The sequence below is a fragment of the uncultured Zhongshania sp. genome (genome assembly GCF_963975605.1).
GTDB classification, from domain to species: domain Bacteria; phylum Pseudomonadota; class Gammaproteobacteria; order Pseudomonadales; family Spongiibacteraceae; genus Spongiibacter; species Spongiibacter aquimaris.
This window is the reverse complement of sequence record NZ_CAXBHN010000012.1, coordinates 1-56960: the sequence shown is the minus strand read 5'-3', so window position 1 is coordinate 56960 and position 56960 is coordinate 1. Positions and strand designations below refer to the sequence as shown.

At 51.8% G+C, this 56960-nt stretch carries 53 protein-coding genes (1 of these 53 running past the window's edge); 25 read left to right on the top strand and 28 right to left on the bottom strand.

All coding sequences use genetic code 11. From position 1 onward, the window contains the following. The 4 genes from AAC007_RS11495 to AAC007_RS11480 all read right to left on the bottom strand — a co-directional run. On the bottom strand, positions 1-393 hold the 5' portion of the coding sequence (locus AAC007_RS11495) for a hypothetical protein (protein ID WP_339676918.1). The gene continues 24 nt to the left of window position 1, outside the view; 393 of the gene's 417 nt are visible here — the first part of the coding sequence; the start codon lies at positions 391-393; the stop codon falls past the left edge of the window. A gap of 105 nt (positions 394-498) precedes the next feature. Further along, entirely contained in the window at positions 499-2589 is a 2091-nt protein-coding gene (recG, locus tag AAC007_RS11490) for an ATP-dependent DNA helicase RecG (protein ID WP_339676916.1), read from the bottom strand. Then, the gene (locus AAC007_RS11485) at positions 2589-3515 is read right to left on the bottom strand and encodes a LysR substrate-binding domain-containing protein (protein WP_339676913.1); all 927 of its coding nucleotides are present in this window, start codon (positions 3513-3515) and stop codon (positions 2589-2591) included. The genes recG and AAC007_RS11485 overlap by 1 nt, the downstream gene beginning before the upstream one ends. A 261-nt stretch (positions 3516-3776) precedes the next feature. Continuing rightward, the gene (locus AAC007_RS11480) at positions 3777-4766 is read right to left on the bottom strand and encodes an NAD(P)H-quinone oxidoreductase (RefSeq protein WP_339676910.1); all 990 of its coding nucleotides are present in this window, start codon (positions 4764-4766) and stop codon (positions 3777-3779) included. 121 nt (positions 4767-4887) lie between these two features. Between AAC007_RS11480 and AAC007_RS11475 the strand changes: the two genes are divergently transcribed. Continuing rightward, the gene (locus AAC007_RS11475) at positions 4888-5754 is read left to right on the top strand and encodes an NAD(P)H-binding protein (protein WP_339676907.1); all 867 of its coding nucleotides are present in this window, start codon (positions 4888-4890) and stop codon (positions 5752-5754) included. A 38-nt stretch (positions 5755-5792) separates the two neighbouring features. Here the strand turns inward: AAC007_RS11475 and AAC007_RS11470 are convergent, their stop codons facing one another. From AAC007_RS11470 to AAC007_RS11450, 5 genes are all read right to left on the bottom strand, one after another. Then, positions 5793-6176 (bottom strand): RidA family protein, encoded by a 384-nt coding sequence (locus AAC007_RS11470; protein WP_339676904.1) that lies wholly within the window; start codon positions 6174-6176, stop codon positions 5793-5795. 90 nt (positions 6177-6266) lie between these two features. Continuing rightward, the gene (locus tag AAC007_RS11465) at positions 6267-8450 is read right to left on the bottom strand and encodes a RelA/SpoT family protein (RefSeq protein ID WP_339676901.1); all 2184 of its coding nucleotides are present in this window, start codon (positions 8448-8450) and stop codon (positions 6267-6269) included. A gap of 24 nt (positions 8451-8474) precedes the next feature. After that, entirely contained in the window at positions 8475-8738 is a 264-nt protein-coding gene (rpoZ, locus tag AAC007_RS11460) for a DNA-directed RNA polymerase subunit omega (RefSeq protein WP_219043455.1), read from the bottom strand. A gap of 83 nt (positions 8739-8821) precedes the next feature. Next, a complete protein-coding gene (gmk, locus tag AAC007_RS11455; RefSeq protein WP_339676897.1) occupies positions 8822-9439 on the bottom strand; it encodes a guanylate kinase in 618 nt (205 codons plus the stop codon). 816 nt (positions 9440-10255) lie between these two features. Then, positions 10256-11107, bottom strand: coding sequence for a YicC/YloC family endoribonuclease (locus AAC007_RS11450; RefSeq protein WP_339677007.1), 852 nt, complete (start codon positions 11105-11107; stop codon positions 10256-10258). A gap of 242 nt (positions 11108-11349) precedes the next feature. On the opposite strand from AAC007_RS11450, the gene rph reads away from it, so the two are divergent. Next, the gene (gene rph, locus AAC007_RS11445; protein ID WP_339676895.1) at positions 11350-12075 is read left to right on the top strand and encodes a ribonuclease PH; all 726 of its coding nucleotides are present in this window, start codon (positions 11350-11352) and stop codon (positions 12073-12075) included. Positions 12076-12184: 109 nt separating this feature from the next. Here rph and AAC007_RS11440 read toward each other — a convergent pair whose 3' ends face one another. Next, positions 12185-12967 (bottom strand): exodeoxyribonuclease III, encoded by a 783-nt coding sequence (locus tag AAC007_RS11440; protein ID WP_219043459.1) that lies wholly within the window; start codon positions 12965-12967, stop codon positions 12185-12187. A 335-nt stretch (positions 12968-13302) separates the two neighbouring features. Between AAC007_RS11440 and pyrE the strand changes: the two genes are divergently transcribed. Then, positions 13303-13956 carry an orotate phosphoribosyltransferase gene (pyrE, locus tag AAC007_RS11435; protein ID WP_295873624.1) on the top strand — a complete coding sequence of 218 codons (654 nt, stop codon included), beginning with the start codon at positions 13303-13305 and terminating at the stop codon, positions 13954-13956. A gap of 53 nt (positions 13957-14009) precedes the next feature. Then, positions 14010-14657: a hypothetical protein gene (locus tag AAC007_RS11430; protein ID WP_295873626.1), complete on the top strand. Its 648-nt coding sequence runs from the start codon at positions 14010-14012 to the stop codon at positions 14655-14657. A gap of 14 nt (positions 14658-14671) precedes the next feature. Here the strand turns inward: AAC007_RS11430 and slmA are convergent, their stop codons facing one another. From slmA to coaBC, 4 genes are all read right to left on the bottom strand, one after another. After that, on the bottom strand, positions 14672-15256 hold the full coding sequence (gene slmA, locus AAC007_RS11425; RefSeq protein WP_295873628.1) for a nucleoid occlusion factor SlmA: 585 nt from the start codon (positions 15254-15256) through the stop codon (positions 14672-14674). Positions 15257-15305: 49 nt separating this feature from the next. Continuing rightward, positions 15306-16217, bottom strand: coding sequence for an acetylglutamate kinase (gene argB / locus AAC007_RS11420; protein WP_295873630.1), 912 nt, complete (start codon positions 16215-16217; stop codon positions 15306-15308). A gap of 41 nt (positions 16218-16258) precedes the next feature. After that, entirely contained in the window at positions 16259-18709 is a 2451-nt protein-coding gene (locus AAC007_RS11415; protein ID WP_339676889.1) for a phosphomannomutase/phosphoglucomutase, read from the bottom strand. A gap of 91 nt (positions 18710-18800) precedes the next feature. Next, positions 18801-20006, bottom strand: coding sequence for a bifunctional phosphopantothenoylcysteine decarboxylase/phosphopantothenate--cysteine ligase CoaBC (gene coaBC / locus AAC007_RS11410; protein ID WP_339676887.1), 1206 nt, complete (start codon positions 20004-20006; stop codon positions 18801-18803). A gap of 110 nt (positions 20007-20116) precedes the next feature. Here coaBC and radC point away from each other — a divergent pair, with 110 nt between their 5' ends. From radC to rpmG, 3 genes are all read left to right on the top strand, one after another. After that, a complete protein-coding gene (gene radC / locus AAC007_RS11405; RefSeq protein WP_339676884.1) occupies positions 20117-20791 on the top strand; it encodes a DNA repair protein RadC in 675 nt (224 codons plus the stop codon). Positions 20792-21127: 336 nt separating this feature from the next. Continuing rightward, on the top strand, positions 21128-21364 hold the full coding sequence (gene rpmB, locus AAC007_RS11400) for a 50S ribosomal protein L28 (protein WP_219043467.1): 237 nt from the start codon (positions 21128-21130) through the stop codon (positions 21362-21364). Positions 21365-21375: 11 nt separating this feature from the next. Continuing rightward, positions 21376-21546 (top strand): 50S ribosomal protein L33, encoded by a 171-nt coding sequence (rpmG, locus tag AAC007_RS11395; RefSeq protein WP_008252729.1) that lies wholly within the window; start codon positions 21376-21378, stop codon positions 21544-21546. Between the two features lie 102 nt (positions 21547-21648). Here the strand turns inward: rpmG and AAC007_RS11390 are convergent, their stop codons facing one another. The 3 genes from AAC007_RS11390 to AAC007_RS11380 are packed head-to-tail and all read right to left on the bottom strand — an operon-like array spanning position 21649 to position 22687. Next, entirely contained in the window at positions 21649-22206 is a 558-nt protein-coding gene (locus tag AAC007_RS11390; RefSeq protein WP_339676872.1) for a BON domain-containing protein, read from the bottom strand. Positions 22207-22254: 48 nt separating this feature from the next. Then, complete coding sequence (locus AAC007_RS11385) at positions 22255-22455, bottom strand: CsbD family protein (RefSeq protein ID WP_219043469.1); 201 nt, start codon at positions 22453-22455, stop codon at positions 22255-22257. A gap of 55 nt (positions 22456-22510) precedes the next feature. Then, positions 22511-22687 (bottom strand): DUF1328 domain-containing protein, encoded by a 177-nt coding sequence (locus AAC007_RS11380; protein WP_339676869.1) that lies wholly within the window; start codon positions 22685-22687, stop codon positions 22511-22513. A 156-nt stretch (positions 22688-22843) separates the two neighbouring features. Between AAC007_RS11380 and AAC007_RS11375 the strand changes: the two genes are divergently transcribed. The 3 genes from AAC007_RS11375 to AAC007_RS11365 are packed head-to-tail and all read left to right on the top strand — an operon-like array spanning position 22844 to position 23906. Beyond that, the gene (locus AAC007_RS11375) at positions 22844-23137 is read left to right on the top strand and encodes a hypothetical protein (protein ID WP_295873643.1); all 294 of its coding nucleotides are present in this window, start codon (positions 22844-22846) and stop codon (positions 23135-23137) included. Between the two features lie 5 nt (positions 23138-23142). Then, on the top strand, positions 23143-23586 hold the full coding sequence (locus AAC007_RS11370; RefSeq protein ID WP_295873645.1) for a hypothetical protein: 444 nt from the start codon (positions 23143-23145) through the stop codon (positions 23584-23586). Positions 23587-23588: 2 nt separating this feature from the next. Then, positions 23589-23906: a hypothetical protein gene (locus AAC007_RS11365; RefSeq protein WP_295873647.1), complete on the top strand. Its 318-nt coding sequence runs from the start codon at positions 23589-23591 to the stop codon at positions 23904-23906. A 23-nt stretch (positions 23907-23929) separates the two neighbouring features. Here AAC007_RS11365 and AAC007_RS11360 read toward each other — a convergent pair whose 3' ends face one another. From AAC007_RS11360 to AAC007_RS11345, 4 genes are all read right to left on the bottom strand, one after another. Further along, positions 23930-24541, bottom strand: coding sequence for a histidine phosphatase family protein (locus tag AAC007_RS11360; RefSeq protein ID WP_295873649.1), 612 nt, complete (start codon positions 24539-24541; stop codon positions 23930-23932). Positions 24542-24616: 75 nt separating this feature from the next. Next, positions 24617-25693 (bottom strand): hypothetical protein, encoded by a 1077-nt coding sequence (locus AAC007_RS11355; protein WP_295873651.1) that lies wholly within the window; start codon positions 25691-25693, stop codon positions 24617-24619. 88 nt (positions 25694-25781) lie between these two features. Then, the gene (locus AAC007_RS11350; RefSeq protein ID WP_295873653.1) at positions 25782-28073 is read right to left on the bottom strand and encodes a hypothetical protein; all 2292 of its coding nucleotides are present in this window, start codon (positions 28071-28073) and stop codon (positions 25782-25784) included. A 299-nt stretch (positions 28074-28372) separates the two neighbouring features. Further along, a complete protein-coding gene (locus AAC007_RS11345) occupies positions 28373-28504 on the bottom strand; it encodes a hypothetical protein (RefSeq protein ID WP_295873654.1) in 132 nt (43 codons plus the stop codon). A gap of 137 nt (positions 28505-28641) precedes the next feature. Between AAC007_RS11345 and AAC007_RS11340 the strand changes: the two genes are divergently transcribed. Beyond that, positions 28642-29625 (top strand): MDR family oxidoreductase, encoded by a 984-nt coding sequence (locus tag AAC007_RS11340; RefSeq protein WP_295873655.1) that lies wholly within the window; start codon positions 28642-28644, stop codon positions 29623-29625. Between the two features lie 30 nt (positions 29626-29655). On the opposite strand, the gene argE is transcribed toward AAC007_RS11340, so the two are convergent. From argE to AAC007_RS11325, 3 genes are all read right to left on the bottom strand, one after another. Next, entirely contained in the window at positions 29656-30813 is a 1158-nt protein-coding gene (argE, locus tag AAC007_RS11335) for an acetylornithine deacetylase (RefSeq protein WP_339676862.1), read from the bottom strand. Positions 30814-30915: 102 nt separating this feature from the next. Beyond that, entirely contained in the window at positions 30916-32178 is a 1263-nt protein-coding gene (locus AAC007_RS11330) for an inorganic phosphate transporter (protein WP_219043479.1), read from the bottom strand. Positions 32179-32210: 32 nt separating this feature from the next. Next, entirely contained in the window at positions 32211-32888 is a 678-nt protein-coding gene (locus tag AAC007_RS11325; RefSeq protein ID WP_296435709.1) for a TIGR00153 family protein, read from the bottom strand. Positions 32889-33051: 163 nt separating this feature from the next. On the opposite strand from AAC007_RS11325, the gene AAC007_RS11320 reads away from it, so the two are divergent. Genes AAC007_RS11320 through AAC007_RS11310 form a run of 3 tightly spaced genes read left to right on the top strand, consistent with a single transcriptional unit; the run spans position 33052 to position 38770 of the window. Continuing rightward, positions 33052-34830 carry a GspE/PulE family protein gene (locus AAC007_RS11320; protein ID WP_339676853.1) on the top strand — a complete coding sequence of 593 codons (1779 nt, stop codon included), beginning with the start codon at positions 33052-33054 and terminating at the stop codon, positions 34828-34830. Positions 34831-34885: 55 nt separating this feature from the next. Further along, positions 34886-37807 (top strand): bifunctional [glutamate--ammonia ligase]-adenylyl-L-tyrosine phosphorylase/[glutamate--ammonia-ligase] adenylyltransferase, encoded by a 2922-nt coding sequence (glnE, locus tag AAC007_RS11315; RefSeq protein WP_339676850.1) that lies wholly within the window; start codon positions 34886-34888, stop codon positions 37805-37807. A 36-nt stretch (positions 37808-37843) separates the two neighbouring features. Next, positions 37844-38770, top strand: a complete 927-nt coding sequence (locus tag AAC007_RS11310; protein ID WP_295873665.1) for a branched-chain amino acid transaminase — start codon at positions 37844-37846, stop codon at positions 38768-38770. Positions 38771-38811: 41 nt separating this feature from the next. On the opposite strand, the gene AAC007_RS11305 is transcribed toward AAC007_RS11310, so the two are convergent. Further along, positions 38812-39207: a hypothetical protein gene (locus AAC007_RS11305; protein WP_339676847.1), complete on the bottom strand. Its 396-nt coding sequence runs from the start codon at positions 39205-39207 to the stop codon at positions 38812-38814. Positions 39208-39514: 307 nt separating this feature from the next. On the opposite strand from AAC007_RS11305, the gene AAC007_RS11300 reads away from it, so the two are divergent. From AAC007_RS11300 to AAC007_RS11290, 3 genes are read left to right on the top strand one after another with little or no spacing between them, the layout of a single operon-like run. Beyond that, positions 39515-40834, top strand: coding sequence for a glycosyltransferase family 4 protein (locus AAC007_RS11300; protein ID WP_295873668.1), 1320 nt, complete (start codon positions 39515-39517; stop codon positions 40832-40834). After that, positions 40821-41537 carry a class I SAM-dependent methyltransferase gene (locus AAC007_RS11295; protein ID WP_295873670.1) on the top strand — a complete coding sequence of 239 codons (717 nt, stop codon included), beginning with the start codon at positions 40821-40823 and terminating at the stop codon, positions 41535-41537. The genes AAC007_RS11300 and AAC007_RS11295 overlap by 14 nt, the downstream gene beginning before the upstream one ends. Beyond that, positions 41534-42619 carry a prenyltransferase gene (locus tag AAC007_RS11290; protein ID WP_339676842.1) on the top strand — a complete coding sequence of 362 codons (1086 nt, stop codon included), beginning with the start codon at positions 41534-41536 and terminating at the stop codon, positions 42617-42619. Before AAC007_RS11295 ends, AAC007_RS11290 begins: the two co-directional genes overlap by 4 nt. 269 nt (positions 42620-42888) lie before the next feature. Here AAC007_RS11290 and AAC007_RS11285 read toward each other — a convergent pair whose 3' ends face one another. From AAC007_RS11285 to argH, 3 genes are all read right to left on the bottom strand, one after another. Further along, positions 42889-46002 carry an efflux RND transporter permease subunit gene (locus AAC007_RS11285; protein WP_339676839.1) on the bottom strand — a complete coding sequence of 1038 codons (3114 nt, stop codon included), beginning with the start codon at positions 46000-46002 and terminating at the stop codon, positions 42889-42891. Positions 46003-46005: 3 nt separating this feature from the next. Beyond that, on the bottom strand, positions 46006-47040 hold the full coding sequence (locus AAC007_RS11280) for an efflux RND transporter periplasmic adaptor subunit (RefSeq protein ID WP_339676836.1): 1035 nt from the start codon (positions 47038-47040) through the stop codon (positions 46006-46008). A 176-nt stretch (positions 47041-47216) separates the two neighbouring features. Further along, positions 47217-48617 carry an argininosuccinate lyase gene (argH, locus tag AAC007_RS11275; RefSeq protein WP_295873679.1) on the bottom strand — a complete coding sequence of 467 codons (1401 nt, stop codon included), beginning with the start codon at positions 48615-48617 and terminating at the stop codon, positions 47217-47219. A gap of 206 nt (positions 48618-48823) precedes the next feature. On the opposite strand from argH, the gene AAC007_RS11270 reads away from it, so the two are divergent. The 8 genes from AAC007_RS11270 to AAC007_RS11235 all read left to right on the top strand — a co-directional run bounded on the left by AAC007_RS11270 (position 48824) and on the right by AAC007_RS11235 (position 56870). Continuing rightward, entirely contained in the window at positions 48824-50464 is a 1641-nt protein-coding gene (locus AAC007_RS11270) for a hypothetical protein (protein WP_339676834.1), read from the top strand. A gap of 104 nt (positions 50465-50568) precedes the next feature. After that, positions 50569-51645 (top strand): histidine kinase, encoded by a 1077-nt coding sequence (locus AAC007_RS11265; protein WP_339676832.1) that lies wholly within the window; start codon positions 50569-50571, stop codon positions 51643-51645. After that, entirely contained in the window at positions 51642-52376 is a 735-nt protein-coding gene (locus AAC007_RS11260) for a LytTR family DNA-binding domain-containing protein (RefSeq protein ID WP_339676830.1), read from the top strand. The genes AAC007_RS11265 and AAC007_RS11260 overlap by 4 nt, the downstream gene beginning before the upstream one ends. Before the next feature lie 84 nt (positions 52377-52460). Continuing rightward, on the top strand, positions 52461-53411 hold the full coding sequence (gene hemC, locus AAC007_RS11255) for a hydroxymethylbilane synthase (protein WP_295873686.1): 951 nt from the start codon (positions 52461-52463) through the stop codon (positions 53409-53411). After that, entirely contained in the window at positions 53389-54186 is a 798-nt protein-coding gene (locus AAC007_RS11250) for a uroporphyrinogen-III synthase (RefSeq protein WP_339676827.1), read from the top strand. The genes hemC and AAC007_RS11250 overlap by 23 nt, the downstream gene beginning before the upstream one ends. 20 nt (positions 54187-54206) lie before the next feature. Further along, entirely contained in the window at positions 54207-55343 is a 1137-nt protein-coding gene (locus AAC007_RS11245) for a uroporphyrinogen-III C-methyltransferase (RefSeq protein WP_339676824.1), read from the top strand. Next, entirely contained in the window at positions 55340-56560 is a 1221-nt protein-coding gene (locus tag AAC007_RS11240; RefSeq protein WP_339676823.1) for a heme biosynthesis HemY N-terminal domain-containing protein, read from the top strand. The genes AAC007_RS11245 and AAC007_RS11240 overlap by 4 nt, the downstream gene beginning before the upstream one ends. A 1-nt stretch (position 56561) precedes the next feature. After that, positions 56562-56870, top strand: a complete 309-nt coding sequence (locus tag AAC007_RS11235) for a tetratricopeptide repeat protein (protein WP_339676821.1) — start codon at positions 56562-56564, stop codon at positions 56868-56870. Positions 56871-56960 lie beyond the last annotated feature (90 nt).

The window sequence follows — 56960 nt, the reverse complement described above, 5'->3', positions numbered from 1 at the left end:
TGGATTGCGTCTACCCGCCATTTTCTGCCTAAAAAACAGCGGGAAGCGAGTGTTGATATACGATTGTTCGCGCATCACATGGTGAAAGCTGATGCTATTGTTCAAGGTCACCACGGCACCGCGTTCGTCTAGGCGATAAACAGTGCCTTCAATAAATTCAGATTCCTGATCGTGAAAAAGTATCTTGCCGCAAATGGTCTCGCCGACTTGAAGCCGCTTGCTAGGCTGTAACTCAATCACCACACTCTTTTCTGCGATTTCCAATACCTTGTACGAGTCGCCGGTATGGGTGTTCAACGGCGGCTGTGCGGTTCTCGGGTAGGGGAGACGAAAAAATCTCCGCCGCTGACTGTCTTTATTATCACTCATAACTAATTCACGATTACCCAACATTTTTGTCTCGTCTTCTTTGTAGAGCAAAGTGACCCGCTTGTCGAATTTTTGCCATGTCGGCTTTAATGCCTGTCTTATCGTATTATCGGCAAGTTAGTCGATTTCTTAAACCGAGGCGTAGACCGTGCGATTTGACAGCCAGCGCTGTATCAGGGGCTTAACGTGACTGGGGTGGGCTTGCATGATGTGTTGGGCCTGCTCTCGCACGTCATCGAGTAAGTCGGTATCGCGCTGTAAGTCGGCAATTTTAAAGCTCATTAAACCTGTTTGCCGTGTGCCTAAAACTTCACCTGGCCCGCGTAGCTGTAAATCTTGCTCGGCGATCACAAAGCCGTCAGTGCTGTCGCGCAGCGCGGTCAGTCGCTGTTTGCCGTTGCGGGAAAGCGGCGATTGATACAGCAATACGCAAAAGCTTTGCCGACTACCGCGGCCAACGCGACCGCGTAATTGATGCAGTTGAGCGAGGCCTAGGCGCTCCGCGTTTTCAATAATCATCAAGGACGCATTGGGTACATCGACCCCCACTTCGATGACGGTGGTTGCCACTAGTAAATTCAGTTTAGCCGCCTTGAATTCGGCCATGACCTCGGCCTTCTCTTTTGGCTTCATGCGGCCGTGTACCAAACCGACGCGGAGTTCGGGCAGGGTTTCTTTTAGTAATTCCCAGCTTGCCTCGGCCGCTTGAGCCTGCAATTTGTCTGACTCTTCGATCAGCGTGCACACCCAGTAAGCTTGCTGGCCGCTGGCGCAAACCGCGCGCAGGCGCTCCATCACATCGTCGCGGCGATCATTGGCTAGCACCACGGTATTCACAGGACTGCGGCCGGGCGGTAATTCGTCAATGATCGAGGTATCTAAATCGGCATACGCCGTCATCGCTAGGGTGCGAGGAATTGGGGTGGCGGTCATGATTAATTGATGGGGCTGTCCCACATTGGCGGCGGCTTTTTGTTTTAGGGCGAGGCGTTGATGAACACCGAAGCGGTGTTGCTCATCGATAATGACCAAGCCCAGCTTGGCAAACTCCACATCATTCTGAAACAGGGCGTGGGTACCCACTGCGACATGGGCGCCGTGGTTGGCTATCGCCTCGCTTTGCACCTGCCGCGCCTTGCCTTTGAGTTTGCCGGTCAGCCATGCCACGTTCAGGCCCAGCGGCTCCAACCACTGACTAAAGTTTTGGTAGTGCTGTTCGGCGAGAATTTCAGTAGGTGCCATTATCGCGACTTGATAGCCGCTGCTGACCGCCCGCAGTGCTGCTAGGGCCGCCACTGCGGTTTTACCGCTGCCGACGTCGCCCTGTACTAGGCGCAGCATCGGAATGTGGCCGTGCAAGTCTTTGGCAATTTCTGCGGCGACTCGCTTTTGCGCACCGGTGAGGGTAAAGCCGAGCTGGTCTAAAAAGGCCTTTTGTAGTTTCTTAGGTCCGTCGAGCGCTGGTGCACCGGAGCGCTGGGTTTCGCGCCGCAATTCCTGCAATGCCAGATTGTGGGCAAGCAATTCTTCAAATGCGAGGCGTCGCTGGCTGGGGTGGCGGCCGTCTTGTAATTGGCTGATAGACGCGTCTGTTGGTGGGTGGTGCAAATAGCGCAGTGCGTCTGCTAGCGTCCAATGGTCGCGGCTGAGTTGCGCTGGTAGTGTGCCGCTGGGCAGCCATTCGTTAATGGGGTGACTATCTAAATAGTGCAGCGCCTGATCACTTAATTTACGCCAGCTGGTTTGCGCAAAGCCTTCCGTGCTTGGGTAGATCGGCGTGAGTCGCTCCTCTACTGCAACAGGGGCGTCGTCGCTAATAACGCTGTATTCGGGATGATAAAATTCTAAACCGCCACTGCCGCGGCGCGCTTCACCATAGCAGCGCAACTTGGTGCCCGGAGTGAGTTGCGCTTTCTGGGCGGCATTAAAATGGAAAAAGCGCAGCGTGGTGGTGCCGGTATTATCTTGCAGTCGGCAGACAAGACTGCGCCGTCGGCCAAATACAATATCTGCGAGCAACACGGTGCCTTCAAAAACCACGTCGGTATTTAATTGCAGCGCCCCTAGCGGCGTAATGCGAGTGCGGTCTTGATAGCGCAGCGGTAAATGAAAGAGTAAATCTTGAATCGAGTTGATGCCGAGCGCCGCTAGCTTTTCCTGTAGGCGTGGTCCAACACCTTTTAAGGTGTTTACACTAACTTGATGGAGAGCTTGGGTCATTAAGCGGTGCTGGCCGTCAATTCGGGCGCGGCGGCTTTAATCGCTTTGCTAATCACATCGATGGCTTGGTGGCGTGGAAAACTCGTTCGCCAGGCTAAGGCGACGGTGCGGGTGGGCGGAATAGCGAACGGTCGAATACACAACACACCGTCACCGTAAGGGGCGACCTGAGCCGCCGACAGCGGCAATATGGTAATGCCTAGTTTAGATACCACCATGTGCTTTAGCGTCTCTAAGGAACTGCCTTCGACAACCGATTGTAATAGGCGGTCGCCATTGGCAAAGGTTTGACGCAGGCCGGGGCAGGCGGCCATGACTTGATCGCGGAAGCAGTGACCTTCTCCTAGCAGGAGCACGTTCTCATCTAGGAGATCGTCGTGATGTAGTTTTGCCTTTTTCGTTAAGGGGTGATCATTGGGCAGCAGTACCACAAAGGGCTCTTCGTAAAGGGCTTGGGTAACCACATCGCTTTCATTAAAGGGCAGCGCGACGATGATGGCGTCTAGTTTAGATGCGCGTAGTCTCTCCCTCAGTGTGCCGGTGAGATTCTCTTCTATATAAAGAGGCATCTCTGGTGCGAGTTCGCGGATGACCGGAATGCAACGCGGGTATAAATACGGCCCCACGGTGTGAATGGCGCCAATCGCCAGCGGTGTGCCCAGCGGGTCGCGACCTTGGTTGGCAAGTTCGCGGATATGGTCGGCTTGCTCCAAGACAATTTTGGCCTGTTGAATAACTTGCTCGCCGACTGGGGTGGTTTGTATTTGGCTGCGGCTGCGTTCAAACAGTGAAATGCCTAATTCGTCTTCCAGTTTTTTAATCGCGACACTTAGCGTGGGCTGGCTGACATGGCATTTCTCTGCGGCTTTGCCGAAATGGCCGGTCTCTTTTAAGGCGAGAATGTAGCGCAATTCTGTAAGCGTCATAAAAAACCTAAGTTGATAGTTAATAGCTATGGCGCTAAATAGTACATGTTGGCTCTAAAAACACAATTCAAACTGCTCAAATAGTGGCTAGCGGCATCGTCTTAAGTTTATAGCGTAAGTTCGATCAGCGCAAAATTTACTGTATATAAATACAGTAAATTTTGCGAGGGTCAAGAGCGGTGATGACTATTAGTATCAGTTTGGCTCAGTTGCCCCTCGATAGCTGACGGCAATGAAGTTTCTGCCAGCGCAAGGGGGTGATTAAAAGGTGAGTAGAATTTTGCCTATATGATCGCCACCTTCCATACGGGTGTGGGCGGCACCCACTTCCTCAAAGCTAAATACCTTATCGATGAGGGGGGCAAACTTACCCGCAGCAATGAGCGGATACACCCGCTCTTCAATATCTGCGGCGATTAACGCTTTTTGTTCGCCACTTTGGGCGCGCAGTGTAGATGCGGTGATGGTGAGGCGCTTCATTAACACCGGTACAAAATTCACCTCAGTGTTAAAGCCTGCTTGAAAAGCGATAAATACAATGCGGCCGTCGTTGGCGGCAAGCTTCAGATCTTTCTGTACATAATCACCGCCGACCATATCGAGAATGACATCCATGCCTTTGCCTGTTGGGGTGTCTGCCAGTTCGCTGACAAAATCGTCGGTTTTATAATTAACGGCTTTTATCGCCCCCAGCTTTTCACAGGCGGCGCATTTTTCTGCGCTGCCGGCAGTGGTGTAAACATGGGCGCCGATGGCTTTTGCAAGTTGGATCGCGGTGGTGCCGATGCCACTGCTGCCACCGTGCACTAAAAAGTTTTCCCCGGCTTTTAAATGGCAGCGCTGAAACACGTTGTGCCAAACCGTGAAAAAAGCCTCGGGTAAGGCGGCAGCGTCGCGAATACTAACGCCCTTTGGGATAGGCAGGCACTGGCTGGCGGGCGCCACCGTATAGTCGGCATAGCCGCCGCCATTGCACAGTGCGCAAATCATATCGCCCACTTGCCAGCGGCTAACCTCGCTGCCGACGGCGACAACTTTGCCAGAGACTTCTAAACCCAATACGGGGCTAGCGCCCGCTGGTGGCGGGTACAAGCCGTAGCGCTGCATTAGATCGGGGCGGTTTATGCCGGCAGCCGCAACTTTTATCAGTACTTCGTTGGCGGCGGGGCTGGGCATTGCTTCGGTGTTAATGCTTAGGCTGTGGTCATCTTTATTTACACTAACAATACGGCGGGTGGTGGGGATGCTCATAGTCGTCCTCCTGATTGTTAAGGTGGTAAGATCAGCGCGGAATTTTAGCTGCGATCTGGTACTGGATTTACGGCGATTATGACGGACTACAGCAGGCATTCACAGCGGGGAGTATTTTGGTATGGCTGAGCAAAAATCACTTTTAATTGTCGGCTGCGGTGATATCGGCAACGGCTTGGCAGACATTTATCTGGCCAGAGATTGGCGGGTAGACGGGCTGCGCCGCAACATTGATAAACTTGCAATGGGGGTGACAGCGCTAGCCGCAGACGTTTGTGACCCGCAAAGTGTGGCGCAGTTGGGGCCATTGCGTGCCGATTATGTGGTGATTACGCTGACGCCTGGCGGTTACGGCCCAGAGGGCTATCGCAAGATATTTGAGGACGGGCTGAATAATGTATTGGCGGCGATAGCAGTGCCACCGAAGTTGCTGTTGTTTGTGTCGAGCACCGGGGTGTACGCTCAAGCGAGCCACGAGTGGATCGATGAGCAAAGTGCAACTGATCCAGATCGTTTTTCAGGTCAGAATTTATTGAAGGCCGAGCAAATTGTCGCCGCGACACAGTGGCCTTACACGAATATTCGTTTTGGTGGCATATACGGCAGCGGGCGCTTGCAAATGCTAAGTAAGGTGCTGGAGGGTGATTGCGCGCCGGCTGAGCCCCTACATTACACCAATAGAATTCACCGCGATGATTGTGTTGGGTTTTTAAGTCATTTAATCGACAAAGCCGAGGCAGCGCAGGCAATACAGCCTTGTTATCTGGGTGTTGATGATGAGCCAGCGAGTATTCAAGACGTACAGTCGTGGTTGGCTGACGAGCTGAATGTGGTCTATGCAAGCAAAGGTCAGCCGGTTGCAAGGACGGGTAGTAAGCGCTGTTCAAATGCGTTGTTAAGAGAAAGTGGCTACCAACTAAAATTCCCAACGTTTAGACAGGGGTTTGTAACCGTGTTAGAAGAGTGGCGTAAATCTGAGGAAAAATAGCAGGGCGTTGGGCCGATTATCTCGGCCCGATATGCATTTTACAGTGCCAAAATGACTTCAACTTCAATCATAGCGCCACGGGGTAGTGCCGCGACTTGAACGCAGGCGCGAGCCGGATAAGGCTGGGCAAAGAACTGCGCCATGACCTCGTTAACCTGTGCGAATACGCTGAGATCGGTCAGCGAAATATTGACCTTGGCGGCGTCGTTTAACGTGCCGCCAGCCGCTTCGGCTACCGCAGACAAATTCTTAAATACCTGGGTCGCCTGCTCTTTAATACCGCCCTCAATCATTTCCATTGTTTCTGGAATCAAGGGAATTTGGCCTGACATATATACCGTGTCACCGGCTTTAACGGCTTGGGAGTAAGTGCCGATAGCTTGTGGGGCATTGGCGGTACTGATGATTTCTTTTTTGCTCATTGTGGCTCCTGATAGATAAGTCAGACGTCGGGCGAAAAAGCGGGTTTGCGGGCGGCGTCCGACTGCCGACACCAGGCGCCCGACTTTCCCCTAATGTCTTTCCCTTGTTACTTTGATCACCGCTGGAATATTGCGAATTCTGCGCATTACATTGGCCAAGTGTACCCGCGAGCGCACACCAACCACGAGGTGAATGGTACTGATTTTGGGGTTTTCTTCTTCTACGCTGATTTTCTCGATGCTGCCGTCGGCGCCGTTTACACGCGTTGCCAACACGGCAATTATGCCGCGCTGTTTGCTGATTTCAATTTTCATTTCTACCGAGAAATCGCGGTCGATATTGTCGGCCCAACTCAGTGGTACGACGCGCTCAGGCTGACTGCTAAGCTCGATGCTGTTGTGGCAGTTTTCACAGTGCACCACCACGCCCTTTTCTGAGCTGACGATGCCGACGATATGGTCGCCGGGAATGGGATAGCAGCAGCGCGCAAAGTTGACCAAAAACCCTTCAGTGCCGTGAATGACCATTGACTGTCTGGTGAGCGGCGCGCGGAGTTTGTCGTCACCGTCGCGGATCTCATCGCGCAGATTGACTAGTTGGCGCGCGGTTAAATACGCGACGCGGTTGCCCATGCCGATCTGTTCGTAAATATTGTCGGTGGACTTGGCGTGGGTGGAGTCGACCAGCTGCAGCAAATGCTTGTCTTCAATGTCGCTCAGATTTTCGTCCATGCTGGCGAGGGCGCGCTCCAGCATGCGACGGCCGAGGGTAACCGCTTCGGTTTTGCGCTGATACTTCAGGTAGTGACGAATACCGGTGCGCGCTTTGGCGGTAACCACAAAGTGCAGCCAAGCGGGGTTGGGTTGCGCACCTGGCGTAGTAATTACTTCGACGGTCTGCCCGCTTTGCAAGGTTTCTGACAAGGGCGCCAGGCGGCGATTAATTCGGCATGCCACACAGCTATTGCCGATATCGCTGTGTACTGAATAGGCAAAATCGACGGCGGTGGCACCGGCGGGTAATTCCATAATGTCGCCGCGCGGCGTGAAGACGTAGACCTCGTCGGGGAATAAATCGATTTTAACGCTTTCGATAAACTCCAGGGAGTCGCCGGCGCGCTCCTGCATTTCTAATAAGCCCTGCACCCACTGGCGAGCGCGAGCGTGGCTGGAGTTGCGCTTGGGTTCTTGCTCGTTGGATTTGTAACGCCAGTGCGCGGCAATGCCGTTATTTGCCATCTCTTCCATTTCGTGGGTGCGGATTTGGATTTCAATCGGCACCCCTTCCAAGCCAAACAACACGGTGTGCAGTGATTGGTAGCCGTTCGCTTTGGGAATGGCGATATAGTCTTTAAATTGCCCTGGCACCGGCTTGTACAAGCCGTGTACGCAGCCGAGTACGCGGTAACAGCTGTCGACTGAGTCGACCACAATGCGAAATGCATAGAGATCCATAATCTCTTTCAGCGACTTTCGTTTGTTGCGCATTTTGCTGTAAACGCTGAAGAGATGTTTCTCGCGGCCGATGACGTTGGCGGAGTGTCCCTCTTCGGTGAGGCAGTTTTCGATATTTTCGCGAATGCTGGTGATAGTCTTTTTGCGGTCGCCAAAGCGGGTGGTAATCGATTTGCGAATGCGTCGAGCACGCATGGGGTGCATCGACATAAACCCCAAGTCCTCAAACTCCACGCGAATATTGTGCATACCCAGTCGCTGGGCAATGGGTGCGTAAATTTCGAGTGTCTCGCGGGCGATGCGGCGACGTTTTTCCGGGGGCATCGCGCCGAGCGTGCGCATATTGTGAAGCCGGTCGGCAAGCTTCACTAAAATGACGCGAATGTCCTTGGCCATTGCCAGGGCCATTTTTTGAAAGTTCTCTGCTTGCTGCTCTGCTTTGGATTGAAACTCAATCCGCGTCAGCTTAGAAACGCCATCAACTAACTCGGCGACCACATCACCGAATTGATCGCTTAAGCCTTGTTTGGTGACATTGGTGTCTTCAATCACGTCATGGAGCATTGCCGCCATTAGGCTTTGAGCGTCCATGTGCATTTCAGAAAGAATGGTTGCCACGGCCAATGGGTGAGTAACGTAGGGTTCACCGCTGCGGCGGTTCTGACCTTCGTGGGCTTGTTCGGCGTAATAGTAAGCGCGCCGAACTTGATTGACTTGCTCGGCGGAAAGGTAGTCGGAGAGAGATTTTGCTAGGGCGTCAATCGATCCCGCCGGCTCTTTTTTGCCGGGATTGGGATTGAAAAAGCTGTATTGATGCATTGGCGCCCCTAATAAGACGCAGAATTACAGTGCCGAAGCGCCTAACTCAGCGCTAAGATCCATTTCTGGCTCTTCTACAGCGGTGTTTGCTGCCATCACTTCTTCACGGGTAATTTTGCCTTCAGCGAGTTCGCGCAAGGCAATAACTGTTGGTTTGTCACCCTCTTCAGGGACCAGCGCGTCTTTGCCACCAGTGGCAAGCGCGCGGGCGCGCTTGCTTGCAACCATAACTAATTCAAAGCGGTTATCGACGGCTTGCAAGCAGTCTTCAACAGTAATTCGGGCCATGATGTATATCCTGCGTACTAAATAAAATCAGCGCACAAATTGCGCGCTGTTAATTAGACAATAGTTTAACAAATAGCCAGCGCTTATGACAGTAGTGCAGAGAGTAATGCAGCGTGGCGTTGCTGTTGGCTTGCCAGTGTGAGGCGATGGCTGCGAACAATGGCCTCTAAATCGGCTAGGGCGGTATCGAAATCATCGTTGATCACCACGTAATCGCCTTCAACAAAGTGGGACATTTCCGCGACCGCGGCATCCATACGGCGTTGAATCACCGCCTCGTCATCTTGGCCGCGACCCGTTAGGCGCTGATTCAAGGCTTCTTTCGATGGCGGCATAATAAAAATGGCCACGGTGTCGGGCATTAAATGCCGAACCTGCTGGGCGCCCTGCCAATCAATTTCCAGAATGACATCCTCGCCCGCGGCAAGCTGTGACTCAACCCAGCGCTGCGATGTGCCATAGTAATTGTCAAAAACCTTCGCGTGCTCAAGAAAAGCAGCCGAATTTAGCATCTGTTCAAACTCGGCGTGGCTAACAAAATGGTAGTTCACGCCATCCACTTCACCGGGCCGCATTGGTCGCGTGGTATGCGATACCGACACACCAAGCCTCGGCGTGCGCGCCAGTAACTTGGCAACCAAGCTGGTTTTACCAGCACCAGACGGCGCGGAAATAGTATAGAGCGTACCTTGGCTGTGCATAGCGAAAAGGGCGTCCTTTGTATCGTGTTCGCGTCGTTGGGCGCGAGAGAGATTAGGGATTATACGACCTGATTGGTGGGGCGTCACGGGCTGTTAAAGCGAAAGATAGCGCCGGGCAAAGTGTTTATGTATTTTGCTGTGAATAATAGACAGTATAGATTTTTCGGTCGAAATGATGGGTCGTGTCGTTAAGTTCAAGCAATTTAGGTTTCGAATAGTTCTTAGTGCTTAAACTGACTTTGCTATTTGGTCGGAAGTTACTAGTTTCTCGCGAGTATTTTTAGGGAATTGAACACATTGTAGCAAGGTGGCTGAGGTATTTAATGGCGGTAAACTTATGCACAAAAGAGCAGCTTAAACTAGCATTTTATCTTTATTGCCAGCTCCCCTTTGGGAAGCTACATCGGGTAACTAACGACATAGTCGAGCTGGCTGAAATGATTGGACGAACACCGTCCGCAGTTAGCTTGAAGTTGGTAAATTTAGCCAGTCTTGATCCTGCAATTCGTAATTCAGGGCGGAGCGGCATGATGAACGTTTCTAAATTAGATCGAGAGATTTGGGACGAATTTCATGCTGATTGGGAAGGGCTATTAGATGAGTGTAGCCAACTGATCGCTAAGTGGAGAGAAGGTAAAGCGGGGAACGGTGATGTTGCGGGAGCTGAAGCTGTAAGTGATTTCCAAGGGGAGACGAGATCAGTCTTGGCTGAGCAAAGAATAGGGCAGCGTTTTTTCCGACGTTCGGTTTTGGCCGCTTATAAAAGTCGATGCTGTATTTCCGGACTAGATTTTCCCCGTTTTCGTTTTGACTCGATTACTCAATATTCTGAATCTGTTCCCGCATCTGCTCGATCAACACTTTTAGCTCCACCGCTGCCTGCGTGCTTTCTGCAACCACTGCCTTCGATGACAGGGTGTTGGCTTCGCGGTTGAGTTCCTGCATGAAGAAGTCCAGGCGTCGGCCGCTGGCGCCACCTTTTTTAAGTACGCGTCGCACTTCTTTGACGTGGGTGTCTAGGCGGTCCAGCTCTTCGTCTACGTCGGCTTTTTGGGCGATTAGTGCGATTTCGGCTTCTAGTCGGCTTGGGTCGAGTTCGACTTGGAGTTCGGCTAGGCGCTGTTGAAGTTTGTCGCGCTGTGCGGTGACGATGCTGGGCATTTTGCTGCGAATATCGGTGACGATATCGTTGATGGTATCCAGGCGTTGTTCGATCAATTGCGCGAGTGCGTCGCCCTCTCGTTGGCGGGTGGCAATATGTTCATTCAGCGCGGTGTCGAAACCCTCTAGCAGTTGTTTGCTTAGTGCGTCGTTGTCTAGCGTTTGTGGTTCGAGAACGCCGGGCCAGCGCAGTAATTCCAGGATGTTGACGGGGGCGGTATGGGCGATGTGTGCTTTTAGGCCGTTGGCCGCATTGAGTATTTGATTGGCCAGTGCGTTATTGAGCTGGAGTGCTTGTTGCTGATTTTGCTGCTGCACGCGCAGTGCGCATTCTACTTTGCCGCGCTGAAGCTTGCTGCGCAGGGCGTCGCGCAGGCTGGGTTCTAATTGGCGCCAGCTCTCGGGAAGTTTGAATGACAGTTCCAGGTAGCGGTGGTTAACAGAGCGCAGCTCCCAAGTGACACTGCCCCAAGGGTATTCAAAACGCTGGTGGGCAAAGGCGGTCATACTGCTGGTAGTCAAAGGATTCCCCTGCTTTTGTCGGTGTTTAGGCGGCATAGTGTAAGCCTAAATGCCCTGCGATGGCGAAAAGTTCGTGGGGAAAGTTTGCCCCTGATGAAAGAAATGGCTAGCGAAATTTTTATGTTTGCTGGCAATTCTGGTGGATATATCTTGTGCTTTCTGGCGGGTTTTGACGTGTTGGCAGCGGCTAGCGGTTATACTGTGGGCTTCAGAAGAAGGAGAGCAATATGACGGTAGTAAGGCCTAGTGAGCGCGCTTACGATGAAAAACGGGCATTGCGAATTACGCGCAATTTTACCTGCCACGCCGAGGGTTCGGTGTTAATTGAGATGGGTGACACCAAAGTTATTTGCACGGCCTCTGTACAGAACAGTGTGCCGGGCTTTTTGCGAGGTAAGGGCCAAGGTTGGGTAACGGCGGAATACGGCATGTTGCCGCGCTCTACCGGCAGTCGCATGGATCGTGAAGCCGCGCGCGGTAAGCAGAGTGGCCGGACTCAAGAAATTCAGCGTCTTATCGGCCGCTCTTTGCGCGCCGCGATTGATTTGACGATGCTGGGCGAAAACACCATTTATTTGGATTGCGATGTTATTCAGGCTGACGGTGGTACGCGCACGGCGTCAATTACCGGCGCGTATATCGCGCTGGCCGATGCAGTTGCAAAATTACAGGCCGATGGCGTGATTACTGGCAACCCCCTGCAGCAGCAGGTGGCGGCAATTTCGGTTGGTGTTTATCAGGGCGCGCCGGTACTGGATTTGGATTACGCCGAAGACTCTACCGCTGAAACGGATATGAATGTGGTAATGGATGATAAGGGCGGTGTTATCGAAGTGCAGGGAACCGCAGAAGGGGCCACGTTTAGTCGCACTGAAATGAACGCAATGATGGATTTAGCAGAGAAAGGGATTGCTGAGCTCATTGCGGCGCAGAGGGAGGCGCTGAAGGCTTGAGAGTAGATTCCGGAGTCCAGAGCGCCGCGTAAGGCGGGAGAGGTGAGTTCGGGAGCCATCGAGGATCGTGGCCTTGCCTCTCCCGCCTCCCGTTCAGCATCAAGCCAGCTTAAAACGGGCTCTCTGGTAGTTCAAAGTCGTAATCCATAATGACAGGCGCGTGCTTACCAAATTCTTGCACTTTGTAGATGGCGCCGTATTCCACTCGAGGCGTTATGTGCTCGGATGTAATCTGCATATCTACTCGCCAGCCGTTGGTGCCGGGCTCGCCATCTGGCCACCAGCTAAACTCATCGGCATCGGTGTTTACAAGGCGGAAGGCGTCTGCGTAGTGCTGTTCGCGGAAAAGGCGATCCAGCCATTGCTGTTCTTCTGCCAGGCTGCCTGGCTTGCCGTGGTTACCGCGGACATCCTGGATGTCGATGGCGCGGTGCGCAATATTCCAGTTGCCGCAAATGATAAAGTCGCGACGCTTATTGCGCACTTTGGTCAGGTGGTTCAAATACTGTTCAAAGAACTGATTTTTACGGATTAAGCCGGCGCTGTCGCCCTCTTCGGCAAATGGCGCCAGTAAACTGCCAATACTAATATTGTCGTAGTCAGCCTGAATGTAGAGGCCGTCCATGTCGAAGTCTAAAAAGCCGAGGCCGGTCATGATGGCTTTGGGCAGCTGGCGGCAATAAATAGCCACGCCATTGTGTTTGCCGTCGGCGGCATCGAAGAAGTAAGGGTTGTAGTCGCGTGGAAAGTAAACGTCGTCGCGGAGCTTATATTCGGCTATGCCTAGATTTTGGATGCAGATAATATCCGCGTCTTGTTTAGTGACCCAGTCAAAAAAGCCTTTCTTGGCTGCATCTACAATGCTGTCAGCACAAAAGCTGATGATTCTCATGTGTTTCCTATCGCGTCGATCAGGGCCAGTGTCTTGGCTTCAGTGTAAGCAGTCTCAGCGGCAAGGTGGGCCAAGCTAAGATGGTTAAATACTATTAAGTGAGCGTATTCAGGGTTTTAGATATAAACAGGGGCTTAGACTACAATGAAACCCTAACGACAACAATCACGGCGGCTAATATCTGCCAAAAAACACCTCATTTCTCGCGGCCACCCAGCGCAGATCAGGGCATTTGTGTGCAATTGCCGTCAATTGTGAGATTTTTAGTAGTAGCTTTCTAAAACAGGTGCGTAAAATGGCGGCCGAAACGTTCACCGAGCTTTTTGAGGGTGCAGATGAGTATTCAGAAATACCAACAGCAATTTATTGAGCAGGCCATTGCGAGTGAGGCGCTTTGCTTTGGCGAGTTTACACTGAAGTCGGGGCGCATTAGTCCGTATTTTTTTAATGCAGGCCGGTTTAGTAGCGGCGTGGCGTTGGCGGCACTTGGTCGCTGTTATGCCGATGCCATTATGGCATCGGGCGTCGAGTTTGACGTGTTATTTGGCCCTGCTTATAAAGGTATTCCATTAGCGGCCGTTACCGCATGTGCGCTGGCAGATCATCATCAGCGCGATGTGCCTTTTGCCTATAATCGCAAAGAGAAAAAGGATCACGGTGAGGGCGGCACGCTTGTGGGCGCCGCTTTGCAGGGCAAGGTACTGATTATTGACGATGTTATTACGGCTGGTACTGCCATTCGTGAAGCTATTTCAATGATCGAGTCAGCGGGTGCTGACGTAGCAGGTGTGGCAATCGGTTTGGATCGGCAAGAGCGCGGTCAGGGTGAACGCTCGGCTATTCAGGAGCTGGAGCAAGATGCCTCGCTCTCGGTTATTAGCATTGTCGGTTTGAATGATATTGTTAATTACTTGTCTACTGCTGCGACTGATGATGATTTAGTCGGTCGTATCAATGCCTATCGCGAACGCTACGGTGTTGAGGTATAAGGCGCAATAGAGCATATTTGTTAGATCTGAGTTTGTGGAGCAAGGGTGTGGCTGTGAGTCGCTGGGTATTATTGGGTGCAATGATTTTTGTGGGAGCGTCGGAGTTGTCGGCGGAAACCCTCTATTATCGTTATCCAGGCGTCAACGGAACAGTGGTGATTGATAGCAGTGTGCCACCAGAGGCGGTTCCACGTGGCTATGATGTAATTCGTGTTGACGGCTCGGTGGTTAAAACCGTGGCACCTAAGTTGAGCGATGCCGAGCGCAAAGCGCGCGAGTTAGAGCAGGAAGTTGCTGCGGCAAGGGCTGAGGCCGACGCTAAAACACGTAAATGGGATCAGTCACTATTGCTGCGCTACAGCAGCATACAGGATATTGAAGTGGCGAAAGTGCGCGCCATTAACGATATCAAAGTGCGTATATCTATTCTGAAAAGCAATTTGTCGACGATTAAGCAGCAGATCCTAAACAATCAGAGCGAGGCCGCTGAGTTAGAGCGGCGAGGACAGGATGTCCCTTCGGCGTTGGTGGACACTCTGGCGTCGTTGCGACGCGAAGTGACGACAACCGAGCAGCATATTAATAGTCGCGTGCAAGATCTAAGTGATGTTGCTAAAAACTACGAGCGCGATAAAGATCGCTTCTCGCACTTGCAAGCTCAAGCCCAGAAGCGTTTGCAATACTACGATCCGCGCGAATAACTGCGACTGTTAGTTTAGCGAAAAATCGCTGCGCTTAGCTGCTGCCATTGCTCGTCCCAGTGCTCTGTTGGTCGGCGTTTAAAATCACTGCGCACAAACTGGCCAATACGTCCCTCGGCTGCCGACAGCAACAGATTTGCGGTGCTATTGGCGGTAATCACGGTGCGCAAGCCCTCACGTAACTCCGCTTCTCGCAATATTGTTTTTAGCTGCGTTTCTATGCGGTCATAGAACTGCACGACCCGATTGCGCAGGCGCTCGTTTTCGCCGGCGAGGGCGTCGCCATTAAAAATTCGGGTAATGCCAGGATTGCGTTCAGTAAAGGTCAGCAACAGCTGCAGAATACTGCCGAGCTGCGTCAGGCTCTGACCTTCTTCTTTCATAATTAGCGCGACACGACTGAAGATCGATTCTTCGACAAACTCAATAAGCCCTTCAAACATCTTTGCCTTGCTGGGGAAGTGCCGGTATAGGGCTGCTTCCGAAACCCCAACCTCAGCTGCTAGCTTGGCGGTGGTTATGCGGGCGCCCGGTTGGGTTTCCAGCATGGTGGCGAGGGCTTGGAGAATTTCATCGCGTCGTGAAGGACGTTTGTTCATAGGGCGTAGCTGACCTTATTGGGCGCTAGGCCCTCTCTAAATAGCTTGATTAATCGAGTAATTTTTTGACGTTGGTGATGAGTGTGCCAACGCCGGTATCGGTGAAAATTTCTAACAATACGGCGTGGGGGACGCGGCCATCAATGATATGGGCGCTGGTCACGCCGGCGTTTACGGCAGATAGCGCGCAACCGATTTTTGGCAGCATGCCGCCGTAGATGGTGCCATCGGCAATCAGCGCGTCGACTTGCTCAGTGCTCAGGCCGGTTAATACTTTGCCTGATTTATCCATTAGGCCTTCGATGTTAGTTAACAGCATCAGCTTCTCGGCTTTTAATACTTCTGCAACCTTACCCGCCACTAAGTCAGCGTTGATATTGTAGGAGGCGCCATCGGGGCCCACGCCAATTGGTGCAATAATCGGAATAAAGTCGCTGTTAATTAGCATGTCCAGGACTTCGGTATTAATTGCCTCAACTTCACCGACGTGGCCAATATCAATAATTTCGGTTTTCGCTAAGTCGGGGGTGCGCTGGGTGACTTTGAGCTTCTTGGCGCGAATTAACTGGCCATCTTTACCGGTTAAGCCAATGGCTTTGCCGCCATTACGGTTTAGCAGGGAAACAATTTCTTTGTTGACAGAGCCACCGAGCACCATTTCAACCACGTCCATGGTGGCGGTGTCGGTAACGCGCATGCCGTCGACAAAATGCGATTCAATCGCCAGGCGCTTAAGTAGGTCGCCTATTTGCGGTCCGCCGCCGTGCACGACAATCGGATTCATACCGACCAACTTCATGAGCACGATGTCACGGGCAAACTGTTCTTTAAGCTTGTCGTCGATCATGGCATTGCCGCCAAACTTGACCACAATCGTTTTATTGGTGAAGCGTTGGATATAGGGCAAAGCTTCGGTAAGAACGCGGGCGACATCACCTGCGGCGGAGCGACTCATAGACATGGCGTGTTCTCGCAAAGTCGGTGGCAAAAAAAGGACGCCTATTAAAGACTATCTACTAGCGTTGGATCAATCCTTAGCAGCAATTCCTTGAAGTCATTTTGTATGCGTTTCATAGAGGACTCACTATCCGCCTCAAAGCGCATGGTTATAGCGGGGCCAGTATTTGAGGCGCGAATTAAGCCCCAGCCGTGCCTGAACTCTACCCTCAGGCCGTCAATATTGATAAGCCCTGCATCGGAGAACTTTTGGTTCTCGGTGAAGGTTTCAATAATGGCGAATTTACGCTCATCGGCAACAGGAATCAAAATCTCTGGGCTGCTAACGAGGCTGGCTTGGCTGTCTAATGCGTCATCCATTGTTAGGCCTGATAAGGTGAGTATTTCCAATAAGCGGGCGGCGGTATACATGCCGTCGTCAAAACCATACCAGCGGTCTTTATAGAAAATATGACCTGAGAATTCTCCGCCAAGCAAGGCACCGGTTTCTGCCATTTTTTGTTTCATAAAGGAGTGGCCGCATTTCCACATAGTGGGGCGGCCACCGCAATCGACGATAAGTTCAGACAGTAGGCGCGAACATTTGACGTCAAACAGAATTTCAGCGCCGGGATTGCGCGTTACGATGTCATTGGCGAGCACCATCAACAATTGGTCTGCTGAAGGGCAGCGACCTTGGGCGCTGACGATGGCGACGCGATCGCCATCGCCGTCAAAGGCGATACCAAGGTCGGCGCCATGTTCGGCTACTGCGGCTTTAAGTGCGCTCAAATTGCTTTCAATGGTTGGGTCTGGCGCGTGATTTGGGAAGTTGCCGTCAGTCTCACAAAAGAGCGGAATGACCTCGCAGCCGAGCTCTTCAAACAGGGCGGGCGCAATATTAGAGGTTGCGCCATTGCCGGCATCGATGACGACTTTAAGTGATTGGGCGATGACGACGTCACCTATAATACGGTCGATATAGCGCTGCTCAATGCTGTCGCTTGTGCGGTTGCCGTTGCCGCTGGTGAAGTCTTGAGCCTCTATGCGCTGTCGCAGCGTTTGTATGTCTTGTGACGTTAAGGACTTAAATTCCAAGCTGATTTTCATACCGTTATACTCGCCGGCGTTGTGGCTGCCGGTGATCATGATGGCATTGCCAATGTTCAAATCTTGGCAGGCGTAATGCAGCATTGGTGTGGCGATGAGGCCGAGGTCGATAACGTCAATGCCGGTGCTGAGTAAGCCTTTAACCAGTGCCTCGTGAATTCTGGGGCTGCTTAAGCGGCCATCGCGACCTAAAAGCAATTTGCTTTGGCTTCGACTTAAAGCCTCGCTGCCGACCGATTTGCCAATGGCAAAGCAAGCGTTGTCGTCTAGTTCAGTTTCGGCGATACCGCGAATATCGTAGGCGCGAAACGAGTTGATCGATATGCCTGATGTGGTCGCTCTATTTCTACCGCTGGCCTTTTCAGTACTTAACTCGGGAAGTGGCGGTGCGCCGTCGGGCGCGGGAAAGTTATCACGTTTGGCGGTTCTATTTTGTCTGTCTGCGCTAAGTTTTTTCGCTAGAACCTGTTCTAGGCTGGGTTCGGAATCCGCTTTTTCGAGATCCGATTTTGGCGTCTTGCTCGGGCTTTTCTCTGCTACCGGAATTTGATAACTACGCAGGAAAAAGATGGCGTGACTGCTGGCAATCAATGCGACACAAAGCACGCAGATTAACCACAGTAGGGTGCTGTCTGAGCTCAGGCTTAGCACCGTATTTTCTTGCGGGTAAATCTGTAGTGTCCAGCCGGGAACCGACAGTGGTCGACTCTGCATGACATCTGGGTAAGCAATTGCCGATGGCTTGATGACACTGTCGCTGCGCGATTTATATGTTTGGATTAGCTCAACGCTAACGGCATTGCCCGCAAGGCTATTTAACATTTTTTCGAAATAGTTGGCGTTGAATGTGACGTATATTGCGCCGCGTTTGCCGGCAGTTTTAACGAAGGAGATCAGCCATTCATCGTTATGTTTGTAGGCTTCGATAATTAACTTTTGTTGCTCGATGCTTTTGCGCAGCATATCGATTTCAATATTATTGCGCAGCCGCAAGGTCTCGCTGCGCTCGTCGGCAATACCCTGATTGCCGATGTAGATGATTTTGGTATCTTGGGCTTCGGGAAATGCGCGCTTAAGGTTTTTCGACAACACACTGTCATCGCTAATACTGCCTTGTTGTAAAGCATCAATAAGTTCTTGGCTGTTGCTTTGTTCTGTGACGCGGGACCCCAGTTGGTCTATTGCGTCGCGCACGATGCCGCGCTGATGATCTGCGATGTTAGATGTGACGGTATCGATACGCTGGGTTAAGGCGCGCGGCTCTTCATAGTGTTGTATCCAGTAGAACGCAGCGAATACCAGGCCAATGGAAAATATGGCAGATAGCAGGATGTCACGCTGATTAGCGGAAAATCGTTGGGCGACGGCTGGTTTGGTGGCGGTGGTCTCGGACGCTTTTTTTGTCATTGTCGTAGTAATCTGATCCTTGATGGCCGTGGCACTATTATGCAGTCAATCGCCGCAATGCTCCCATAATGGTAGAGCGCACTCTGTCTGTCTAGCGAGTCTCAGCAAAGAATTTTTGTGCGATTAAGGTTATCAGTTGGGCTGCCAGCTGGTTTTTACCCATTTGTGGGATATCACATTGCCCGTCTTTCCATATTGCGGTGACCGCATTGTCATTGGCATTAAAGCCAATGGCGCTATTCGAGACATCGTTGGCGATAATTAAATCGAGATTCTTTCGTTCCAGTTTGCCCCGCGCGTAGCGCATGAGATCCTGGGTTTCTGCCGCGAAGCCGACAGTCACCGGCCGTTCACTGTGATTGGCAACCGTGCTCACGATGTCCGGGTTGCGGACTAAGTCGATGTGCATGCTGTCATTGTCTTTTTTAATTTTTTGATCGGCGGCCTTAGCTGGGCGATAGTCGGCGACCGCGGCGCAGGCAATAAAAAGCTCGCATTTGCCGAGGGTGGCAGTGCTGGCGTCCAGCATATCCTGGGCGCTAATCACGTCTACTCGGCTTACTCGCTCTGGACAGTTTAGGTTTGTTGGGCCGCTGATCAGTGTCACTATCGCGCCGGCATCTGCGGCCGCCGCCGCTAGGGCGTAACCCATTTTCCCAGAGCTGTGGTTGCTAATATAGCGCACGGGGTCAATGGCTTCTCGGGTTGGGCCGGCGGTAATCGTTAGGCGTACGCCATCTAATATTCGGGAATTAAAGATACTGGCTGCGTGTGCCGCAAGCTCTTCCGCTTCTAACATTCTGCCGGGGCCGATATCGCCGCAGGCTTGCTCGCCCGCAGCGGGGCCGAAAAGGACAATTTTGCGGGCGCTCAGGGTGGCGATATTGTCCTGGGTTGCCTGGTCGCGCCACATGCCCTGATTCATTGCTGGCGCTAGCGCGATGGGTGCGGGTGTTGCTAAACACAGTGTGGTGAGCAGGTCGTCGCCACGACCATTGGCTAGGCGAGCCATAAAATCAGCGCTGGCTGGAGCGACTAAAATAAGATCGGCCCAGCGCGCTAGCTCGATATGCCCCATGCCCGCTTCTGCTTCGGGGTCAAGTAAGGTGGTGTGTACCGGGTTGCCAGACAGCGCTTGGAGTGTGAGTGGTGTAATAAACTCCATAGCGGCTGCAGTCATGACGACTCGCACATCGGCGCCGTGATCTTTTAAGCGCCTGATAAGCTCTGCGCTCTTGTACGCCGCAATGCCGCCGGTAACGCCGAGAAGAATATGCCGGTTGCTCAGTTGTTTCATATCACCGTGTCGCTATTGGTCAGTATGGCGTTATTATGAAGCTTATCGAGGCTGCCGACTACCGCGTGGTTTGGTCGCCCTAATAAACCATGTTCACCAAGGAGGGTGTTATGGCAATTACAGATTGGCCGGAAGATGAGCGGCCGAGGGAAAAGTTATTGCAGCGCGGCGCCGCTGCCTTGGCAGATGCAGAGCTATTGGCCATCTTCCTGCGTACCGGTGTCAGGGGGAAATCTGCGGTCGATTTGGCCCGAGAGCTCCTGCAGGAGCACGGTGGGCTAGCTGACTTGATAGCGGCAAGCCGCGAACGATTCTGCGCGTCTCACGGCCTAGGTGACGCCAAGTTCGTGCAATTACAGGCGGTTGTGGAGATGTCGCGTCGTTATTTGGCAGAGGCGCTGCTGAACAAGCCGGTATTTGCTAGTGCGGCCGCGACACGGCAGTTTTTGCTGGCTCAGCTGCGCAATGAGGTTCGCGAGGTGTTCGCGGTGCTGTATCTCGACAATCAGCATCAGATGCTCCTGTACGAGCCGTTATTCTACGGCACCATTGATGGCGCAGCGGTTTATCCGCGTGAGATAGCGCGGCGGGCGCTAGAATTACATGCCGCCGCCCTGATCGTGGTGCACAATCATCCATCCGGAGTGGCGGAGCCTAGCGAGGCGGATATCAGAATTACCCGCCGAATCAGGGATGCTTTGGCATTATTGGATATGCGCTTGCTGGATCACTGCGTGGTGGCGGGGCCAGAAGTTATCTCGCTAGCTGAGCGGGGTTTGATCTGACGCGCTGAAAAATACGGTCCACTAGATTTATGGCGTGGCAGCGGCCAGATTGGCAGCCTACGTGCCTGCAGGCTGCGTGTTCTCTGGTGGTGAGGTATCTCAGCTAGCTCCCAGGGCGAGAATGGGCGGAGATTCTTTAAGGGAAATTTCGCGACAAAACTTGCTTGCTGCCGGACCTTCTGGTATAAAGTCGCGCTCCATTTGGGCCGTGTCCGGGATGCAAAACTTCTCAGGGCACCCGAGTATTGTCAGAACCACACGGCGGCCCGGTTTGAACCTGATTTTATAAACCTTTTGCACCGCAAAACGCGGATAAGGGTTGAAGAGGCGACTATCATGTCTAGAGTATGTCAAGTTACTGGCAAGCGTCCGGTAACCGGAAACAATGTATCACACGCAAAGAACCGCACCCGTCGCCGTTTTTTGCCAAACCTGCACAGCCACCGTTTTTGGGTTGAAGCAGAGAAGCGTTTTGTCACTTTGCGTGTTTCTAGCAAAGGCATGCGTATCATCGACAAAAAAGGTATTGAGTCTGTGTTAGCAGAACTTACTGCCCGTGGCGAAAAATTCTAAGGAGACTGGTCATGGCTAAGAAAGGCGCAAGCGATAAAATCCGTTTAGTTTCTAGCGCGGGTACTGGTCACTTCTACACGACCACTAAAAACAAGCGTAACACTCCGGACAAATTTGAATTCTCAAAATACGATCCAGTGGTACGTAAGCACGTAATGTACAAAGAAGCTAAAATCAAGTAACTCTTGGTTTCGTGCTTCCATAAAAAAACCGCGCAATGCGCGGTTTTTTTATGTCTGCAGAAATTAGCAGAGCTAAGGTGCCGAGAGCGGCTGGTTCGCCCTTTAGTTGACGACAGTTAGCTTGTCTTCAACGTTATTAACGTGATCAAAGCCTTTAGCAATCTCTATGGCTAAGTCGTGAGCCGCATCGCTTTTAACCGTGCCTGTTAACACTACCATGCCGTTTTTAGTGTCGACATCAATGCTAGTGGCCTCAATGTCGTCATTGGCAGCATATTTCATATTGATGCCGGCGGTGGTGGTTAAGTCATACCAGGTGCGGCTAAATCTCTCGCCAGTAGCTTCCATTTTGCTGGTGTAGTTTTTATCTACAGTGAGCTTGTTGTCTACAGACTTTACACCGTCGACATTCTCAGCAATCTGTCCTGCTAAGTCCTTTTCAATTTCGCTGTTTACAGTGCCTTTGAGCGTTACGTTTGATTTTTTAACGTCAGTGTCGATGGTGAAATTGTTAAGTTCACTGTTTAGCATCAAGGCGGTTTCAATCTTCCCATCCAGCCACGCATCATTTGTTTTACCTTGCCAATCATTAGCTAATACCGGCGTAATGCTAATAGCTGAAAGTACAATAGCGCTTGCTAGCGTTTTTTTGATAGTCATATTCTTCTCCATGAATTTGAAAGATAAAATTTCTATGTGAAATTAATTTCAAGAAACTTTCTTTTTCAACTCGTCAAATTGCTTTTCTGCTTCGTCCTTGGCCAAGCCGTAGCGCTCTTGTATAACACCTATGAAGCGTTCGTTGTTGGCTTGTGCGTAATTAATATCATCGTCAGTTAAATCAGCCCATTTCTCTTTGATTTGGCCTTTCAACTGCTTCCATTTTCCTTCAGCGATATCTTGATTCATAAAAATACTCCTCTTGATAGCGAATTATTGCCCTCTTGGGCAAAGTAATATGCGATTACAACCGCGGTGGTCGTCCTTGCAAAACTTGCATTAGTAAAGAAATAACAAGTAGAACTAAAAATATAAAAAATAAAATTTTAGCAATACTCGCTGCTGTACCTGCTATGCCGCCAAAGCCAAGTGCTGCAGAAGCTATGGCAACAATAAAAAACACAAGTGACCATCCCAGCATGATAATTTCCTTTTTTGTTGCAGTGATAATTCTGACCTCAACTAAATAATAAGTTCAAAGTTTGTTTTTTTTATAAAATACAAACTTTGTCTGAAATGAATTGTCCACACAGTGAAGCCTATATTTGGTAATTTGTTAATTAAAGGGAGGTGCAATATGGCTAATGCAGCTGCAACGAGTGATAAAGCGCATGCAAAAGTAGATGGTGCTGCCGAAAAAATGCATGAGGCTGTTGATCGTGCGGCCGCGGTGGCGGGCAGCAGTGAAGATCGCTTAATTGAGTTGGCGAATGAGTTGCGCGACCATGCGGACAGGCTCGCACAATCTGCTAAATCACGATCTGAGGCAGTTAGCTCTGCGGTAGGTGACTACACGCGTGAGAACCCCGCAAAAAGTATTGGCATCGCATTTTTGCTAGGCGCCGTTCTCGCATTTTTATTTCGTAAATAAAAGAAATGACTTTAAATGTGAGCAAGGGCGACGAGCAGATCTTAGCTGGTGAGCGGATGCACGCCGAAGCAAAGTCGAAGTCGCTAGATTCAGATGAATCTATGGCTAGCTTGGTTCACGCGTATCGCGATCATTTGACAGGCTATTTAAGCTTGGCAGAGATGCACGGTCAGCGCTGGATACTGCTGCTTTGCAAAATACTGGTGCTAAGTCTTGCGGTGTTTATGTTGCTGCTCGCCGGCTGGCTTAGTGTGCTGACTGCGCTCGTTGGCGTAATGATGCAGGCGGGCATGTCACTTGCCGGAGCGATGTTACTCGCAAGTGCGGCGAGCCTTGCGCTGAGCTGGGCTTGTTGGCGAGCTTTGCGTCGACGTATTGGCGAATTCTCGCCATCGTCTCTGGCCGAGTCTGCTCGCGATTCGAGTCCAGCGGCCGGCGGAGGGGCTTAGCCATGGTGAGTGCAGAAAATCAGCTATTAAAGGCTATTGAGCGAAAGAGGGCACAACAAGCGCAAGACCGAGAGGTGCTTCAGCATCGGCGCGAGTTGTATCGCGAGCAGTTAGTTAATAACTTGGCTAAGCCTGAGTATCTTATTGGCGGACTTTGTCTTGGTTTTTTATTTTCTCTTCGCCAAAAAAAGAATGACTGTGGCGATAATGAGCAATGCAAAAAAGTCAGCGCCGGAAACCCAGTATGGCGGCAGATTGTTGTCGATGTCTTAGATCGGCAGCTAAGTCGGCTGTTATTTGAGATGCGTCGCCGGACATAAAAACCGGCTAATTAAAGCGATAATCAGTCTGCAATAAGATGATCGCTTTGATTGAATCGAAGAAGTTGTTTGCTATTTAGGCAAAGCTCTGAAAAAGCAGTATTGCTTTTACTGTATTTTGGCCACTGCGTTGTGTCATCGTGGAGATAATGTGCCAGTGCAATACTGATCGCAACGCCGTGTGAAACAATGACCACGCTTTCATTTTTATGTTTTTCACCTATCTCTTTAATCGCGGCAAGCATTCGCGCTTTCACGACATTCTGAGATTCACCATTTGGGCTGCAAAAATCGGGGTTATGTACTAGCTCGTGCAGGGTGTTGCTGCCCGTACTACTCAATGACTCAAAGGTTTGACCTTCCCAATCACCAAGATCCAGTTCCATTAAGCGCGGATCTTGAATTACCTCTAGATTAAAACCTTGGCCTATTGCCTCGGCGGTAATGCGGGCGCGTTGCAGTGGGCTGCTATAAATAACAGTTGGTGTGATGTAGTTGCTAAAATACGCACCGAGTTTACGTGTTTGTTCATAACCTTCCGGTGTTAACTCGGTGTCGGTTTGGCCGTGCCATACTTTGTCGATATTGGCGTAGGTCTGGCCGTGGCGAACAAAATAGATTTTTCCTTGAGTCATATTTATAGCCAATTGAATATCGTTGTTTTGCAACAAGATCGGAATATTAGCAATTATCCACTGACTAATATATTTTTAAAATACTATGCGACTGCTAATTGAAAGTTCTAACATTTGCGCATTCTCCCATTTTAGCGAATCACTTCTAATCGAAAACGAGAAGAACGGGTGGCGAATACCAATACCAATAGCCTTGCTTCTGAAATCGTAATCGGTATGCCATGAAATATAGGGACTTTTAGATGTGTACCCTAGGCGCGGAAACATGATCTTATCGTAGGATAAAAGTTGGCTGCTTATCCCTGTGTTGTCGTTAATGTCATAGCGCCCGCCGAGAGTGTATCGGTGCGGCAGGCGCTGGGTTTGACCGCGATAACCTTCAATGCCGCTGACTGTAGGTTTTGTATCAATAGCGCCATTGCTGTCGAAGGATATAGTATTGGTGTCTGCGTTTGCTTGAGTGTAAGTCAGATCCTTAAATTTTATATAAGAGAGTATGTCCCTACCCTTTAAGCTAAATGCTATATTTTTTGTGGCTTGCCATTCCAGGTCGATATCTACGCTAGCGCCATGGCCGTCGGTGTCCTCTTCTTTTCGGTCGAGCAGTGTGTCTCTGCTGTAACCATAGTCTAAGCGTAACTGGGTTTGGTAGCCGGTACTTAGCGATTGAAATTGACCTTTTAAATAGCCGTCGGTGGTTTTGTCTGCACGGAGATAGTTGAATCTAATTTTTCCGTCGATCGATGGGGTAATGTCAAATTGATGCGCCAAGCCAAGGCCCCATGCGCGGATATGATTCGGTCTCAAATGGACACTATATACGCGATTTTCTGGCACCGGAATGTCGTTGCGGAGTAGATAGGCTAATTCCGCGGTATCGCTGTTAAATCTCAGGAAGTAGTCATAGCGCTGGAATAAGCTGTACTCCCACTTACCATCGGTGGCGCTGGCTTCTAATTGGTTATGTGTAAAGGCGATATTTCCGTTTTTTACTGGCTTGCCTTCGAGGTCATGGATTGTCTGATCGATTGAGGCAATTGCGCTGTAGCTTTGACTTTCAAATTTTAGACTCAGTATTTCTGGTGCGAATTGAGCGTGACTGGTTGTCACAAAAAAGCAGGAGCTGAGGAAAATCAAAGATGAGAAGCGCATCGCTATGCATCCATTTGTCAGGGTATTTAAATTAAAGATGAAAAAAGGGGAGGCGGTATGCCTCCCCTTTTTTAGTAGTGTGAATCTTTTACATAATAGATTCGAAACTACCGTCTGAGTAGCGAACGATCACGGCTCCGGAGTCATCGCTAACATCAGCGAATTTTTCATTGCCGACGTTAATGGTGCCACTGACGCTGGTTTCGTCGTCAACTTCCGTTTCAGTAAGTACTAACGTCACGTTATTGTGATTGCTAAGTGATACCGAGTCGTCACCCTCGTAAACAAGATTTAGCTGCTTGCCGCCGTAGCTGAGTTTGATGCTGCCTTCGCCAGTTTCTAAACCTGTTCGACTGGCGCTAAAATTCACATTGATATCATCGGCGACACCAGTTAGGTCGATGTCAAAAATGATGCTTAGGCTAGCCATTGCATAGTCTTGCTCTGTTTCAGCTGTGTCACACTCATCAAAGTAGCTAAAGTTATAGCCATTTTGACCGTAGGAATAACTATCTTTGCCTTCGCAGGTTTCATCAAAGTTAGTCAGGCTCGCCGCTAATGTCGCGGTAAGTGAGTTGCCAGCGGCATCACTAAAATCACCAGAAAGTGAGATGTCGAGACCGTCTATCATTGTGGTTTCTGTGTACTCTTCCGAGTCGGAGTAGCCCGACGGGTCAAACGTGGAGTCGTACTCGCCCATCTCGGTATTGCTTAATAGATCTAGCTCGATACTCATTGCGCCAGTGAATGATACTGGGTTGTCACCGTCAGTTTGCGCCAAGGTCACGCTTAGGCTTGCCGCTGCGCTCTGAACACTAACCGAACCGTCCCACGTTTCGTTGTAGCTATTGTCGGTTTCTGTCTCGATACTTTCGTCTTCGAAGCTAAGTGAACCGCTTAGGGCGGAGCCTTCGTCGATAGACAATCTCGCAGCGCTACTCGTCGCGCTTCCAGAAATAGTTAGGTCGAAATTGGCGGTGCCGGATTCGGTAAACGTCACGCTACCGTCGTTATTTTCGACTTCGTCATTGTCCTCGTCGATGACGGTTCCGTTTGCGGCGGTTAGTACTAAGGCAACAACGGTCTCATTAACCGTTACATCCTGGCTTACAGAATACGTTTCTTTGTCACCCGCAGTAGTGATGGTGACAGTCACGTCGTCGGTAGTTGAAGAAGTTGGCTTAGTATCCTCGGCGTCTTCGTACTCTGCCACGGCGTTAGCAATTGCGTTTAAGGCCAAACCTAAGGCTTCTGCTACGGTGCTGCCGTCGGCGGCTAAGGCTTCTGAGGCAAGTTCAATCTCATCAGCAAACGCTTCTTGGTTCTCGGTGATTATGCCAGCGCTTGCTAGGTTTCTTACTTGCTTTACAAATGCTTTTGTAGCGACTAGACCTTCGCTGCCGATGTCGTCGGGGATATCACCTTGACTGGCTGTGGTGTCGCCGTTTTGTTCGGCGTCGGCTTCCGCAGCGGTGATGCTGGTGCTAGCGCCAGTTAGCTCTTGATCGTCGGCGTCGACGCCTTCAACGGCTTTTACTGCATTGAGGATTGCAAGTGCCTCTTCGAGTAATTCTTCTATGGTTATTGCGGTAGTTTCGGTGGTCTCTTTGTCCGCTATGCCACCATTTGCAAATTGGTTGCTTAAGCTTGCTACGGCATCTTCTAGTGACAGGCTTGGGTCATCTTTCAGGATCGCGGCAATAGCAGCGGCAGCTTTCAAGTTATAGTCAAGCGCGTCTTTTGTCGCACCGTTGACAGCATTTGCATTGGTAATGTCGACGATCGCCTGATTGATCAGGCCACCGGTGATACCAAGGCGGTTGGCGATTTGGGCGTTGGAGGCAAGTGCCGCGTCAGAGGGGCGAGCACCACTTACTACTTTTTGCAGGGTCAGTTTTGATGCGATGTCGGTAAGTGGCGTTACGTTAACGGTAACGGAGTTTGTGTCGGCCTTGGGAAGTGTTGCTGCCATGGTAAACGTTGATGCTAGCGGGTAGGTGTCGCCGAATAAAACGGGCGTGCCATCAACCGCGCCGCACTGAGTAACATCACAGCGCATGGTTGCGCCGTCTTCTGCGCTGATTTCGATAAATATCGCCGTTCCTGAAACATAGCTACTATTAAGCGTCAGGCTATATGTGCCGTCCTCTGCAGTTACTACGGGCGTTGCTAGCGGTGTTGTTCTATCTACACTGCCGTCTGCAGCGATGGCGTATGCATTGACGGTGCCACCAATAATTATACCTTTTGACGCTGTTCCACCAACATTGTTGCTGGGGGCTGCGCCACCGCCGCCACCACCACCGCCACCGCAGGCTGCGAGCACAGAACTGATGGCAATAGGTAGGAAGAGTTTACAAAAACGAGGGGGGGTAATCATGAAGAGCTCCTTGAGAATATCCGCCAGTTAGCGCTACACGCTGGTAAGTGCTGAGAGGAAACCCGGTTACACTTTCCTGTGAATCCGCTTAAAACTGTCGTTATTCTTTTATTTAATTGGCGAGTACTGCAGCCCTGATCCGCCTATTTAGTGTTGTTAGAAAAATAAATTTGGGTGCAGTGAATATAAGTACATGCATTTTTAAGCAAGCTCAAGTTGTTTTTACTAATATTCGTTTTTCTCAGCGACCACAAAATCGTCAAATACTAAGCTGCGCTGCAGCTGTAGAGTCACTGGAATTAACTATTGATATTGTCGACCCAGCTGCGGTCGTGGCGGCAACATAATGACCGAGCGCGACCTTTGTCTAGCTTGCGCAATAGTCGCGACAGTTGCATGGTGGTGTTGGTATGGTCGATAAGCATGCTCATTCATCCGTCTCAGTCTTTTTCCGGGGCAGTGGTTGTGTGCTCATACCAAGCGAAGATATCGTTAGATGGTTTGCTGGCTGTTCTCGACGCAGTCGGCAACACCTGATTTTGAATTAATAAACGGGGAGTAGGTGCTGATGTTTTCAGGAATTGTAATTAATAAAGACGAGGCCGGTCAGTCGGTTGCAGTGGCCCAAATCGACGAGACGCAATTACCCGAGGGCGATGTGACGATTGATGTGGAATATTCCACAATGAACTATAAAGACGGGTTGGCAATTACGGGCAGCTCACCGGTGGTGCGTAAATTTCCGATGGTCCCCGGTATTGATTTAGCCGGAGTGGTGTCAGAAAGCAGCCATGCAGACTATAAGCCCGGCGACAAGGTGGTCTTGAATGGCTGGGGTGTGGGTGAGGGCCACTGGGGCGGTCTTGCTCAGAAAGCGCGGCTGAATGGTGATTGGCTTGTCGCGCTGCCCTCTGCATTTACCGCACGTCAGACGATGGCAATTGGCACTGCGGGATATACCGCCAGTCTTTGCGTAGAAGCTTTGATTAAACAGGGTGTTGCGCCTGATCAAGGCGAGGTGCTGGTGACTGCAGCAACGGGCGGCGTTGGCAGTATTGCGATTGCTTTATTAGCCAAGGCCGGGTTTAACGTGGTTGCTGCTACTGGTAAAACCAGTGAAGGAGACTATTTAGCGCAGCTTGGCGCCACCTCTGTAATTGATCGCGCCGAGTTAGGTGGTCGCGGTAAGCCATTGCAGAAAGAGCGATGGGCTGGCGTTGTTGACGCGGCGGGTAGTCAAACATTGGTTAATGCCTGTGCACAAACTCGTTACGGAGGAGCGGTAGCCGCTTGTGGTTTGGCGCAGGGTTTTGATTTTCCCAGTACCGTAATGCCCTTTATTTTACGTGGTGTTTCTCTGTTGGGGATTGATAGTGTAATGGCACCTAAGGCCGCGAGAATAGTTGCTTGGGAGCGTCTCGCGCGGGATCTGGATGTCGGTGTGCTTGAACAGATCGTGAAAGATATCAAGCTGTCTGATGCCATTGGTGTGGCAACGCAAATGATGGAAGGAGCTCTGCGCGGTCGTGTGGTTGTTGATGTTAATAAATAAGGTCAGTCGAGTTTATGCAAAAGCATTTGGCTAAGCGCAGAACCGATTAATCATCTGTTGCAATACATCAATCGTCGGCTGTATCTGATCAAGCGCCATATACTCATCCGGCTGATGTGCTTGGTCGATTGAGCCGGGGCCCATCACGATAGTTTGCATTCCCAACTGCTGAAAAAACGGCGCTTCTGTGGCGAAGCCGACGGTGCCAGCGGGCTGTCCAGTAAGCTGTTCTACCAGGCTTACAATTTCTGAATCGGCGGGTTCTTCGTAGGCGGCTAAGCCTGGCATTAAAGCGCGCAGGCCAATATTGATGGCGCGGCGCTCTGCAACGGGGGTAAGGATTTTCTGTATCAGTGTGTCCAGCTCATCGTTGTCCATGCCGGGGGTGGTGCGAATATCAAAATGCAGCTCGCATTGACCGCAAATGCGGTTGGGATTGTCGCCGCCATGAATACAGCCGAAGTTCATGGTGGGAGTGGGCACAGAGAAGCCGGGGTGCTGGTATTTTAGCGCCAGTTCTTGTCGAAGCTGGATAAGACCGGTCATGACCTCGTGCATGGCATCCATGGCATTGTTGCCTAGCAAGGGATTTGAGGAGTGCCCAGAACGTCCTTTGATGGTAATGCCCTTCATTACGATGCCCTTGTGGGCGCGCATCGGTTTGAGGCCAGTGGGTTCTCCCACCACCGCGTAGCGCGAGCCAGATAGATCTGCTTGCACAAGCGAGCGAGCGCCATCCATGCTGCTTTCTTCATCGGCGGTGGCCAAGATGATAAGAGGTGCTTTTAATGGTTTGTCCAGGAAGGGCTGTAATGCGTCGATGGCAATAGCAAAGAAGCCTTTCATATCGGTACTGCCGAGGCCGTATAGTTTGTTGTCGCGCTCGGTGAGGGTAAAGGGATCGCTATTCCACAGGGCTTCGTTAAATGGCACGGTATCGGTGTGACCCGCGAGCACTAAACCGCCGCTGCCGGAGCCAAGGGTGGCAATTAAGTTGGCCTTGTCTTTATGGCCGAGTATGGGCTGAATTTGAATTTTGAATCCCAGTGGCTCAAGCCAAGAGGCAAGTTGCTCGATAACGCGGATATTACCCATATCGCAACTGGGTAGTGTGGAGCTGACCGAGGGGAGTTTGACTAGCTCTGTCATCATCGACAGAACACTGGGAGTGATTGCTGGTTTGGCCACGATGAGTCCGCGTTATATTGCTGAGTAGCGGATCATTGTAGCGAGTCGCGCAAACAAAGCCAGTGGCTTTGTTTGCGCTGTGTGAGGCTTATTGTGAGCGGACTAGAAAAGCGCCTTTAAAGTAAAGAAGAACAAAATTGCCAGTCCCGCTCCGGCCGGTAGCGTAATTATCCAAGACATAAAGATATTGCGGATAACGCTCAGGTTTAGCGCCGCAATACCGCGCGCTAAGCCCACCCCTAGTACCGCGCCCACCAGTGTGTGGGTAGTCGAAATAGGCAGGCCGGTCGCCGATGCAACAACGACGGTAGATGCAGCGCCAAGTTCAGCCGCAAAACCGCGGCTTGGTGTTAATTCAGTGATCTTGGTGCCCACCGTGGCGATAACTTTAAAGCCGTAGGTGGCAAGACCAAAGACGATACCGCCCGCACCAACCAGTAAAATCCAGCCTGGCAGTGCTGATTTAGAGGCTATTTCACCGCCAGATTGAATGACGCTAACGATCGCCGCGACTGGGCCGATGGCGTTGGCAACATCGTTAGAGCCGTGGGCAAACGCCATGGCGCAGGCGGTAAATACCATAAGCACTGCGAACATGCGCTCTACGCTGGCGAAGCGGAAGCGACCGTCGCCTGACGGTACATCTTTGATCCGACGCAGGAACAGCTGGCCAAGGCCTGCAACAATAACGCCGACGACTGCTGAGTAGGCTAGACACTCGTTAAAGTTCAGTCCCAAACCGATATGCTTAAGCCCTTTGGTCATGGTGACCATGGCGATCATAAAGCCGACTAGGAACAGGTAGTAGGGAATGAATTTTTTGGCTGCTTCAAAGGGGTTGGCTGCATTCAGAATCAAGCGCTGGGCGCTGAGAAATAAACCAAACGATATCGTGCCCGCCATCACTGGGGACACCACCCAGCTCGCAACAATTTGCCCAACCTTGCCCCAGGCGACGGCATTGCTATCGATACCGACCGCGGCAAAGCCTACTAGCGCACCCACAATAGAGTGGGTGGTCGATACCGGCCAGCCCATCATGCTGGCAACGAATAGCCACACCCCGGCGGCCAGCAGCGATGACAGCATTCCGAAAACCAATAAATCGGGACTGTCGGCGACATACGCTGGGTCGATAATGCCTTTGCGAATGGTCTCAGTAACTTCGCCACCTGCCAAGTAGGCGCCGCAGAATTCGAACAGCATAGCGATCAAAATCGCCTGCTTAATAGTCAGTGCTTTGGCACCAACCGAGGTACCCATGGCGTTGGCTACGTCGTTGGCGCCAACACCCCAAGCCATGAAGAAACCAAACAGACAAGCCAAAATCAGCAATAGTTGCCCGTGTTCAGCAATAATTGACATGTGTAATCCTTATAAAAGCGGAGGCCGGCGCGTTAGCGGGCGATAACAATTTGCAGGCGCGAGCCGACTTTTTGTGATTTATCAGACAGTTCACCGATCAGGTTAATCGTTTGATACAGGAACATGACGTCAACGGGGGGAAGGTCTTTTTCGATAAGGTACAGGGCTGCACGGATATCGATTTGGAGTTTGTCGGCTGAGTGCTCTAGGCGATCCAGCTCTTCAATTAGGGTTTCGACCAGGTTTACTTCGCGGCCTCGGAAGCCGGTTTCGAGCAGTTCGTCGAGTTCTTCGATAGCCTTCATCGCTTGGGCAGATGTGGCGATGGCGAGGTCAACGTACTCACTCATCGACGCTGCCAGAGAATCAGGTATTTTCATTTGACGGCCGAGCATCAGGCCGGCAATGTCTTTGCTGCAGTTGGCTATACGGTCTTGCATGCTCACTAAATCGAGCAGATCCGAGCGCGGTACTGGCAGGAAAAGGTTGCTTGGGAGTTGTAGGCGAACTTGCTTCTTGAGCTTGTCGGCCTCGTTTTCTAAATCGACGATAACACTTTGCGCGGCGCTGGCTTTCTCCCAGTCACCCTCGAGGGCGGCGTTAATAAAGGGCTTGAGCGCGGCGGCGCAGGCTTGTGCCTGCTTCATGTGTTCTTGAATTGGCTCGAAGGGGGATTTTCCGAACAAATTACCGAGTGAATTTAAAGGCACGGTGCGACTCCTGTTTGTCGTCGGTCGTTAAGTAGGCCGAATTATACGGAGGTCTGTCGAGGCTAACCAGTTTTTAAATAGAAGCTTTTAATATGCGCACTGGCGCTATGAGCGTATCGCTTGCCATAATGACATTGACGATAACAATGGGATTGCCCCAGCTATGCAGAGCAACATCAATAAAACCGCGGCATTAGAGGCGGGCGGAATAATGCGGCAATTGATCGAGGACGGCGTTCTGGACCCTGCCGTGGCTAAGCGCGTGCGGCCAACACCACCTCGTATTGGCGATAAGTCTCAGCATGTTCTTAATTATCTCGCCGCCGAGCAGCTGCCTGACGCTAGCCGTCCCGGTCGCACGCTGAGTATGGACCGTTTATTAGAATGGCTATCGGGTCACTGTGAGCAGCGCTCACAGCGGATTGATCCATTAAAAATTGACGTGCCGGCGGTGACCGAAGTGATGTCGTTTGCCTTTGCGCAGCGTCACCGTATTTTGGCTGTAGCGGTCACACCGCAAGAGGTCGTTATCGCCGGCGCTGAACCGTTTATTGGCGGCTGGGAGAAAGACTTACAGCAGGTGTTGCGCCGCCCTATTCGTCGCGTGCTCGCTGATCCCGAATCGATAGACCGTTTTACGGTCGAGTTTTACAGCTTGGCAAAGTCGGTGCGTGGTGCCAGTGGCGACAGCCGCAGTGGCGGACAAGCCAACGCCAACCTTGAGCAATTGCTCGAAATTAGTAATTTAAAAGACTTGGATGCCAACGACGGCCATGTCGTCAATATCGTCGATTGGTTGTTGCAATACGCCTATGATCAGCGTGCCAGTGACATCCATATAGAGCCACGCCGCGAACTGGGCAATGTGCGGTTTCGTATCGACGGGGTGTTGTACAACGTCTATGAACTGCCCGCCTCGGTGCTTACCGCCGTTGTTAGCCGTTTAAAAATATTGGGCCGTATGGATGTCGCTGAAAAGCGCAGGCCGCAGGATGGTCGATTAAAAACCAAAAACCCCTCTGGGGATGAGATTGAATTGCGGCTATCGACATTGCCCACCGCGTTTGGCGAAAAAATGGTGATGCGCATATTCGACCCCGAGGTCTTGCTGCGCAGCTTTGAAGAGCTGGGTTTGCGCGGCGAAGATCGCCAGCGCTGGGACGGTATGATTCGCGCTCCCCATGGTATTGTTTTGGTGACTGGGCCTACGGGTTCGGGAAAGACCACCACCTTGTATTCCAGTCTAAAGCAGATTGCGACCAGCGAAGTAAACGTTTGTACCATCGAAGACCCGATTGAGATGGTGGAAGACGCCTTCAATCAAATGCAGGTACAGCACAATATTAATCTCGATTTTGCCGGCGGCGTGCGCGCCTTGCTTAGGCAAGATCCCGATATCATCATGATTGGCGAGATTCGTGATTTAGAAACCGCAGAAATGGCGATTCAAGCGGCGCTGACCGGCCACTTGGTGATTTCTACCTTGCACACCAACGACGCGCCGTCGGCGGTAACCCGCTTGCTAGAGTTGGGTGTGCCCGCCTATTTGATTCGCGCCACCGTGCTAGGTGTGATGGCGCAGCGCTTGGTAAGGAGTTTGTGCCCGCACTGCAAAGAGCCGGTGAGCTTGGATGAAACCGAGTGGACCACCCTTACCGCGCCGTGGAAGGTACGCCCGCCCAGTAATATTTATCACGCTCCCGGGTGCCTGGAATGCCGCAACACCGGGTTTTATGGCCGACAGGGCATCTATGAAATACTGCCAGTTGAAGGCCAGGTGCAAGCCGCCATTGGCGATGATGTCGAGCTGGATAAATTGCGTCGAGTGGCAATGAAGAATGGCATGCGCACACTTCGTCTTAGTGGCGCACAAAAAGTCGCGCGCGGTGAAACCACTATTGCGGAGGTTTTGCGGGTGGCGCCGCCCGTGCAAACGGGCTAGTTACAAATTTACGTTGCGAGCGAGCCCTGAATAATAAGCGGTAAAGGACAGTTTAATGACCACGTCGAATCAATATCCCAGTCTCCAAATTGCGGCAGGGGAGTTGCCGGCAGCGTTGGTGGCTGATGTTGAAATTCACTGGCAAAGTCTCTTCGAGCGCTGTGACGAGCAGCAGCGTGATTGGTACCAGAAATTTGCAGCTTCAGATCGACGCCAGCAATTGCTAACCGCTTTTTCCTGCAGCCCCGCACTGGCCGATTTGTGCGTGCGGAAGCCGGCCTGGCTTCCCAGCTTAGTCGCGAGCCAGGCGCTGCAGACCGGTTTAGCCAAAGATGCTTGGGTAGAGGAATTGCGCGATTTATGCGCCGAGTGTGAGAGCGCCGACGCCCTTGCCAAAATCCTCCGCGACTTTCGCAACCGCCATTGGCTGCGTATTGTTTGGCGAGACCTTAATCGCTTGGCGGCGATGGAGGAGACCGTCAGTGATCTGTCTTATTTAGCCGATGCCTGCGTCGAGGTTGCGCTGGCATACCTGCATCAACAGCTTATCACCGAGCGTGGTGAGCCGCACTCGGCAGAGGGTAAGCCGCAGCAATTAGTGGTTATCGCCATGGGAAAATTGGGTGCGGGTGAATTAAACCTGTCGTCCGATATCGATCTGATTTTCGCTTACCCGCACGCCGGCTCCACCGTGGGCGGTCCGCGTAGCGATGACAATCAGGCCTTTTTTATTCGTCTTGGCCAGCGTCTTATAAAAGCCTTAGACACACGCACTGCCGATGGTTTTGTATTCCGAGTTGATATGCGCCTGCGGCCTTACGGTCAAAGCGGCCCGCTGGTGATTAGCTTCGACGCCCTCGAAGAATACTATCAGGAGCAGGGTCGAGATTGGGAGCGCTATGCGCTTATCAAAGCGCGCTGCATTGCCGGCAATCGCGAAGAGGGGCGGCGCTTATTAGCGCAGTTACGTCCCTTTGTGTATCGGCGCTACCTGGATTTTTCCGCCATAGAATCACTGCGCGATATGAAAGCAATGATTCAGCGCGAGGTGGTGCGTCGCCAGTTGCAAGATAATATCAAACTCGGCTCTGGCGGCATTCGCGAAGTTGAGTTTATCGCGCAATGCTTCCAATTAATTCGCGGTGGGCAGGAGCCGACCTTACAGGTTTTGCAGCTGCAGCTAGTGCTGTCTGAGCTAGAAAAAATGGCCTATCTACCGGCCGCGGTGGTTGATGATTTGCGCAGGGCCTATCGCTTTTTGAGGGATGTTGAACACGTCATCCAAGCCTGGCGAGATGAACAGACGCAGCAGCTTCCCGAAGCTGGCACAGCGTTGGTCGCGCTGAGCTTTGGTATGGGTTTTGGTGACGATATTGCCAGTTTTCAGAAGGCGTTGGCGGCACACCGGCAGTGTGTTGCCACCCATTTTAGCAATGTGATTGCCCCGCCGGAGTCCGAGCCAGACGGGCAGCACCTCAGTAATAATCGCTGGCGAGCCATGCTCGATGATCTTGATCAGGAATCCGTGCGAGCAACCTTGGAAGAAGCGGGCTTCGACGATGCAGCAGAGGCGGCGCGCCTGCTGGTGGCACTGCTAAATGGCGCGAGCGTATTGCGTATGCAGGGCACGGGGCGGGATCGACTCTACGATTTTCTGCCGCTCTTATTAGAAGATTTATGTGAAGCGGCGTCGCCTGCATCGACCTTGCTGAGATTGATTCCACTAATTGAATCGGTACTGCGCCGCACGGCCTATTTGGTTTTGCTGATTGAAAACCCCGGCGCCCGCAGTCGCTTGGTCGAACTCTGTGATGCCAGCCCGTGGATCGCGCGGCAGTTAGCGGCGCAGCCGGTTTTGCTGGACGAACTGTTAGATGCGCGCAGCTTGTATTCGGTGCCCGAAAAGGTGGGCTTAGCTGATGAGCTTCGCCAGCGCTTGCTGCGTATCGACAGCGAGGATCTTGAGACGCAAATGGAGGCCTTGCGGCATTTCCGTTTAGCCCATGTGCTCAAGGTGGCGGCGTCGGAAGTCACCGGTGGCTTACCGCTGATGAAAGTGAGCGATTACCTTACCTATATCGCCGAAGTGGTATTAGATGCGGTGCTTGATATCGCTTGGCAGCACCTACTCGCTAAACACGGCAGTCCGGTGCCGGCGGGGGATGATCAGCGTCATTTCCTTATTCTGGGCTACGGCAAGCTGGGCGGTCTGGAACTGGGATACAGCTCTGATTTAGATTTGGTGTTTTTGCATGACCTGCCGTCAAGCAATGTCAGTGATGGTGATCGACCGCTGGACGTGGGCACATTCTTTACTCGGCTCGGGCAGCGCATTATTCATATTCTTACCGCCACCACCCGTTTAGGTGCACTTTACGACGTTGACATGCGTCTGCGGCCATCGGGCAATTCGGGCCTATTGGTGTCATCGTTTACCGCCTTTAGCGAATACCAAAACACGCAGGCATGGACATGGGAACATCAAGCCTTAGTTCGCGTTCGCGCGGTGGCAGGCGATGAAAAACTGGCGCAAAAATTTGAAGCTTTGCGCGCTGATATTCTGAGGAAAAAACGCGACATATTGGTGCTTAAAGACGAAGTGGTGAAAATGCGCCAGAAAATGCGTGATCATCTGCTGTCTACCGGCGATAAAAATGCGGAATTTGATATTAAACAGGGTGCTGGAGGTATCGTTGATATTGAATTTATGGTGCAATATGCGGTTTTAGCATGGTCGCAACAGCACCCACCGCTTACCTACTACACTGATAATATTCGTATACTGGAATCACTGGCTGAACAGGGCCTAATTTTAGCATCGGATACCCGGACACTGATTGACGCTTACAAGGCGTTCCGCAGTCAGGCACATCGCCTCAGCTTACAAGAGCAAAAAGGGTTGATAGCCGAAACGGCATTGGGTACAGAGCGGGAAATTGTCAGCCGTTTCTGGCAGCAACTGATGTTGTCTCCATAATGGTATTTGCCTGAATTTGTTGAGGAGTAACACACGATGTCTATGGCTGATCGTGACGGCCTGATTTGGTTCGACGGTGAAATGGTACCTTGGCGTGATGCGCGGGTGCATGTTTTAACCCATACACTGCACTACGGAATGGGTGTTTTTGAGGGCGTTCGCGCCTACAAAACAAATGACCGTGGTACCTGTATTTTCCGTATGAACGAGCACACTGACCGCTTGTTCCGCTCTGCGCATATTATGCGTATGGAAATGTCGGTCACCAAAGAACAGGTTAACGAAGCGCAGCGCGCGGTTGTGCGTGAAAACGGCTTAGAAGAAGCCTATCTGCGGCCAATGTGTTTCTATGGTTCAGAAGGCATGGGTCTACGTGCCGACAACCTCAAAATGCACGTGATTGTTGCCGCCTGGGATTGGCCTAGCTACATGAGCCCGGAAGCGCGTGACAAGGGTATTAAAGTGCGTTGTTCGTCTTACACCCGCCACCACGTTAATATTTCTATGTGTAAAGCGAAGGCAAACGGCCATTACATCAACTCGATGTTGGCCTTGCGTGAAGCACTCGATAGCGGTTGTGAAGAAGCTCTGCTTTTAGACAACGAAGGCTATGTTGCTGAAGGTAGCGGCGAGAACGTTTTCATCGTTCGCAACGGCAAGCTTTACACCCCTGAGCTGACCAGCTGCTTAGATGGTATTACCCGTAATACTATTTTTGAATTTGCCAACGAGCTGGGTTTGAAGGTTGAAGAGAAACGTATTACCCGCGATGAAGTTTACGTGGCAGATGAAGCCTTCTTTACCGGTACTGCCGCTGAAGTTCTGCCAATCCGCGAACTCGATGGTCGTATTATAGGTTCAGGCTCGCGTGGTCCCGTGACTAACTTGCTGCAAAATATGTATTTTGACCAAGTTAAGGGTCGTCGTGAAGAGTTTCCTGAATGGTTGACGTCAGTTAACTAAGTCCTCTTTAAAACGCCGTAACAGCAGCGCTGTTGCGGCGTTTATTGTTTTACCTGCGCCTCGGTATATCGGCATTCTCCGCGAATAACCACGTCATTCAATACCGCGTATTGATCAATGATCACATAGCCCAGTGGGCAATATTCTTTCAGTCGGCTGTCTTGTTCCAGGTCGTGAAGGGTTCGCTTTAACTGCGACTCGCTGTCTTCCATGGGTTTACTGGTGCCGTCTTCTCGCCGATTGTTTGCGGTTATCGGCCGCGCTTTTTCACGGAATAGCGGTTGGCTATAGCTGAACAAGCGGATATCGCTGGCTTTTATCGTGGTTTCAAATTTGCCGATAGGTTTTTTCTGGGTGGGGCCGCTGGCACAGCCGTTTAGGGTGCTCAATATTAAAATGACGCTAAATAACGTGTAAAAATAGGCGTGTGTCCGCATAGATATCTTATTCTCGTGGCTAAATTCGGGCCTTGGCGAGTTTAACATGACAAAGTCTTAATGCCAGAACAGGGCGTCCCCGACCATCGCCGGTGGATTTATGCTCACCCCGTGGTTAGAATCCTGTTACTAGACGAACGGCATTCTTCCTTTTTACCTTATAACGTCGACATGGCGTGGGTATGACCGCAAAGTACGTAACAGGTTGCAGGCACAGGGGAATTCCACGGTACTTACTATTCCAGCAACAATAGCCCTAAAAATAGTAGTCCAAATACTTTAATTCGAATAATAGTGACTCCGTTTTATGCCGTCAGAACCAGCCATTGCTAGCGCGCCCCATCTCAATATTGTTCCGGCCAGTGTCATCCCCCTGCCCGATGCTAAACCTCGTCGCGCCTTAAAGGTGTGTTTGCTGGGTTACCGCAGCGCCCCTTATGGCGGTGGGCAGGGAATTTATCTAAAGTATTTAAGTAAGGCATTGGTAGAGGCTGGGCATCAGGTTGACGTCATCTCAGGTCAGCCCTACCCGCACCTCGATCCAAGAGTTAATCTGATCAAAATGCCGGGTATGAACTTGTTTGAAACCGGCTTAACGTCAATTCGTCCGCACCATCTGACCTCGTTAACGAATATATACGAGTGGATGGGTAAGCTCACTGGCGCCTTTTCTGAGCCATATTGCTTTGGTCGGCGGGTATTGAAATACCTTAAAAAGCATGGCCGTCACTACGATATTATTCATGACAACCAATGCCTGAGTTATGGCATGTTAGATATTCAAAAGCAGGGTTTCCCTTTAGTCACTACCATCCATCACCCCATAACAAGTGACCTGAAGATTGCGCTGAGCGCCGCTAAATCCTGGACTGAGCGCCTACTTATTCGTCGCTGGCACAGCTTTTTAATTATGCAGCGCAAGGTTGCCCGTGAACTACATCATGTTGTGACAGTGTCTGAGCGCTCGCGAATGGACATTGCCGCGGCATTCGATATTCAGCCGGCGGGTATCAGCTTGGTACACTGCGGTATTGATACCGAGGAGTTTAGACCCCTCAATAATATCCAGAAAAACCCGAACCGAATTATGGCCACGGTATCCTCTGATCAGCCGCTTAAGGGTATGCGTTATTTATTAGAGGCGGTGGCGGCGGTGGTGCCAAAATATCCCGACCTTGAGTTGCTATTGGTCGGCACACCAAAAGAAGATGGCGAAAGCGGAAAATTAATTCGTGAGCTCGGCTTAGCCAAGCATATTCGCGCTGTTAGTGGCATCAGCACGGAAGATTTGGTGCGCTACTATAACGAAGCGTCGGTGGTGGTCGTCCCCTCAATTTATGAAGGCTTTGGTCTCCCTGCTGGCGAAGCAATGGCCTGTGGCACGGCGCTCATTTCTACCGACGGCGGTGCCTTACCCGAAGTGGTCGGCGATGCGGCGATTCAAGTGCCAATTCGAAATAGCAAGGCCATCGCCGAAGTGCTGGAAACCCTGCTGGCGTCGCCCGCATGGCGTGATGAATTAGCTGCGGCGGGTCGCAAACGTATTGAAGAATTGTTTTGTTGGACTCGCGCCGCACAGCAAATGACGGACTACTACTGGCAGGTGATACAACGTGAAAACGGTTGATTTTCGTCATTTCCACCTTAATCGTGGCGACAAAATTCTAGATTTGGGCTGCGGCGAAGGCCGCCATGTGATTTCTGCCTATGTTGAAGCAGACGTCACCGCAGTTGGAGTTGATCTTTGTCTTAAAGATTTACAAACCGCGCAAAGTCGCTTCAGTGAGTTTTGTGGTGACGAGCAGGCAGAGAAAGCCTTTGGTCTAGCCAATGGCGATGCCATGCAGCTGCCCTTTGCAGACAACACCTTCGACAAAATTATCTGTTCAGAAGTGTTGGAGCATATTCCAGATTACCAAGCGGTATTAAAAGAAATTGAGCGTGTGCTTAAGCCGGGCGGTTTGTTTTGCGCCAGCGTACCGCGAGCTTGGCCAGAAAAAATCTGCTGGGCATTGAGCGACGCCTACCACGAAGTTGAGGGTGGTCATCTGCGTATTTTTAAGGCCAGCGAACTGCGCAAGCAAATTCAGGGATTAGGATTTCGCTTTTATCGCCGACATTGGGCACACGCATTGCATTCCCCCTACTGGTGGTTGAAATGCGCGTTTTGGAAGAACCAAGACTCAAACCCTATCATCAAGCAATATCATCGATTTTTGGTATGGGATCTGATGGATCGGCCCTTATTTACGCGGACCTTGGAAGCGAGCTTGAATCCCGTACTCGGTAAATCGGTAGTCATGTATTTTGAAAAGGCGAAGGCAGCATGAGCGGATTGTTTTTAAGCAAAGGCCTTTTCCCGCAGGAATTTTTTAGGCCGACTGTGGATTTTTTACTGCGTGCTCAACAGACCGACGGCAGCATCCCGTGGTTTGACGGCGGTCACTGCGACCCTTGGGATCACGTTGAGTCGGCTATGGGCTTGAGTATTGGCGGCGAATATAGCGCCGCCGAAAACGCTTATCGCTGGCTCAAAAATGCGCAACTGGAAGACGGTAGTTGGTGGGCCGCCTATCGTGCGGGCCAAGTGGATAATCGCGAGCGCCGTGAAACGAATTTTGTGGCTTATATTGCCACGGGTGTTTGGCACCATTATTTAATAAGCGAGAACCGCGCGTTTTTGCGTGAGATGTGGCCCTGTGTTCGTCGCGCTATTGGCTTCGTTCTCGCCCAGCAGTCCCGCCACGGTGAAATAAATTGGGCAGTGGATGCGCGGGGCGAGCCTATGGAAGACGCTCTCATTACGGGTTGCTCGTCAATTTACAAAAGCCTTGAATGCGCTGTGAATATCTCGGTGGTGATTGGTGATCCGCGGGTAGATTGGCGCGATGCCAGAGTGGCGTTGGGAGACGCCTTGCGCAATAAGCCTGAACGATTTGATCGCACCTGGGAAAGTAAATCGCGCTACTCCATGGATTGGTTTTACCCCGTGCTAACGGGTGCGGTGCCAACACCAAAAGCCAGCGCCCATTTACAAAAGCGCTGGGGTGATTTTGTCGAGCAGGGCTTGGGTTGCCGCTGCGTGTCAGACCAACCGTGGGTAACGGTCGCGGAATCCTGCGAGTTAACGATGGCGCTGTTGGCGGCGGGGGATCACGCCCGCGCCGTAATGGTGTACAGCTGGCTGCACCAGTGGCGGGAAAGCAACGGCGAATACTGGACTGGTTATCAATTTGTGGAAGACGTGCTGTGGCCTGATGAGCGGCCAACGTGGACGGCGGCGGCTATTTTGTTGGCGGCAGATGCGCTAACTGAGCACACCGCTGCCCACCATTTATTTAATCAGGTTCGTTTGTTGGACGTTAAATCGGTAAGCAGCGTGGCAGAAAAGGGTCGCGCGCGTTCGTCCTAGTTACAAATTATAATAAATACGGAGTGCTTCTGAGCCGCTCTTGTCTTGCTATCGCAGTCAAGCTCACTGCAGAACATGGTAAGCGTTTCTGAAGTGAGTTATTGAACAGGGATCAAAGTCCCCGCTATTTATTAAGTCCTGTTTACAATTCTCGCTACTTCACTAGTGCTTTGTCAATTTGATGTTGCCTAATGCCAAAGTTTGTAGCTTGGGTTTCGTTCCTCAACCCAAGCTACTGAGTCACACGTCATTTTCAAATTTAAAGAGTACTAGCTGTACTTTTCCTTGTCCTCATTTTCTGCAAGCTGAGCTTCTAACAGTCGCGTGACAGTTTGTGGCGATTTGCTGTTTCCCGCTAATAGACGATACGCCATGGGTATAACAAATAGCGTTAATATCGTGGCAGAGCTGACACCAAAGACGACAACAATACCAATAACGTAGCGGGACTCGCTGCCAGGTCCAGATGAGAGTATCAGTGGCACTGCGCCCATGACGGTGGTGATGGCGGTCATCGCAATGGGGCGCAGTCGCTGGCGAGCGGATTGCAAAATGGCCTCGTCAAACTCCAGGCCTTGATCCCGTAGTTGGTTGGCAAATTCCACCAGCAAAATACCATTCTTCGCCGCCAGCCCGACCAGCATAATCAGCGCAATTTGGCTGTAAATATTTAGGCTTTGTCCCGTGAGGTAGAGCCCGATCAAGGCACCCGCTATGGCCAGCGGCACGCTGAGTAGAATAATAAAGGGGTGAATGAAATTCTCGAATTGCGCGGCGAGTACAAGGTAAACCACCAGCAGTGACAAGGCGAAGGTGAAATACACGGAATTACCTGACTCGTGATAATCCAGTGATTCGCCTTTGTAATCCACGGTGGCGGCGGGGACATTTTCTGCCACCAGATTTTCGAAATAACTCAGCGCGTCTCCCAGAGAGTAGCCATCAGCGAGGTTGGCGTCGATGGTAATAGCCCGCACGCGGTTGTAGCGATTGAGCACGGCGGCGTCGCCACGTTCTTGTAACGTCACAAGGTTGCCGAGCGGAATGAGACTGTCGGTAGTGGCCGATCGCACATAAATATTGCTGAGATCTTCTGGACTGCGTTGTGTATCGGGTTCACCCTCTACAATCACGTCGTACTCTTCTCCCGCCATCATAAAGGTGGTGACTCGCCGCGAACCTAACAGGGTCTCTAAACTGCGATTTATTTCGCTGGCATCCACTCCCAGTGTTGCCGCTCGGTCACGGTTAATTGTGACGGCTAATTGCGGTTTAGTTTGGCGGAAGTCGCTATCAATACCGAGCAGCCCCGGATTATTTTTTGCTTCGTTTATTAGCAGCTCAGACCACTGTGCTAGCTCTTCGTAATTACTGCCGCCAATAACAAACTCCAGTGGTTTGGTGAACCCGCCGCCCAGCGATTGCGGCGTAATAGGGTAAACACTCAAGCCCGTAAAACCGGTGAGTCGTTTGCGAATCTCGCCGACCACCTCCGCAATGGGTTGGCGTTCTCCCCAAGGTGTTAATACCAAGATACCGGTGGCTTCATTGTAAACGTCGGCGCCGCTACGACCGCCCGGTGCGCGAAGTAATAGGCGATTGATCGTGCCATTGTCTACCATGGGCATGAGGCGCTGTTCGATCTCGGCCAGGTGGCGCTTCACATAATTAAATGACGCGCCTTCCGGGCCGCGAATAATCATAAATACCACGCCGCGATCTTCCTTGGGCGCAAACTCGGCGGGAACTTTTTGCAGGAAAAAAACGCAGGAGCCAATGGTAAGGACTAAGGCTAAGGCCGCTATGAAGGGATGTTTCATGCTGCGCGCTAACACGTGTCCATAGTGGTTTTCCATGCGGTGCAGCAGTTTTTCAACAAAGCTCGCAAGTCCGCCGTGCATAGCCTCGCGGTTTAGTACTTTGGAGCAAATTACTGGTGAGAGTGTTAGGGCGACAATACTAGAGAACACGACCGCAACCGCCATGGCCACCGCGAACTCGCCAAATAAACGGCCAACGTCGCCCTCTAAAAAGCTGATAGGCACAAACACGGCGACTAATACGGCGGTAGTGGCAATAACGGCAAAGCCGACTTGGCGACTGCCGCGATAGGCTGCGACCAGCGGTGGCTCGCCGTTGAGTAAGCGACGGTGCACGTTTTCAAGTACGACAATACTGTCATCAACCACTAGCCCTATTGCTAACACCAGGGCCAGCAGGGTGAGCAAATTGACGGTGTAGCCCAGGGCATACAGAACTGTAAACGTCGCAATGAGTGAAACCGGCACGGTGATGGCGGGAACCAGCATGGCGCGGAAGTCACCCAAGAACAGAAATATAACTAACACCACCAGCGAGGCGGCAATAAACAAGGTGCTGTATACCTCAGAGATAGCGCGGTCTATGAAGACTGAGCTGTCGTAACTGGAATGCAGATTTATGTTGCCGGGCAAGGTTTTTCGAATTTTCTCCGCTTCGACGCGGACTGCTTCAGCAACAGCCAAGGTGTTCGATACGCTTTGTTTAACTATGCCAACGCCGACCATTGGTACGCCGTTGCCATTGAATGCTTTGCGATGTTCATCGGCACCTAATTCGACTCTGGCCACGTCGCCGAGCCGAGTGAGGTAGCCTTGTTCATCGCGTTTTACAACCAAACCTTCAAAATCGGTGGGGCTGAGAAAGTGGCGATTAATCTTTACAACAAAGTCTCGGTCTAATGATTTTAAGGTGCCGGCGGGCAGTTCAACATTCTCGCGCCGCAGCGCGTTTTCAATGTCACCGACGGTAAGCTGCCGCGCCGCGAGGGATTCGCGATCGAGCCAAATTCGCATCGCGTATTCGGGTCCGCCACTAATGCGCACCCGCGCAACACCATCGATGACAGCGAAGCGATCGACGATATAGCGCTGGGCGTAGTCGACCAAGGCGACAATGCTCATTTCGTCGGAGGTTAAATTGTGCCACATGATGACCTGCTCATCGGCGTCGGTCTTTTGTACCTCTGGTGGATCGGCCTCCTCTGGCAAGTCGGCTAAGGCACCGGACACGCGGTCGCGCACATCATTGGCGGCGGCGTCGATATCCCGTGTTAATTTGAATTCGATATTAATAGATGAAAAGCCGTCGCGACTGCTGGAGTCGATGGTCTTTATTCCTTCGATACCGGCGATGCGTTCTTCGATAATTTGGGTGACTCTAGATTCAACCACCTCGGCTGAGGCGCCAACGTAGACTGTGCGAATAGACACAATGGGTGGGTCTATATCGGGGTATTCGCGCAGCGGTAAACGCTCAAAGGCGAGCAAGCCAAAAGCTACCAATAATAGGCTTATGACCGTCGCGAATACTGGCCGTTTTATCGCCGTATCAGAAAGCAGCATAGTTTAGCCCTCCTGCGGCGAGACGGTGACACCGGGTTGCAGGGCGGTAAAGCCTTCGTAAATTAATTGTTCGCCAACGCGGACGCCGCTGCGAATTTCCACAAAGCCAGGTTTGCGGGTGCCAAGCTCGACTGTGCGGCGCTCGGCTTTCTGTTCGCTATTCATAATCCAGACATAGTGCTGTAGCTGAATGCTTTGCAGCGCAGATTCAGGTACTAAGATCGCGTGGTGCTCCTTGGTCACAAGCGATACCAGCATTAGCATGCCGGGTTTTAATTTATGGTCTGGATTCTGGATAAGAGCGCGGGCGGTGATGCTGCGATCAACGGGGTTAATGCGGCTGGCGATCGCCGAAATGGTGGCATTAAAGTCTTCGGCAAGAGCTTCGCTGCGGGCAATAACACTTTGACCAGTGGCGATGGCAGTTAGGCTCAGGCTTGGCAGCTGGAAGTCCATGCGCATGACGCTGAGGTCGTCGAGTGTGGCGATGTTGGTACCAGGGCTTACCAGTGCGCCGGGGCTAAGTTCGCGCAGGCCAATAACGCCACTGAACGGCGCGCGAATATTGCGCTCGGCGAGCAAGGCTTCTATTTCTGCAATTTTACTTTCGGCCCGCAGCTTTGCGGTTTGGCGTTGATCGTATTCTGTTTGCGCGGCAGATTGCGAGGCAATCAGCCCTTTCAAACGGGCTAACTCGCGCTCTTCCTCGGCCAAGTCTGCTTTCGCGGAACTGAGCTGCGCGGCTTCTTCGTCCTGCTGCAGGGTGACAAGTAACTGGCCCTTGCTGACGGCATCGCCATCATTAAAATGCAGTGCGGTAATTTTTTCAGTGACGTTGCTGCTGATATCAATGGATTCTTGCGCGAGTAAAGTGCCCAGTGCCTGCATGCGATTTTGCACTGGCTCGGCTTTTAAGGTGCTTACTTTTACGAAGGGAGCTGGTCTCGCCATGGCGCCGGGATTTTCTGCCGGGCTGCAGGCAACTAGCAAGGTAGCGATACTGCTGAGTGCCAGCAGTTTAAATGTTGCGCTTATCAAGGTAGTACTCCGTTATGCACATTGTCCGTTTTGGATGGGTCTTAGTGGATATGATGAGTAATGTAACGGCTGACTAGTGAACAATCACCCTTTTAATAAGGTGATGAAAAAACAAACGGTTTTGCGATGTTACCCGCCGATGCGTATCGCATTGGCGGGAAGGTGAAGACGAGATTTTAAGCGCGCTGGTTCAGACGCAATTCAGCGCGCTCTGCCGCAGCTAGAACTTGCTGTGGCGCCGTGCCACCAATGTGGTTGCGGGCATTCACCGAGCCTTCCAGAGTGAGCACGTCAAAGACATCGGCTTCGATATCAGTGCTAAATGTGCGCAACTCGTCCAAGCTCATTTCTGACAGATCTTTTTTCTCTGCAATGCCATAGGCAACTGACTTACCGACCACTTCGTGAGCGTCGCGGAACGGTAAACCTTTACGCACTAAATAATCCGCTAGATCAGTTGCAGTTGAAAAACCGCGCATGGCCGCTTCGCGGGTCACGTCTTCATTTACGGTAATCGCCGGCACCATATCGGCATAGGCTTTTAGGCAGTCTTTTACCGTGTCGATAATGTCGAAGATGGGTTCTTTGTCTTCTTGGTTGTCTTTGTTGTAAGCCAAGGGTTGCGATTTCATCAGCGTCAGCAAGCTCACCAGATGACCGTTGACGCGGCCCACTTTACCGCGAATTAACTCGGGAACATCGGGGTTTTTCTTCTGCGGCATAATGGAAGAGCCTGTGCAGAAGCGGTCGGGTAATTCAATAAACTTGAATTGGGCGGAGGTCCACAGCACCAATTCTTCGCTGAAGCGCGACATATGTGTCATCAGTACGCTTGCCGCCGCGGCAAATTCAATCGCGAAATCGCGGTCGCTCACCGAGTCCAGTGAGTTTTCCGTGGGGCGGTCAAAGCCCAATAATTCTGCGCTGTAATGACGATCAATGGGGTAGGTGGTGCCGGCCAGTGCGGCTGCGCCCAGTGGGCATTGATTCAAGCGCGCAGCGCAGTCCTGGAAGCGGCTGTAGTCGCGCTCTAGCATTTCATTCCACGCCAACATGTGGTGGCCGAAGGTGACGGGTTGCGCGGTTTGCAAATGGGTGAAGCCCGGCATGATGGTGTTGGCTTCGCGCTTGGCGAGGGTAATCAGGCCCAGTTGTAAGCGGCTCAGCTCTTTGCAAATGAGGGCTAATTCGTCGCGTACATAGAGGCGAATATCGGTGGCGACTTGGTCATTGCGCGAGCGACCGGTGTGCAGCTTCTTGCCGGTAATGCCGATTTTATCGGTTAAGCGCGCCTCGATATTCATGTGCACGTCTTCAAGACTCACCGACCACTCAAAGGTGCCAGCAAGGATTTCTGCGCGAATTTCTTCAAGCCCCTGTTGAATGTCTGCCAGTTCTTGCGCGGTTAACACACCGACTTTTTCCAGCATCGCCGCGTGCGCGAGTGAGCCATTGATGTCGTGATGATAAAGGCGTTGATCAAAGCTGACAGAGGCAGTGAAGCGCTCTACAAACTGGTCAGTGGGTTCGCTGAAGCGGCCGCCCCAAGGTTTGATGCTCGGATCTTTATCACTCATTGCACTGTGTTCCCGTATTGCTGATTGGCGTGGCGTGGATGCCGTGGTCACCCAGCGCCTAAAAGGCCGCCATTATAGCAGTTTTAGTGGGCTTCGCGATGCGTCGGCAGACACGCTCACAATGACGACCAGAAGTAATACCGCTGTCATATGCGGCCGCCATACTGCTGTTCCTAAAAATAGGACCGTCGAGCAGAGGAATCCCCATGAGTGACGTCACGTCCCCCCGCGCCAAATTGGTCGAAATGCTGTGGCAACTTAAAAAGATCTACGATAAGCAGGGCGACAAAGGTGTGCGTTATATTCATTTTAATACGCTATTGAATGATCCGGCCTACCGCAAGGAATTGATCGACCAAGCTGTGGTTAGCAGTAACCCTGATATTCGTGAACTCGGTGTTGGCCTTTTAACGATTAATACCGATGGCCCGCTGACTCAAGGTCGTCATGGTCGAACCATGGGCGCGGTTAATCCAGATGTTGCCGAGACTGTTGGCTATAAAATCGCATCAGCAAAGCCCCCGCAGCGCTCGGTGAAAACGCGGCTGGTAGCAATAATTGGGGTGCTGCTAATTGGCGTTATTATCGCGGCCATTTTTAGCAGGGATCTTAAACAGGCCTTTGCGGGTACACAGACCGTGAGTGGCTCGCTGCGCGGCGAGCAAATATGGACTAATGATAAAACCTGGATTTTAGAAGGCACAGTCTATGTCGAGGCGGGTGCCAGATTGGTTATTGAGGCTGGAACCATAGTAAAGGGGCGCCCTGGCAGTGCCTTATTGGTAACCCGCGACGCCAGCATTTTAGCGCGGGGCACAGCCTTGGCGCCGATCGTGTTTACCAGCTCGGCCCTGGCAGGTAAGCGTCAGGCCGGTGATTGGGGCGGCATTGTGTTGCTGGGCAATGCGCCTGTGAATACCGCCGATGCCCAAATTGAAGGCTTGGTTGCCGGTGATACCCGCGGCATGTTCGGGGGCACAGATGCCAACGATAACTGCGGCGTATTGGAATATGCTCGTATCGAATTCGCGGGCTTTGAGGTTTACGCCAACAATGAGCTGAACGGATTAACGCTCGGCGGCTGCGGCAGTAAAACCATTGTTCGCAATGTACAGGTGCATCGCGCCCTCGACGACGGTATTGAGGTATTTGGCGGCAATGTGGATTTGCGCCATATTCTTATTACCGGTGCCGCCGACGATTCTTTGGATTGGGATATGGGCTGGACTGGCCGCGTGCAATTTTTGCAGATTCAGCAGTACGCGGGGGTGGGCGATAATGGTTTTGAGGCGGATAATCGCGAAGGCAATTATCAAGCTGAACCCGTTTCTGAACCGACTTTATATAACGTGACCTTGCTAGGCATGAATAGCCGCGACAAATACCAGCGCGCTATGACCCTGCGCCGTGGCACCGGCGGGCATTTCAATAATATGGTTATTGCCGGTTTCTCTGGCGAAGCCATCGACATTAAAGACAGTGAAACCGTTGCCCGTATTCAAGAGGGGAAAATGAGTTTCGGCGGTTTGCTGATTGCGGATATTGCGGCGGACGGTAAGCACTATTTTGCTGAAGAGATTGGCGATTACGACGACGATGGCGGCTTTGACGAGGCCGCTTATTTTTCGCAGTACGCCAGTCTTGGTGCTAGCCCGCAATTTTTAAAAGTCACCCAAAGTGAAAGTGAGCCGGATTATCGCGTAGCGGCGTCTTCGCCGGCAAAGAATAACGCCGTCGCAGTGCCACAGGGTGAGTTTTGGGACGAAGCCGCGAATTATCGGGGTGCTATGCGTCCCGGTGTTGGCAGAAGCTGGACAGATGGCTGGACGGCCTTTCCCCTAAATTAGACTTTCATAGCGTATTACCGGGCTAGCGAGTCCGGCCCTGTAATACGTATCCGCTCCGGCGACAGCCTGCTATGCTTTGTGAATACAAATCTAGGATGGGTGCCGTGTCGCGTAGGCAGCAAAATGAAGCGCAGCTAAATTCTCCGCAGGTGTCGTTTATCGGCAATCTGTCTAGCCCGCAATCGCTGTTGCTTATTGTGTTGCTGGCGAGCCTGCTCGCCATTTTATTCACCGTGCTGAAATCAGGCTTGCAGAATTTCGATTGGGTCTTGCTCGGTATGTCTGGTCTGTTCACCATTTGGTGCTTGCTCGGTGCGGCAGCCGTGCTTCAGCTTCTTAAACCTGTGTTTGCACAAATGACGACGGCGGTGACGGCCGGTTTGAGTTTTGTGGTGTGCCTTGTATGGGTTGCCTGCGTTACCGTGTTCGCGCAGTGGTTTGCCCGCGGCGGATTACAAAACGAGGTATGGCTATTCGACGGCTGGGCGCTGGCAGAAATTTTAGTGGTAGCGACGATATTACTCGGTGTGGGTATGCGCTATGCCTATTTGAGCTTGCAATATCGCCTGCGCGAGCAAAGTAGTTTGCATGCGCGCTTAGACGCGCTGCATTCCAGAATTCGCCCCCATTTTTTATTCAATACCCTAAACAGTATTAGCAGTTTAATCAGCGTTGCTCCCGATAAAGCCGAGCAGGCTGTCGAGGATTTGGCGGCGTTGTTTCGCGCTAATTTGCAGAGCGGTATGAGCGTGGTGCGCTGGGCCGATGAACGCGAATTATGTGAACGCTATTTGCGTATTGAGCACGCCCGCTTAGATGAGCGCCTGCAAGTCGACTGGCAAGATAGTGATTTAAGTGACGATATTTCGGTGCCGTCACTGCTGCTGCAACCGCTGATAGAAAATGCCATCACCCACGGTATTCAGCGTTTACAAGAAGGGGGTGTGGTAAGTATTCGCGCTCGCGTTGTTGAAGGAATGGTGGAGATTGAGGTTCAAAATCCCGTGCCTGAATTTGCCGATGTGGTCGAGGGTAACGGCATCGCCAGCGACAATATTCGTCTTCGTTTGCAAGCCCTATTTGGCAATCAAGCCAGATTTACTAGCCAGCGATCGGAGGGGCAATACCAGGTGCGAGCGGTTTTCCCGATGAAAAAGCTGACACAGGCAGCCTCCGCATGAAAGTGTTAATCGTTGATGATGAGCCTTTGGCTCGCCAACGCGCCGCGCGATTATTGCAGGAGCTAGGCGGTATTGAGTTGGTGGGCGAGGCGGCGAACGCCGAACAGGCGCTGGCAGAAATAGAGCGACTGCAACCCGACGCCCTGCTTTTAGATATTGCCATGCCCGGTATCAGCGGCATTGACTTAGCGCAGCAATTGGCTGAGCGCGAGTCATCTCCCGCGATTGTGTTTTGCACAGCCTATGACGAATACGCGCTTGCGGCGTTTGACGCACAGGCGGTGGCCTATCTGCTAAAGCCTATTCAGCGGGAGAAGTTGACGGCGGTATTCAGCCGGCTGACGCGCTTAAATAAAGCCCAAATAGCCGCACTTGCAGACTTAGAGACACCGGCTCAACGCAGCCAGCTATCGTCCTCTGGCCCGCAGGGTATTAGCGTGCTGCCGGTGTCTGCGGTGCGTTATTTTCACGCCGACAATAAATACGTCAGCGCGGTGCACCCAGATGGTGAATTACTAATCGATGACAGCCTGCGTGACTTGGAACAGGAGTTTGCCAGTCAGTTTTTGCGCATTCACCGCAACGCCCTTGTCGCGCTGCAGTATTTGCAGGGCATAGAGCGGCACGGCGTAGCGGCTTATAGGGTGAAATTGCAGGGAGTGGCAGTGGGGCCACAGATTAGTCGGCGTTATTTACCTGCCCTGCGCGCTCGCCTTAGTAAAGGCATTTAGTCCATTGTAGTGCTAGGTTTTCGGTTTTGTCAGCGGCCTCGCTGACGTATCATGGTGACCCCACGGAGTACTACGGAAATATTCATGTCCGACAATATCATCCGCATCGCCACCCGCGAGAGTCTATTGGCGCTATGGCAGGCAGAGTTTATTAAGGCCGAGCTAGAAGCAGCCCACCCCGGTATCCAAGTTGAGTTACTGGGTATGACCACCCGCGGCGATCAATTATTAGATTCACCCCTGTCCAAAATCGGCGGCAAAGCGCTGTTTGTTAAGGAGCTTGAGCAGGCGCTCATCGATGGCCGCGCCGACATCGCCGTGCACTCCATGAAAGATGTGCCGATGGAGTTTCCCGAAGGCTTGGGACTGGCCATTATTTGTGAGCGCGAAGATCCACGGGATGCCTTTGTGAGCAATCACTTTTCCTCAGTGACTGATTTGCCGCAGGGTGCGCGGGTCGGTACATCCAGCCTGCGCCGCGAGTGTCAGCTGCGCTCCCAGCGTCCAGATTTGCAGATTTCGAGTTTGCGCGGCAATGTGCAAACCCGTTTGCGCAAGCTAGATGAAGGCGAGTTCGACGCAATTATTCTCGCCGCTGCCGGATTAATTCGTCTTAAATTAGAAGATCGAATCGCCGCCTTGATGCCGGTCGAGTCGAGCTTGCCAGCCTGTGGTCAGGGCGCGGTGGGTGTTGAAACCCGCTTAGATGACGCTCGGGTCATTGCGCTATTGGCGCCGCTTCACAATCGCGTTACCGCGGAAGAGGTGATGGCTGAGCGGGCAATGAACCGTCGTTTAGAGGGCGGTTGTCAGGTGCCGATAGCGGGCTATGCGATTCCCGACCCAGATAACGCCGACCAACTTTGGCTGCGCGCTTTAGTGGGCGAGCCCAATGGCAAAACCATTTTGACCGCTGAGCAGCGCGGCCCCCGTGATCAGGCCGAAGCCTTGGGTATTGCGGTGGCAGAGTCCTTGCTGGCGCAGGGTGCAGGCGCTATTTTGCAGGCGGTGTATGGCGACAGCAAAGCTGAATAATTTGCGGGTGCTGGTGACGCGGCCGGCGGATCGCAGTGCGGAATTTGCCGCCGCCTTAACGGAGGCGGGCGCAGCGGTGAGCTTGCAGCCGCTGCTGGATATAGCGCCGCTGTCGTCTCCAGAGCACAGCGAGGCAATGCAGAAAAGTCGCAGCCTGTTGATGAACCTCGATAGCTATCAGCAGATTATTTTTATCAGCGTAAACGCCGTGCACTACGGTCTGGATCAAATAGACCAATACTGGCCGCAATGGCCACTGGGTATTCAGGTTTATGCCATTGGCGCGGCGACGGCGGCGGCGCTTGCCGAGCGAGATATCGCCGTACACCACAGTGCTCAGGCAATGAACAGCGAAAGCCTGCTGGCCTGCGCCGACCTTCAGCACATCCGTCATTCCAAAATATTAATCATCCGTGGCGTGGGTGGCCGTGAGCATTTGGCCGAGCAACTTAGGCAGCGAGGCGCCGCGGTAGATTACGCAGAGTGCTATCAGCGCTGCAAACCAGATATTGACGGTGGCCAACTGCGGTCATTGCTGTTACAACACAGCATAAATATAGTGGCATTAAATAGCGGCGAGACCCTGGCTCATTTTAGTGACTTAATGGGTGAGGCGGCGTTGACATACCCCGTGTTGGTACCGAGTGATCGTGTCGCAGACTTAGCGAGAGCGCAGGGCTATCAAACCGTGATTCGGGCCGACAATGCCGGCACGGCAGCAAGTCTTGTCGCTTTAAGGCGTTATGCGGAAAGCAATCCCTCTATCCATCATTAAATAGATTTTGAGAGAACATAATGAGCGGCGATAAACCGGAAGATAATAAAGACACAGCGACGGTAGCAGCGCAAAAGCCATCGGTAATTAGCGCCTCCGAGCCGCCGTCGAATAATAAGAAGACCAAGGAAAAGCCCGCCGCTAAAAAGAGTGGCGGCAGCAATGTGCTGGGCTTGTTGGCATTATTAATTGCACTCGGCGCCTTGGTGTTGGCGGGGTGGATGTACCAGCAAGATCAGTTGCTAGCCGCACAAGAAAAAAGCACTAGCGCCAGTTTTAGAGCCGAGCTGCGCGCATTGACTGACTCGCAGTCAGAGCTCACGTCCTTGCTCAGCGCTCAGCGCGAAGCGCTTTCCCAATTGCGCAGCGACACTAGTACACGTCTAGATGCGCTTGCCCGCCGCAGTCAGGATCTCGAAGTCTCGGTGCAGTCATTAGCCACCGTAGACCGCCAGGATTGGCTGTTGGCAGAGGCCGAATATTTACTGCGGGTCGCCAATCAGCGCGCGCAATTAAGTGGCGACGCCCGCTCAGCCGCGCAATTGCTGGCGAGCGCAGATGAAATACTGCAAGACTTAGACGACGCGGCCTTGCATCCGGTGCGCGCAGAGATCGCCAAAGAAATAGCCGCCCTGCAAAGCAGCGCCGAGCGCGATGTGGAAGGCAGCTACTTGGCGCTACAAGCCTTGGCAAACGAAGTGGCTAAACTAAAAATTTACCAAGCGCCGAGCTATCAGCCCGCACCAGCTGAGACACAAGCGACAGATTGGAAACAGCGCCTGCAAGTGGGATTCGCTGCGGCATGGGAAAAACTGCAGAGCTATATTCGGGTTCGCGAGCACGATGAAAATTTCCGCGCACAAATAGTCCCTGAACAAGAAGGCGCGCTGCGGGTGAGCTTGCAGCTTATGTTTGAACAGGCCCAGTTGGCACTGCTGGCAAATCAACCGCGTTTGTATCAGCGCTCTTTGCAGAAAGCGACAGATTGGTTGAACCGTTACTACCAATTAGATGAACACCGCGACGCGCTGTTGGATGAAATTAATACCCTATCAAAAGTGCGGGTGAACTCAGAAATTGCGGATATTTCTGGCTCATTAAAAAGCCTGAAAGAATATATAAAAAGTAATCGTTGGCAGAAAGAGGCTCGCCAATGAAAATATTTATTGCAGTCTTAATAGTGTTACTTGTCGCGCCGATTCTGGCAGCGGGGATTCAGCACGACTCTGGTTATATTCTTATCGCCTACGGCAAAACTACCATCGAAATGACAATATGGGTTGGCGTCGCAGTTCTTGCGGCCGTTCTATTATTGTTTACGATTGTATTTATGAGTTTGCGTCGTGGCGCAAAAGTGTCTGACAAAATTGCCAGCTTTTGGAGTGACCGCAAAGCTAACCGCGGTCGCAGTCACACCACCTTGGGCATGATTGCCTTTATAGAAGGCAATTGGGAAAAGTCGCGCCGTCTTCTAACCGATGCCATAAAGGGCAGCGAAGCGCCGCTAGTGAATTATTTATTGGCAGCCCGTGCCAGTCACGCCCTGGGTGATGCGGCAGCAAGTCGCCACTATTTAGGCTTGGCAGAGGAAACCAGCGCCAAAGCCAGTATTGCCGTTGCACTCACCCAAGCGGAAATGCAGGTTGACAGAGGCCGCCTGGAAGAAGCGCTGGCAACCCTGACCCGCGCTCGTCGCAATGCCGAACGTCACCCTTCCGTACTGAGCTTATTAGAAAAAGTGTACTCCGGCCTTCGCGACTGGAAGTCGCTGTTAGAGCTGCTGCCTGATTTGCGTAAACACAATATTCTAGCCGCCGAAGAAATCGATCGCCTAGAGCGTGTGGCCTTGATGGGTCAGCTAGAGCACGCTGCAGGTCAGGCCGACGTTGCCGCTGTGCAGCAGTGGTGGAAGCATCTTTCCCGTGCTTGGCAGCGTGACGCGGATCTGTGCTTCGCGTATTGCAGAACCTTGGTGACCTTAAATGAACAGGCGGCGGCCGAGAAAGTTTTGCAGCACATGCTCAAGCAGAACTGGTCGCCAAATTTAGTCTTGCTCTACGGCTTAACTGCAGGCGCCGATATTGCGCGGCAGCTAAGCACTGCAGAAACATGGCTAAAGGAACACGGCGACGACCCAGCGCTGCTGCTTAGCTTAGGTCGCTTATCCCTGCGCAATGAATTGTGGGGTAAGGCCAAAGAATATTTCGAACAAGGCTATCGCCGCAGTCCAAATGCAGAGCTGTGTTTTGAACTAGGCCGTTTGCTCAGCAATATGGGTAATCAGGCAGAGGCCGAACGCTACACCCTGGAAGCCTTGCAGCTGCAGGGACAAGCCTTGCCCGAACTGCCGCAGCCCCGTTTAGCCGGGTATTAATATGAACATCGACGCACTAGAAAAAATGCTCGCCAAAGGTAACGACAGCGCCATGCTGCGTTTCGGTTTGGGTAAGGCCTACCTCGACAATAAAAAACCAGACGAGGCCATAACGCATTTACAACATTGCGTAGAGCAAGACCCCGACTATTCAGCGGCGTGGAATTTGCTCGGCAAAGCCCATTTGCAGCTGGGTGACAAAGCCTCAGCAGAAATAGTCTGGCAGTCAGGCTTGGATGTGGCTGTGCGAAAAGGCGATAAACAAACGGAAAAGGAAATTACGGTTTTTTTGAAAAAGTTGAAGAAGTAAATCTTTGGCTTAAAGACTCCCTGATTAGCTATCTCTGTGTAGTGGCTTAATGAATCCGGACACCCAATAAGGCGTTAGAATAGCGCCAGC

Bases quoted from the DNA above. Each gene is read 5' to 3' on its own strand.
- recG (WP_339676916.1), bottom strand. From the start codon at position 2,589: ATGACCCAAGCTCTCCATCAAGTTAGTGTAAACACCTTAAAAGGTGTT.
- AAC007_RS11485 (WP_339676913.1), bottom strand. From the start codon at position 3,515: ATGACGCTTACAGAATTGCGCTACATTCTCGCCTTAAAAGAGACCGGC.
- AAC007_RS11480 (WP_339676910.1), bottom strand. From the start codon at position 4,766: ATGAGCATCCCCACCACCCGCCGTATTGTTAGTGTAAATAAAGATGAC.
- AAC007_RS11475 (WP_339676907.1), top strand. From the start codon at position 4,888: ATGGCTGAGCAAAAATCACTTTTAATTGTCGGCTGCGGTGATATCGGC.
- AAC007_RS11470 (WP_339676904.1), bottom strand. From the start codon at position 6,176: ATGAGCAAAAAAGAAATCATCAGTACCGCCAATGCCCCACAAGCTATC.
- AAC007_RS11465 (WP_339676901.1), bottom strand. From the start codon at position 8,450: ATGCATCAATACAGCTTTTTCAATCCCAATCCCGGCAAAAAAGAGCCG.
- rpoZ (WP_219043455.1), bottom strand. From the start codon at position 8,738: ATGGCCCGAATTACTGTTGAAGACTGCTTGCAAGCCGTCGATAACCGC.
- gmk (WP_339676897.1), bottom strand. From the start codon at position 9,439: ATGCACAGCCAAGGTACGCTCTATACTATTTCCGCGCCGTCTGGTGCT.
- AAC007_RS11450 (WP_339677007.1), bottom strand. From the start codon at position 11,107: ATGACCGCCTTTGCCCACCAGCGTTTTGAATACCCTTGGGGCAGTGTC.
- rph (WP_339676895.1), top strand. From the start codon at position 11,350: ATGACGGTAGTAAGGCCTAGTGAGCGCGCTTACGATGAAAAACGGGCA.
- AAC007_RS11440 (WP_219043459.1), bottom strand. From the start codon at position 12,967: ATGAGAATCATCAGCTTTTGTGCTGACAGCATTGTAGATGCAGCCAAG.
- pyrE (WP_295873624.1), top strand. From the start codon at position 13,303: ATGAGTATTCAGAAATACCAACAGCAATTTATTGAGCAGGCCATTGCG.
- slmA (WP_295873628.1), bottom strand. From the start codon at position 15,256: ATGAACAAACGTCCTTCACGACGCGATGAAATTCTCCAAGCCCTCGCC.
- argB (WP_295873630.1), bottom strand. From the start codon at position 16,217: ATGTCTATGAGTCGCTCCGCCGCAGGTGATGTCGCCCGCGTTCTTACC.
- AAC007_RS11415 (WP_339676889.1), bottom strand. From the start codon at position 18,709: ATGACAAAAAAAGCGTCCGAGACCACCGCCACCAAACCAGCCGTCGCC.
- coaBC (WP_339676887.1), bottom strand. From the start codon at position 20,006: ATGAAACAACTGAGCAACCGGCATATTCTTCTCGGCGTTACCGGCGGC.
- radC (WP_339676884.1), top strand. From the start codon at position 20,117: ATGGCAATTACAGATTGGCCGGAAGATGAGCGGCCGAGGGAAAAGTTA.
- rpmB (WP_219043467.1), top strand. From the start codon at position 21,128: ATGTCTAGAGTATGTCAAGTTACTGGCAAGCGTCCGGTAACCGGAAAC.
- rpmG (WP_008252729.1), top strand. From the start codon at position 21,376: ATGGCTAAGAAAGGCGCAAGCGATAAAATCCGTTTAGTTTCTAGCGCG.
- AAC007_RS11390 (WP_339676872.1), bottom strand. From the start codon at position 22,206: ATGACTATCAAAAAAACGCTAGCAAGCGCTATTGTACTTTCAGCTATT.
- AAC007_RS11385 (WP_219043469.1), bottom strand. From the start codon at position 22,455: ATGAATCAAGATATCGCTGAAGGAAAATGGAAGCAGTTGAAAGGCCAA.
- AAC007_RS11380 (WP_339676869.1), bottom strand. From the start codon at position 22,687: ATGCTGGGATGGTCACTTGTGTTTTTTATTGTTGCCATAGCTTCTGCA.
- AAC007_RS11375 (WP_295873643.1), top strand. From the start codon at position 22,844: ATGGCTAATGCAGCTGCAACGAGTGATAAAGCGCATGCAAAAGTAGAT.
- AAC007_RS11370 (WP_295873645.1), top strand. From the start codon at position 23,143: ATGACTTTAAATGTGAGCAAGGGCGACGAGCAGATCTTAGCTGGTGAG.
- AAC007_RS11365 (WP_295873647.1), top strand. From the start codon at position 23,589: ATGGTGAGTGCAGAAAATCAGCTATTAAAGGCTATTGAGCGAAAGAGG.
- AAC007_RS11360 (WP_295873649.1), bottom strand. From the start codon at position 24,541: ATGACTCAAGGAAAAATCTATTTTGTTCGCCACGGCCAGACCTACGCC.
- AAC007_RS11355 (WP_295873651.1), bottom strand. From the start codon at position 25,693: ATGCGCTTCTCATCTTTGATTTTCCTCAGCTCCTGCTTTTTTGTGACA.
- AAC007_RS11350 (WP_295873653.1), bottom strand. From the start codon at position 28,073: ATGATTACCCCCCCTCGTTTTTGTAAACTCTTCCTACCTATTGCCATC.
- AAC007_RS11345 (WP_295873654.1), bottom strand. From the start codon at position 28,504: ATGAGCATGCTTATCGACCATACCAACACCACCATGCAACTGTCGCGA.
- AAC007_RS11340 (WP_295873655.1), top strand. From the start codon at position 28,642: ATGTTTTCAGGAATTGTAATTAATAAAGACGAGGCCGGTCAGTCGGTT.
- AAC007_RS11330 (WP_219043479.1), bottom strand. From the start codon at position 32,178: ATGTCAATTATTGCTGAACACGGGCAACTATTGCTGATTTTGGCTTGT.
- AAC007_RS11320 (WP_339676853.1), top strand. From the start codon at position 33,052: ATGCAGAGCAACATCAATAAAACCGCGGCATTAGAGGCGGGCGGAATA.
- glnE (WP_339676850.1), top strand. From the start codon at position 34,886: ATGACCACGTCGAATCAATATCCCAGTCTCCAAATTGCGGCAGGGGAG.
- AAC007_RS11310 (WP_295873665.1), top strand. From the start codon at position 37,844: ATGTCTATGGCTGATCGTGACGGCCTGATTTGGTTCGACGGTGAAATG.
- AAC007_RS11305 (WP_339676847.1), bottom strand. From the start codon at position 39,207: ATGCGGACACACGCCTATTTTTACACGTTATTTAGCGTCATTTTAATA.
- AAC007_RS11300 (WP_295873668.1), top strand. From the start codon at position 39,515: ATGCCGTCAGAACCAGCCATTGCTAGCGCGCCCCATCTCAATATTGTT.
- AAC007_RS11290 (WP_339676842.1), top strand. From the start codon at position 41,534: ATGAGCGGATTGTTTTTAAGCAAAGGCCTTTTCCCGCAGGAATTTTTT.
- AAC007_RS11285 (WP_339676839.1), bottom strand. From the start codon at position 46,002: ATGCTGCTTTCTGATACGGCGATAAAACGGCCAGTATTCGCGACGGTC.
- argH (WP_295873679.1), bottom strand. From the start codon at position 48,617: ATGAGTGATAAAGATCCGAGCATCAAACCTTGGGGCGGCCGCTTCAGC.
- AAC007_RS11270 (WP_339676834.1), top strand. From the start codon at position 48,824: ATGAGTGACGTCACGTCCCCCCGCGCCAAATTGGTCGAAATGCTGTGG.
- AAC007_RS11260 (WP_339676830.1), top strand. From the start codon at position 51,642: ATGAAAGTGTTAATCGTTGATGATGAGCCTTTGGCTCGCCAACGCGCC.
- hemC (WP_295873686.1), top strand. From the start codon at position 52,461: ATGTCCGACAATATCATCCGCATCGCCACCCGCGAGAGTCTATTGGCG.
- AAC007_RS11250 (WP_339676827.1), top strand. From the start codon at position 53,389: ATGGCGACAGCAAAGCTGAATAATTTGCGGGTGCTGGTGACGCGGCCG.
- AAC007_RS11245 (WP_339676824.1), top strand. From the start codon at position 54,207: ATGAGCGGCGATAAACCGGAAGATAATAAAGACACAGCGACGGTAGCA.
- AAC007_RS11240 (WP_339676823.1), top strand. From the start codon at position 55,340: ATGAAAATATTTATTGCAGTCTTAATAGTGTTACTTGTCGCGCCGATT.
- AAC007_RS11235 (WP_339676821.1), top strand. From the start codon at position 56,562: ATGAACATCGACGCACTAGAAAAAATGCTCGCCAAAGGTAACGACAGC.